At 68.7% G+C, this 57671-nt stretch carries 42 protein-coding genes and 7 pseudogenes (1 of these 49 running past the window's edge); 25 read left to right on the top strand and 24 right to left on the bottom strand.

The annotated features are described in order from the left end of the window. The 4 genes and pseudogenes from ACFU8W_RS35990 to ACFU8W_RS36005 all read left to right on the top strand — a co-directional run. Positions 1-296, top strand: a pseudogene (locus tag ACFU8W_RS35990) (hypothetical protein); the annotation flags it as partial. A 391-nt stretch (positions 297-687) separates the two neighbouring features. Further along, complete coding sequence (locus tag ACFU8W_RS35995; RefSeq protein WP_384046629.1) at positions 688-2631, top strand: S41 family peptidase; 1944 nt, start codon at positions 688-690, stop codon at positions 2629-2631. Between the two features lie 648 nt (positions 2632-3279). Further along, on the top strand, positions 3280-4032 hold the full coding sequence (locus ACFU8W_RS36000) for a hypothetical protein (RefSeq protein WP_384046632.1): 753 nt from the start codon (positions 3280-3282) through the stop codon (positions 4030-4032). Between the two features lie 138 nt (positions 4033-4170). After that, a pseudogene (locus ACFU8W_RS36005) lies at positions 4171-4743 on the top strand (ATP-binding cassette domain-containing protein); the annotation flags it as partial. 241 nt (positions 4744-4984) lie between these two features. Here the strand turns inward: ACFU8W_RS36005 and ACFU8W_RS36010 are convergent. Then, entirely contained in the window at positions 4985-5191 is a 207-nt protein-coding gene (locus tag ACFU8W_RS36010; RefSeq protein ID WP_384046635.1) for a zinc-binding dehydrogenase, read from the bottom strand. A 544-nt stretch (positions 5192-5735) separates the two neighbouring features. Here ACFU8W_RS36010 and ACFU8W_RS36015 point away from each other — a divergent pair. Next, positions 5736-6734, top strand: a complete 999-nt coding sequence (locus tag ACFU8W_RS36015) for an endonuclease/exonuclease/phosphatase family protein (protein WP_384046637.1) — start codon at positions 5736-5738, stop codon at positions 6732-6734. A 308-nt stretch (positions 6735-7042) separates the two neighbouring features. Here ACFU8W_RS36015 and ACFU8W_RS36020 read toward each other — a convergent pair whose 3' ends face one another. Further along, entirely contained in the window at positions 7043-7204 is a 162-nt protein-coding gene (locus ACFU8W_RS36020) for a hypothetical protein (protein WP_384046639.1), read from the bottom strand. On the opposite strand from ACFU8W_RS36020, the gene ACFU8W_RS36025 reads away from it, so the two are divergent. Beyond that, positions 7194-7766, top strand: coding sequence for a hypothetical protein (locus ACFU8W_RS36025; protein ID WP_384046642.1), 573 nt, complete (start codon positions 7194-7196; stop codon positions 7764-7766). The two genes, ACFU8W_RS36020 and ACFU8W_RS36025, sit on opposite strands and share 11 nt — an antisense overlap. Before the next feature lie 200 nt (positions 7767-7966). On the opposite strand, the gene ACFU8W_RS36030 is transcribed toward ACFU8W_RS36025, so the two are convergent. The 4 genes and pseudogenes from ACFU8W_RS36030 to ACFU8W_RS36045 form a co-directional block, all read right to left on the bottom strand. Continuing rightward, positions 7967-12670 (bottom strand): PQQ-binding-like beta-propeller repeat protein, encoded by a 4704-nt coding sequence (locus ACFU8W_RS36030; protein ID WP_384046645.1) that lies wholly within the window; start codon positions 12668-12670, stop codon positions 7967-7969. A 45-nt stretch (positions 12671-12715) separates the two neighbouring features. Continuing rightward, complete coding sequence (locus ACFU8W_RS36035) at positions 12716-13861, bottom strand: HupE/UreJ family protein (RefSeq protein WP_384046648.1); 1146 nt, start codon at positions 13859-13861, stop codon at positions 12716-12718. A gap of 40 nt (positions 13862-13901) precedes the next feature. Then, a pseudogene (locus ACFU8W_RS36040) lies at positions 13902-14249 on the bottom strand (ATP-binding cassette domain-containing protein); the annotation flags it as partial. A 1603-nt stretch (positions 14250-15852) separates the two neighbouring features. Then, positions 15853-17430: an alkaline phosphatase D family protein gene (locus tag ACFU8W_RS36045; protein ID WP_384046651.1), complete on the bottom strand. Its 1578-nt coding sequence runs from the start codon at positions 17428-17430 to the stop codon at positions 15853-15855. A 368-nt stretch (positions 17431-17798) separates the two neighbouring features. Here ACFU8W_RS36045 and ACFU8W_RS36050 point away from each other — a divergent pair. Then, positions 17799-18482, top strand: a pseudogene (locus ACFU8W_RS36050) (helix-turn-helix domain-containing protein); the annotation flags it as partial. Between the two features lie 537 nt (positions 18483-19019). On the opposite strand, the gene ACFU8W_RS36055 reads toward ACFU8W_RS36050, so the two are convergent. The 4 genes from ACFU8W_RS36055 to ACFU8W_RS36070 all read right to left on the bottom strand — a co-directional run bounded on the left by ACFU8W_RS36055 (position 19020) and on the right by ACFU8W_RS36070 (position 23824). Next, positions 19020-20003: an XdhC family protein gene (locus ACFU8W_RS36055; RefSeq protein ID WP_384046654.1), complete on the bottom strand. Its 984-nt coding sequence runs from the start codon at positions 20001-20003 to the stop codon at positions 19020-19022. A 72-nt stretch (positions 20004-20075) separates the two neighbouring features. Next, a complete protein-coding gene (locus ACFU8W_RS36060; protein ID WP_384046657.1) occupies positions 20076-22250 on the bottom strand; it encodes a xanthine dehydrogenase family protein molybdopterin-binding subunit in 2175 nt (724 codons plus the stop codon). Between the two features lie 45 nt (positions 22251-22295). After that, entirely contained in the window at positions 22296-23285 is a 990-nt protein-coding gene (locus ACFU8W_RS36065; RefSeq protein WP_384046660.1) for an FAD binding domain-containing protein, read from the bottom strand. Continuing rightward, positions 23282-23824 (bottom strand): (2Fe-2S)-binding protein, encoded by a 543-nt coding sequence (locus ACFU8W_RS36070; RefSeq protein ID WP_384046663.1) that lies wholly within the window; start codon positions 23822-23824, stop codon positions 23282-23284. Before ACFU8W_RS36070 ends, ACFU8W_RS36065 begins: the two co-directional genes overlap by 4 nt. Positions 23825-24018: 194 nt before the next feature. Here ACFU8W_RS36070 and ACFU8W_RS36075 point away from each other — a divergent pair, with 194 nt between their 5' ends. Continuing rightward, complete coding sequence (locus tag ACFU8W_RS36075) at positions 24019-24909, top strand: AraC family transcriptional regulator N-terminal domain-containing protein (protein ID WP_384046666.1); 891 nt, start codon at positions 24019-24021, stop codon at positions 24907-24909. Here the strand turns inward: ACFU8W_RS36075 and ACFU8W_RS36080 are convergent. Together ACFU8W_RS36080 and ACFU8W_RS36085 are read right to left on the bottom strand one after the other, a co-directional pair. Beyond that, complete coding sequence (locus ACFU8W_RS36080) at positions 24861-25502, bottom strand: SAM-dependent methyltransferase (protein WP_345509809.1); 642 nt, start codon at positions 25500-25502, stop codon at positions 24861-24863. The genes ACFU8W_RS36075 and ACFU8W_RS36080 overlap by 49 nt on opposite strands. 161 nt (positions 25503-25663) lie before the next feature. After that, a pseudogene (locus ACFU8W_RS36085) lies at positions 25664-25963 on the bottom strand (helix-turn-helix transcriptional regulator); the annotation flags it as partial. Between ACFU8W_RS36085 and ACFU8W_RS36090 the strand changes: the two are divergent. The 8 genes and pseudogenes from ACFU8W_RS36090 to ACFU8W_RS36125 all read left to right on the top strand — a co-directional run. Beyond that, a pseudogene (locus ACFU8W_RS36090) lies at positions 25949-27316 on the top strand (sodium:solute symporter); the annotation flags it as partial. The pseudogenes ACFU8W_RS36085 and ACFU8W_RS36090 sit on opposite strands and share 15 nt — an antisense overlap. A 107-nt stretch (positions 27317-27423) precedes the next feature. Beyond that, positions 27424-28212, top strand: a complete 789-nt coding sequence (locus ACFU8W_RS36095) for a class II aldolase/adducin family protein (RefSeq protein ID WP_384046670.1) — start codon at positions 27424-27426, stop codon at positions 28210-28212. Between the two features lie 487 nt (positions 28213-28699). Next, positions 28700-30157: a PucR family transcriptional regulator gene (locus ACFU8W_RS36100; RefSeq protein WP_384046673.1), complete on the top strand. Its 1458-nt coding sequence runs from the start codon at positions 28700-28702 to the stop codon at positions 30155-30157. A gap of 103 nt (positions 30158-30260) precedes the next feature. After that, positions 30261-31595, top strand: a complete 1335-nt coding sequence (gabT, locus tag ACFU8W_RS36105) for a 4-aminobutyrate--2-oxoglutarate transaminase (RefSeq protein WP_384046676.1) — start codon at positions 30261-30263, stop codon at positions 31593-31595. Then, positions 31592-33082, top strand: coding sequence for an aldehyde dehydrogenase family protein (locus tag ACFU8W_RS36110; RefSeq protein ID WP_384046679.1), 1491 nt, complete (start codon positions 31592-31594; stop codon positions 33080-33082). Before gabT ends, ACFU8W_RS36110 begins: the two co-directional genes overlap by 4 nt. Continuing rightward, positions 33079-34239: a CaiB/BaiF CoA transferase family protein gene (locus tag ACFU8W_RS36115; RefSeq protein ID WP_384046682.1), complete on the top strand. Its 1161-nt coding sequence runs from the start codon at positions 33079-33081 to the stop codon at positions 34237-34239. Before ACFU8W_RS36110 ends, ACFU8W_RS36115 begins: the two co-directional genes overlap by 4 nt. Then, positions 34236-35426 carry an acyl-CoA dehydrogenase family protein gene (locus ACFU8W_RS36120; RefSeq protein WP_384046685.1) on the top strand — a complete coding sequence of 397 codons (1191 nt, stop codon included), beginning with the start codon at positions 34236-34238 and terminating at the stop codon, positions 35424-35426. The genes ACFU8W_RS36115 and ACFU8W_RS36120 overlap by 4 nt, the downstream gene beginning before the upstream one ends. 96 nt (positions 35427-35522) lie before the next feature. Continuing rightward, positions 35523-36380 (top strand): 3-hydroxybutyryl-CoA dehydrogenase, encoded by an 858-nt coding sequence (locus ACFU8W_RS36125; RefSeq protein WP_384046688.1) that lies wholly within the window; start codon positions 35523-35525, stop codon positions 36378-36380. Positions 36381-36497: 117 nt separating this feature from the next. Here the strand turns inward: ACFU8W_RS36125 and ACFU8W_RS36130 are convergent, their stop codons facing one another. Together ACFU8W_RS36130 and ACFU8W_RS36135 are read right to left on the bottom strand one after the other, a co-directional pair. Beyond that, entirely contained in the window at positions 36498-37904 is a 1407-nt protein-coding gene (locus tag ACFU8W_RS36130; RefSeq protein WP_384046691.1) for an IS4 family transposase, read from the bottom strand. A 46-nt stretch (positions 37905-37950) separates the two neighbouring features. Next, positions 37951-38235, bottom strand: a complete 285-nt coding sequence (locus tag ACFU8W_RS36135; protein ID WP_384046694.1) for a hypothetical protein — start codon at positions 38233-38235, stop codon at positions 37951-37953. A 423-nt stretch (positions 38236-38658) separates the two neighbouring features. On the opposite strand from ACFU8W_RS36135, the gene ACFU8W_RS36140 reads away from it, so the two are divergent. From ACFU8W_RS36140 to ACFU8W_RS36150, 3 genes are read left to right on the top strand one after another with little or no spacing between them, the layout of a single operon-like run. Next, positions 38659-38934 (top strand): hypothetical protein, encoded by a 276-nt coding sequence (locus tag ACFU8W_RS36140; protein WP_384046697.1) that lies wholly within the window; start codon positions 38659-38661, stop codon positions 38932-38934. Then, positions 38931-39203 (top strand): hypothetical protein, encoded by a 273-nt coding sequence (locus tag ACFU8W_RS36145; RefSeq protein WP_384046700.1) that lies wholly within the window; start codon positions 38931-38933, stop codon positions 39201-39203. Before ACFU8W_RS36140 ends, ACFU8W_RS36145 begins: the two co-directional genes overlap by 4 nt. Before the next feature lie 43 nt (positions 39204-39246). Continuing rightward, positions 39247-39399 (top strand): hypothetical protein, encoded by a 153-nt coding sequence (locus ACFU8W_RS36150; RefSeq protein WP_384046702.1) that lies wholly within the window; start codon positions 39247-39249, stop codon positions 39397-39399. 203 nt (positions 39400-39602) lie between these two features. On the opposite strand, the pseudogene ACFU8W_RS36155 reads toward ACFU8W_RS36150, so the two are convergent. The 4 genes and pseudogenes from ACFU8W_RS36155 to ACFU8W_RS36170 all read right to left on the bottom strand — a co-directional run. Continuing rightward, positions 39603-39956, bottom strand: a pseudogene (locus tag ACFU8W_RS36155) (helix-turn-helix domain-containing protein); the annotation flags it as partial. A 14-nt stretch (positions 39957-39970) separates the two neighbouring features. Beyond that, entirely contained in the window at positions 39971-40417 is a 447-nt protein-coding gene (locus tag ACFU8W_RS36160) for a DDE-type integrase/transposase/recombinase (protein ID WP_384046705.1), read from the bottom strand. Continuing rightward, positions 40390-40638, bottom strand: a complete 249-nt coding sequence (locus ACFU8W_RS36165) for a hypothetical protein (RefSeq protein ID WP_384046708.1) — start codon at positions 40636-40638, stop codon at positions 40390-40392. Before ACFU8W_RS36165 ends, ACFU8W_RS36160 begins: the two co-directional genes overlap by 28 nt. Beyond that, entirely contained in the window at positions 40619-40945 is a 327-nt protein-coding gene (locus tag ACFU8W_RS36170; protein ID WP_384046712.1) for a transposase, read from the bottom strand. The genes ACFU8W_RS36165 and ACFU8W_RS36170 overlap by 20 nt, the downstream gene beginning before the upstream one ends. Before the next feature lie 189 nt (positions 40946-41134). On the opposite strand from ACFU8W_RS36170, the gene ACFU8W_RS36175 reads away from it, so the two are divergent. Beyond that, the gene (locus tag ACFU8W_RS36175) at positions 41135-41434 is read left to right on the top strand and encodes a group II intron maturase-specific domain-containing protein (RefSeq protein WP_345509835.1); all 300 of its coding nucleotides are present in this window, start codon (positions 41135-41137) and stop codon (positions 41432-41434) included. A 201-nt stretch (positions 41435-41635) separates the two neighbouring features. Here ACFU8W_RS36175 and ACFU8W_RS36180 read toward each other — a convergent pair whose 3' ends face one another. From ACFU8W_RS36180 to ACFU8W_RS36205, 6 genes are all read right to left on the bottom strand, one after another. Continuing rightward, entirely contained in the window at positions 41636-44029 is a 2394-nt protein-coding gene (locus ACFU8W_RS36180; RefSeq protein ID WP_384046716.1) for a ricin-type beta-trefoil lectin domain protein, read from the bottom strand. 69 nt (positions 44030-44098) lie between these two features. Then, complete coding sequence (locus tag ACFU8W_RS36185; RefSeq protein ID WP_384046720.1) at positions 44099-45757, bottom strand: hypothetical protein; 1659 nt, start codon at positions 45755-45757, stop codon at positions 44099-44101. 15 nt (positions 45758-45772) lie between these two features. Next, complete coding sequence (locus tag ACFU8W_RS36190) at positions 45773-47425, bottom strand: glycoside hydrolase family 2 protein (RefSeq protein WP_384046723.1); 1653 nt, start codon at positions 47423-47425, stop codon at positions 45773-45775. A gap of 64 nt (positions 47426-47489) precedes the next feature. After that, positions 47490-48530, bottom strand: coding sequence for an ABC transporter permease (locus ACFU8W_RS36195; protein WP_384046726.1), 1041 nt, complete (start codon positions 48528-48530; stop codon positions 47490-47492). Then, positions 48527-50101: a sugar ABC transporter ATP-binding protein gene (locus ACFU8W_RS36200; RefSeq protein WP_384046729.1), complete on the bottom strand. Its 1575-nt coding sequence runs from the start codon at positions 50099-50101 to the stop codon at positions 48527-48529. Before ACFU8W_RS36200 ends, ACFU8W_RS36195 begins: the two co-directional genes overlap by 4 nt. Positions 50102-50141: 40 nt before the next feature. Then, positions 50142-51194, bottom strand: a complete 1053-nt coding sequence (locus ACFU8W_RS36205) for a substrate-binding domain-containing protein (RefSeq protein ID WP_384046732.1) — start codon at positions 51192-51194, stop codon at positions 50142-50144. Positions 51195-51568: 374 nt separating this feature from the next. Between ACFU8W_RS36205 and ACFU8W_RS36210 the strand changes: the two genes are divergently transcribed. From ACFU8W_RS36210 to ACFU8W_RS36230, 5 genes are all read left to right on the top strand, one after another. Continuing rightward, on the top strand, positions 51569-52735 hold the full coding sequence (locus tag ACFU8W_RS36210; RefSeq protein ID WP_384046810.1) for an ROK family protein: 1167 nt from the start codon (positions 51569-51571) through the stop codon (positions 52733-52735). Between the two features lie 139 nt (positions 52736-52874). Next, a complete protein-coding gene (locus ACFU8W_RS36215) occupies positions 52875-54173 on the top strand; it encodes an ABC transporter substrate-binding protein (RefSeq protein ID WP_384046735.1) in 1299 nt (432 codons plus the stop codon). 103 nt (positions 54174-54276) lie between these two features. Next, entirely contained in the window at positions 54277-55233 is a 957-nt protein-coding gene (locus tag ACFU8W_RS36220; protein WP_345509843.1) for a sugar ABC transporter permease, read from the top strand. Next, positions 55230-56075, top strand: coding sequence for a carbohydrate ABC transporter permease (locus ACFU8W_RS36225; RefSeq protein WP_345509844.1), 846 nt, complete (start codon positions 55230-55232; stop codon positions 56073-56075). Before ACFU8W_RS36220 ends, ACFU8W_RS36225 begins: the two co-directional genes overlap by 4 nt. A gap of 250 nt (positions 56076-56325) precedes the next feature. Then, on the top strand, positions 56326-57671 hold the 5' portion of the coding sequence (locus ACFU8W_RS36230) for a beta-galactosidase family protein (protein ID WP_384046739.1). Its footprint extends 457 nt past the window's final position; the window shows 1346 of its 1803 coding nt (coding positions 1-1346); its start codon is at positions 56326-56328; its stop codon lies off the right edge, out of view.

Below are 57671 nucleotides of genomic sequence, written 5' to 3' on the forward strand. Positions count from 1 at the left end.
GAGTCCGTGACAACCCCCAGCGGCGTCACGCACATGACCTTCACCCGGCCGTAGCGACCGCCCGCGCAGGCGGCAATCGGCCTCGGTCTCGCACCTCGCACGCTCCGAAGGCCGACAGGACGAACATCACTTCCAGGGATGGCACCACGTTCGCCGTCGACACGACCGGCCAGGGGGCGCCGCTGATCCTGATCGGCAGCGCCTTCAACGACCGCGCGACCGTGGCCGTGCTCGCCAACATGATGGCGTCGCAGGCACAGGATCTCCGGTGGTCACAGAGCGTCGCAACTCCATGATCACGGCACCTGTGCTTGCCCCGTCTGTCAATGGGCCCCTCCCGTGCCTATCGGCGTGGCCTCTTACTCGCGCACGAGGAGTTCACATCACTTCGCGCAGGGCGTCTCGCCGCGAAAACGTCAGTACGCCCGGCGGTCGGGTGACGGATCCCGGGCCGCGATGGGCAAGTTCCCCGACCGGCTGCCGACGTGCTGCCGTATACGACCGGCGGCGATGGCGGTAGGCCGACCCCCCAATAAAGGGTGTGCCGCAGCAGACCGAGGACATGACCGCCAAACGGGGGGGGCATCTGTTCGAGCGAAGAATCCGTGCGCGACTCATCCCGGAGGGCGGGCCATCCGATAGCTGACGGTGAGAGTTCGTAGATCCATCCCACCCTTAGGAGCCGCGATGACCGGCGCAGCCGCCAGGCCCATCCCCGATTTCGTCCCGAACGCAGCCGAGCCGGTGCGCGAGCACCTGGCGGCCTCCACCGACCTGGCCACCTTCCTGCGGGGGGCGGGCACTCTGACGCTGGACGAGCGCCAGCTCATTGCCGCCCAGGCACTGATCCTGCTGGAGCAGAACTACGTCCATCTGCCGCTCAAGGCCTCGATGTACGCGGTGAACCCGGTTCAGCGCCTGCGGCTGCTCATCCACCGCCTGGAACGGCAGACGCCCCAGAACATGCCGCCGGAGTGGATGTTCCACAGCGAGTTGTCGGAGATCTTCCACTCGGTCAGGGATCTACACACTAACTACCTGCTCCCCGAGCCCTTTGTCGGCAAGATCGCCTTTCTGCCGTTTCTCGTCGAGCGGTACACCGACCCGCAGGGCGTCCACTTCATGGTCACCCAGGTGGCCGAGGGCTTCTCCGCCCCGGGCTTCAAGCCGGGCGTCGAGATCACCCACTGGAGCGGTATCCCCATCGCCGAAGCCGTCGACCTCGCGGCCGCCCGGTTCGCCGGGAGTAACCCCGAGGCCCGCCGCAGCCGGGGTGTGCAGTCGCTGACCGTACGGCCGCTGCGCATCCACCTGCCCCCGTTCGAGGAATGGGTGACCGTCAGCTACCTCGATGAGGACGGAACCAAGCGGGAATTCCGCGAGAACTGGCGAGTCGTCGACAACCTGCCCGCCTTCGTCGACGCGGACGCGGTGAGCGGTATGGCGGCAGCCCAGGGACTGGACCTCGAAGCCGACGAGACCAGCCGCGCCAAGGTGCTGTTGTTCGCTCCGCGGGTCGTCGCCCAGGCGAAGGCCGCCGCAGCCGGAGAGCCCGCTCCTGACCTGCGCGCGGACGAGATCGCCACCACGCTGCCGGAGGTCTTCCGGGCGAGGGAGGTGCACACCTCCGCCGGGACCTTCGGCCACCTGCGGATCTTCACGTTCAGTGTGCAGAGCCTCGAAGCGTACATCGAGGAACTCCTGCGTCTGATCCGCCTGCTGCCGGACCGCGGTCTGATCCTGGACGTGCGGGACAATGGCGGCGGCCTCGTCTTCGCCGCCGAGTTCGCCCTGCAGCTCTTCACACCCGGCCGGATTACCCCCGAGCCGGTGCAGTTCATCAACACACCTCTCAACCTGAGGATTTGCCGGAAGCACCAGGACGACCCACAGATTAACCTCGGTGCGTGGGTTCCCTCGATGAACCAGGCCATCGAGATCGGAGCCGTGTTCTCCGGCGCCTTCCCGCTCAGCCCCGAGGACGCCGCCAACGCCATCGGTCAGCAGTACTTCGGCCCGGTCGTGCTCGTCACCAACGCCCGCTGCTACTCCGCCACGGACATCTTCTCCGCAGGCTTCCAGGACCACCGGATCGGTCCGGTCCTGGGCACCGACCAGTGCACGGGCGCGGGCGGCGCCAATGTGTGGACACACGGCCTCCTCGCCGACCTCATGGCGGGAGACCCGGACTCGCCGTACGTGTGGCTGCCGAAGAAGGCCGGTATGCGCGTTGCGATCCGCCGGACCCTGCGGGTGCACGAGAACTCGGGCACCCCGGTCGAGGATCTCGGCATCACGCCGGACAAGTTCCACCAGATGACGCGTGCCGACCTGCTTGAGGACAACGCCGATCTGCTGGAGCAGGCCGGCCGGATCCTCCAGGACCTGACCCCGCACTCCGTGCTCGTCACAGGCGCTACCGCCGCCGACGGCGCCCTGCGGCTCAAGGTGAAGACCACCAACATCGACCGGCTGGATGTCTACGTCGACCAGCGGCCCCGCGCATCGATCGACCTTGCCGACGGTCAGGCCGATGTCACCGTGCCGGACGCCGCCTCCGCGCAGTCGGCCCGGCTGGAAGGGTTCGCGAGCGGCCGGCTCGTTGCCAGCCGGACCGAACAGTTCCGGTAACCACGTGACGAGGCTGGCTCCCGCGGAGGTTTCCGCGGGGGCTGGCTGTCCGTGAGCCGCGTCCGGCCCGCTGGTGCGGGCCGCGCCCGAAGGCCGGTGGGCTCCGTGCTGCGACCTGGGGTGGCAGCGATATTCTGGAATAAGGGACGTTCGCGGGTGCCGGGGCGCGCGGTACCGGGTCGATTCGGCGGGTGTCGTGCGGATACCCGGCGGGGTCCACGGACACCGGTTCGGAATCCGTGATGGGCGGCGTACCTCGGGAGCGCCAGCGACGGCCAGCTGCATGACATGCACAGTGCGGGGACTGTCATGGGCAAGGTCTGCTGCCGGAGCCTGTGTGAGGTCGGTGCGCCCCGGCGGGCGGACGTGAAGGTCGGCCGGATTGTCGAACGGGTCGTCAAGCAGGACTGCCGAAGACACCGCGGGAGCCTGACACCGGCGACGCGACCGGGACAGCCCCGGAGACGACCCGTCGGAACGATGCCTTCGCCTCCGCCTCGACGGGTTTGCCTTCCGGGAGGATCCGGATGAAGCCGATCCCGAGCCGGAGGAGAAGCCGGACGAGCAGGCGGCATTCAGCGCTTTCGTCCGGCAGTACCTGCAGGACGTTCGCGGCGATGCCCAGGACACGCGTGGGAGCACGTTGCGGTGGACCTGTTGCCGGTTGAGATCAAGGCAAATAACGACGGAGACGTCGCGGCGGCGCTGTCTGCGCTCGGTGGGTTGCACGGCGCGGTGACGACGCGTCGCATCTGGTTCGCCGAGGACTGGGACGGCGTCGCCGAGGGCCGGGTGCCGTTGCTGAACGGTGGCGTGATCGTGCGGTTCAGGGTCGGCGCGCACCCGGACGACCTGACCGTCAAGTTGCGTCCCTGCACCAGGGAGCAGTTGGTCGGCAGGTTCTCTGGCCCGTTCGACGCGGAGCCGTTCGAGTACAAGATCGAGGAGGACCGGTCGGGCAGCCGACGTGTAGTGGCCGCCTCCCTGGTTCATGATCACCCGCCGGGAGTGCTGTCGGGTGCGGTCGAGCCCGGGGCCGATCCGGCCGCCTCGATCGGCGCGGTGCAGGATCAGTTTCAGCATGCTTGCGCGCCCGCTGTACGGCTGGACGGGCTGGTCGCACTGGGGCCGATCCTCTCGACGAAGGTCGGCGACGTTCCGCTCGGCGATCTGGAGGTGGGCCTGGAGGTGTGGTCGGTCGCCGGTTTGGAGTTACTGGAAGCCTCGATCCGGGTGAAACCCAAGAACGGCGACGACGCTGGGAAGCTCACGGAGCGAGCCGAGCGCAAGCAGCGGAAGCTGGAGGACGCGGTGCGGGAGCGTGGAGTGACGCTCTCCGAACACCCCGAGAACAAGACCCGACGCGTTCTTACCGCGTTGGCGGAGGCCGGCCGGAGCTGAGGACGGCGGAGCGGCTACCGGGTCCGGTGCTGTGACCGCATAGGTTCGCCGGGTCGGGGGCGGCGGCGTTCCGTCTGACCGCTGGAGGGGGCCGGGCCCGACGCCGGTCGCCACGACTCGTGGCGTTCCGCGGTCCCCTCGATGGAGGAACTCCTCGAAGCCGCGGGGAGGCGGCTTGCTACCACTGGCCGCGACCCGAAGCAGGGTTTCGGCAAGCACCGCCGGTCCAGCGAGGCGAAGCTCGGCGGGCAGGTGCGCTCCGTCCGGGAGCGCCTGGCCCAGCTGCGGCGCAACCCAGTAGCAGAGCCGCCAGCACCGCTCCGTTTCACCACGGCGCCGTCGGCGGTCGACGGCGACCCGGCCCAAGGCCCCCTTGACGAACTCGACAACGTGCGGGTCGGTGAACGCCTGCGCCTGGACGGGCTCCTGGCGATCGCGCCCGGACAGCGGCTGCTGATCACGGGCGAGAACGGCGCGGGCAAGACGACGCTGCTGCGTGTCCTGACGGGCGACCGGGAGCCGGGCGCAGGCACGGTCCGCCGCCCCGCCCGGATCGGCTACCTCGCGCAGGAACTGCCCGCCCACTCCACACGGCTCCCGCTGCTCGCCGCGTTCGCCGCCGGGCGGCCCGGACTGCCGGACGAATACGCCGAACAGCTCATGGCGCTCGGCCTGTTCCGCGAGGAGGACCTGCACGTTCCGGTTGGCAGCTTTCCGAGGATCACCGGCCTCCGCCCCACACAGCCGCCAGCCTTGGCCACCGCGGCGAGCTCGTCGTCGCCGGCCTGCGCAGCGGCCGACGGCACCGGCTCGTGCACCACCAGCGACCACGGCGCCGACAACCGCACTACCGCGCGCAGGTGCCGGGCATTCCGGCAGGGTACCTTTCGGGTTCCGGCCGGGGGCAAGGCGGTTCTTCCCGGCCGGGCAGCCCCGGTGCGGGCCAGCGGTGTCATCGGGCTGGGGTCTGGAGTACGAGTTTGCCGGTGGTGGTGCCGGGCTCGATGCGGCGGTGGGCCTGGGCGGCCTGTTCCAGCGGGAGGGTTTCGACCTGTACCAGCAGTTCCCCCTTTGCCGCGGCCGCCCCCGGCTCCCAGCCATCCGGGACGGCCCTCACCTCCCGCACCCGCAGCCCCGACCCGATCACCCCGATCCCCACCGGCCCGTCCTCACCGGTTCCACTGGCCCCCGCCGGAACCGCCAGCCCGAAGACGCCGCGACCACCGCACACACCGCCGCGTACACCATCGGTTTCACACCCAGATCAACGCCGCCCGGCTGCTCCCGACACTGCCGGGCGGCGCTGCGCCATCAGACTGGCCGACCCGGACGAGTGCCCTGCTCCCGTGGTCCCGCCTCGCTAGGACCGTCGTGTTGTGCTGCTGACGGGTCGTCGCTGCTCCGGCCTGGCCGGGACGCGATCACGGTTTGGGCGATCAGCGGGACCGTGGGGGTGGGCAAGTCGCTACAAGCCTGGGCTACCTGACCCACCTCTGCTCCAGCGCCGCCCTTGTAGTGGCCACGGCGACGCCGTGCTGGTGCCACGGACCGGCCCGGCGGGATCCACTCCTTGAGATGCCAGCATCCCGGAGGCCGGCAGCGGTGTCCGGCAACCGGTGGACGCTGCGCGCGTCACGCCTTCACTATCAGCAACCATTTATTACGCTACGTGTTCTTGGCTATGGCGAGCCCTGGGGGCACCTGTGACAGAGATTCGGATTGCCACGTTCAACCTGGAGAACTTCGACGAGACCCCTGTGGATACGCGGCCGCTCCTGGCTGAGCGCATCGCACTGATGAAGCCGCAGATCACGCGGCTGCGGGCGGATATCGCCTGCTTCCAGGAAGTCCACGGCCAAGAGCGCCCCGGGCAGCCACGTGACCTGATCGCGCTGAAGGAACTGCTGGCCGGAACCAACCTCGACGGCGCGCCCTTGGTCAGCACCAAGCCCGACGATGATGCGGTCTTCGACGTACGCAACCTGGTCATCGCCACCCACCTGCCGGTGATCAAGCACCAGCAATTGAAGAACGACCTGGTCGCCGAGCCCCGCTACCAGCGGCTCACTGCCAATCCTCCCGACCCGGAACCGGTCCCGGTCGGTATCGAGCGGCCCGTTCTGCACGCGCAGATCGACATCGACCACGCAGCCCCCGGCCGTCTGCTGCACGTCATCACCGTGCATCTGAAATCCAAGCTCCCCACCGAGATCCCCGGCCAGGTGATCAACCCCAAGCGGGGCGTCTGGGGCACCGCAGACGGCTGGGCCGAAGGCAGCTTCCTGTCGTCCATGAAACGCATGAGCCAAGCCCTGGAAGTCAGGCGCCTCGTCGACCAGATCCTCCACGACGATCCGGACGCCCGCATCATCGTCGCTGGCGACTTCAACGCCGAGCCCCAGGAGATCCCGGTCCTGGCCATCTGCGGCAACGTCGAGGACACCAACAACAGCGATCTCGCCACCAAGGTCCTGGTTCCTCTCGAGCACACCATCCCCAACGACGCCCGCTACACCCTCTTCCACCACGGCCGCGGTCAGATGATCGACCACATGCTCGTCACCCGCAACCTCCTCGCCCACTACCGCGGCTCAGAGATCCACAACGAGATCCTGCACGACGAATCGCTCGCCTTCGCCGACGACAGCAAATTTCCCGAATCCGACCATGCCCCCGTGGTCGCCACCTTCGACTTCGACTGACAGCCAGTCGGCGACAGCTCCGGCGCCTCTCACCGCTGATCTTTGAGGGCATGCGCCAGCCAAGCGCTCTCAAGGGCGCCTGGGCGGGTGCGCGCCGTGCTCCGGGGCTGACGACATGACTGCCGGTCGGGGGTCAGCCGCCGTAGCTCTTTCTCCAGCGTCTGCGGTGGGCGCCGTTGCCTGGCCGGGGCTGTTGACGCTGAGCAGTGACATCAGGGATGCGCCGTTGTTTCACTCAGGGGCTGCCGTCCGCTCTGGGCCGGTCACTCGGACGGCGCCGCACCCGGGGTGTGCGGCGCCGGGCGGTGTCACCAGCCCGAGCCGAAGTAGACCAGCGGCGGGGGCTCGTCCCAGGCGTCGGCACAAGTGGCGAGGGCCTCGGCGGGGGCGAGGCCGCGGCGCATCCCGGCGTGGAAGGCTGTCCGGGCCAGGCAGGCCGCGTCGTCGATGACCCGGACCGTGCGGATCACCGTGTTGGCCTGCCCACGCCGGCGCCGCCACGCCCGCTGGACGCGGCGCCTCGACGACCTGAACACGCGCCAGCGTCTGGGCACGCTGAACGTCGGGGAGTTCATGGAACTGCGTGACCTGGAGCGGGCTTCCCAGCCGGACGTCAGCCAGCTGCGCGACCTGCGCGCACGGCGCAACGTCGGCCTGGACGCCCGGATGACCGCCGAGTTGGGGCGCGCGCGCAGGTTCCTGCGAGAGGCCCCGCGGCAGGACGGCCTGGGTATGCCGACCCGGCTGGGTGACATCCTGCGCGCGACCGAACGACGCCCGGCCGACAAGTACGGCCTGGACACGGTGGTGCTGGTACGCCCTGTGGCTCGTGCTGCCCGACGACGCCAGGACCGAACTCGTCCAGGCCCGGTCGGTGCTGGACCGGGCCACGCGTACCTGGCTGTGGGGCGCGCTGTTCGTCGTCTGGACGCCCTGGACGTGCCGAAGAGTGCTTTGAGCACTACGGGGACTCTGCTGCGCAATTCCAGGGTGTCTCCGCCCTACGGACCATGGCTTGCGACGATGTTGTGACCGTCGCGGCCTGCCCAGCGGATTGCCGCTGCTCGACCGGATTGCGCAGCAGAGTCAACACTGCCTGTGACGCGAGAAGGTATCCGCCGATGGCAACAGCGTCACGTCTCCTGCCGGCAGCACCGCGCATGAAGCCCGTAGGGCCGGCCCGGACGGATCCGGACCGGCCCTGAACGCGGTCGTACTGTGTTGCTAACCCGTCACGGCGCCGGGACGGCGTCCAGGATGCCGATGGCGTCGGTGCCCGGGGCGACCACGAGGCGCCGGGTGAGTGTGTACGAGCCACCCGCCGGTACCTCGACCTGGAACCGGCTCATCACCCAGTTGCCCGCTGCGTACACATCGAAGGCGCTCGCGGGCGTCCCGTAGACCAGGCCGAAGACCTGCGGGTCGGTGCCGGTCATGCCGATGTACGGCTTGGTCGGTGTGTAGGCCGCGGTCGCACCGGGCGCCACCACGCCGGCGCCCGGGATGATGCTGGCCTGGCCCGCGGCGTCGTGGTCCATGGCGTCTCCGGTCCACACGTTGAGCGGGTCGGAGCCGGTGTTGCGCAGTTCCGTCGTCACCGTGGCGTAGGTGTCGCCCGGCTTCAGCGTGTAGGTGGTGGTCGCGGTCAAACCGGTGAAGCCCTTGACCGGACCCGACACGCGGACGACCGCCTGGTCGCCGATCGCCTGCACGATCTTGACGTCGGTGGCCGCGACCGACCGGATGTCCCACGCGCTGTCGCCGGTCGGCTGGGTGGCCGAGACGTAGGGCAGGTTGATCCAGTCGAACTGGTCGGCCATGCCGCGTACGGCGATGTCGACCGGCTTGCCGCGGGTGCCGCCGCTGAGCTGGCTGTCGTTGTAGGCGTCGGCGATCGCCATGGAGAGCTTGTCGTTCTCGAGCATGACGTCGCCGTAGCCGGCCTCGACCAGACCGGAGCCGATCCGCTTGCCGTAGCTCGCCTCGACCCTGACCGGAGCGAGCGTGACGTCGGCGGTGCCGTTGCCCGTCTCCGGGACGGTGACCGAGCCGGCGGCGGACAGGTAGCCCAGCGCGGTCACCTTGACGTCGTACGCACCGGCCGGAGCCTTGACGGCGTACTTGCCCGCGGCGTCGGTGGTGGTCGAGGCGACGACCTTGCCGGCCTGCTCGAGGGCGACCCGGGCGTCGGCGACCGGAGCACCGGCAGAAGTGATCGTGCCGGCGGCGCGCGAGGCGTCCGGGACGGCCGGGTCGTGCAGGTCGAGCTCGTCGACCCACTGCGCGAGGTTGCGCGTGGGGTCGCCACCCGCGGTCGCGTAGTCGGTCAGGTGGTAGAAGCTGAACTGCTTGGACGCGCCCGCGGCGAGGGAGGCGTCGTAGTAGAGACCCTCGACGTAGCCGAAGGCGCCGACGGCGTACGGCGTGTCCTGCGCCCAGGCGAGCGCCTGCGCCGGCTGGCCGTTGGTCGTCGCCGTGTCAGCACCGACGTAGACGAACGGCGCGGTCCAACCCGAGGTCTTGAAGCCGGGGTTGGTGCCGGCGACGCCGGGGATCCGGCCGTTGTCGACGGAGCTGTCCGGGTCGATCATGTAGTTGAAGTAGCCCTTGTAGTCGGTCGTGCCGGTGTTGGTCAGGTTGACCGTCATCTTCACGACCGGCGCGCCGGGCAGGGTCTCGTAGCGGACCTGGGCCTGGACGGCTTTGTTCGCGCGGTAGGCACCCTTGCCGACCACCGCAGCGCCGTCGACGGCGAGCTCCGGGAAGTCGATCTGGTCGTTCGGGCGGTCCCACGAGTCCTTCGTGCCGTTGAGGTCCGGACGCAGCAGCATCTCGCCCCAGTCGAGCGTCTCGGCGCCGTTGGCGTCGTTCAGCATGAGGTCCGCCAGGGCACCCTGGCCGAGACCGCCCACGCCGTTGTTGCCGGCGGTGTACGGCGTCACAGACGCCCGGATCTTGTCGTTGGCCAGGTAGTAGTACTTGTTGCCGGTGACGACGTCGGTGCGGGTGCTGCCGTTGCCGTAGTCGGGCGCGAAGGTCGAGACACCGGCCACCGGACGGGTGACCTTGATCAGCTGGAGGTCAGCAGTGGAGTTGCCGGCCTCCCCGACCTCGACGGTGCGGGCGGAGCGCTCGTCGGCGATCAGCCCGCGCTTGGCGGCGGTGACCGTCCAGGTCGCGGACGGCAGGCCGAGCTTGTAGCGGCCCTGGGCGTCGGTGCTGGTAACGGTGGTCTCCTGACCGGACGCCGTGGCGGTGACCTTGGCGCCCGCGATCGGCGTACCTGTCTCCGGGTCGGTGACGGTGCCGGTCACGGTGGCCCAGCGCTGCGCCGCCTCGCCACCGGGGACGTAGGCGTACAGGTTGCCGTCCCACGAGCCCGCGACCACGGTGTTGCCGCTGACCGCGGGACCGGCGCCGACCCAGGTGCCGATCTCGTGGTTCCACAGCTGCTGCCCGGTGTCGGCGGCGAGCGCGTAGAAGCGGCCGTTGTTGGAGCCGACGAAGACGGTGTCACCGGCCACGACCGGGCTCGACATGACGCCACCGTGGTAGATGTCGCCGGGCAGGACCCGGTCCCAGATCACGTTGCCGGTCTCGGCGTCGAGGGCGACGACCGCACCGGTCGGGAAGCCCATGTAGACGACGCCGTCCTTGACCGCCGCGGCGCTCGGGGTCGAGCCGCTCGAGACGAGCGAGGTGTGCGGGCTCTTGTAGGTCCACAGCGTCTTGCCGGTCCGGGCGTCGCGGGCGGCGATGCCGTTGTTGGCGCCGATGAAGACCTTGCCCTCGGCCGCCGTCGGTACGCCGTCCTGCCAGCTGCCCAGGGACTCGGTGCCGGTCCACTTCCGCTCGCCGGTCTCGAGGTCGTAGGCGAGCACCCGGTCAGCGGTCTGGTTGCCGACGTACACGGTGCCGTCCATGACCGCCGGGGTGCCGTCGCTCATCTGGCTGCCCGACATCGGCGAGGCCCAGATCTCCTTGCCGGTCTTCGTGTCGAGCGCCTTGAGGACGCCCTGGCTGCCGATGCCGTAGCGGGTCTGGTACGGCCAGAGGACCGTGTGCCCGGAGACGGCGGGCGAGTAGTAGCCGTAGGTGCGCTGGTTGTTCGGGGCCGGCGCCTTTTCCGGCACGGCCTTCCACCGCAGCTCGCCGGTGGTGGCGTCGACGGCGTACAGCTCCGAGCCGAGCGTCGGCGCGTAGACCAGGCCGTCGCCGTAGGCGAGGCTGCCGTGGATCGACTGCGGCACCTCGAAGTCCCACAGCTTCTTGCCGCTCTTGAGGGAGACGGCGTGGATGCGGCTGTTGCCGTCACCGTTCTCGTCGCGGGTGCCCGCGTAGACGACGCCGTCGTGGATCACCGGCGAGCCTGTGAGGAAGGTGCCCGGGGTGCGGTAGCTCCAGGCGAGACGGCGGCCCGGCTCCTGCGCGGGCGCGATGCCGGAGTGGGCGGCGTCGCCGTGGTGCTGGGTCCAGTCACCGTCGGCGACGGGGGCGAGCGCGGGCTCCTTGGTCAGCGTGAACTCGGCGGACTTCGTCCAGACCTTGCCGGCCTTGTCGGTGATGGTCACCTCGATGCTGTGCTTGCCGGCGGTCTGCAGGTTCTCCGGCAGGTTGTTCTGCCAGGTGAACTCCCCGGTGGCGCGCAGCGGGCGCCATATGCCCTTGCCGTCGATGCGGTAGCGGGCCGACTTGACCTCGTCACCGGTGTCGTAGGCGTTGACCTGGATTCCCGGGAAGCCCGCGGCCGGGACCTTCGAGCCGGGGGCCGGGCTCACGATGGTCAGGTGCTCGTTCTCGCCGTACATCCGGAACGGGTTCTCGAAGCCGGAGCCCGCCATGTGGATGTAGCGGAAGCCGCGGGGCGCGTTGTCGATCGTGTAGGAGCTCGACACGGTCTGGATGTGCTTGGCGGTCGAGGCGAACGCCGAGTCGTTCTCGACGTGGTTGGAGTGCTCGTGACCGACGAGGATGAGCTGGGCCTTGTACTTCTCGAGAACGTCACCGAAGGCGTCGTAGGTCGACGGCGAGCCGAACGGCACGTTCATCGGCTGGTGGGTCAGTACGACGACCTCGATGTCGTTGGTCGGGTCGTCGTCGAGCGGGACGCCCGCTGCGAGGTCGTCCTTCAGCCACTGGAGCTGCTCGTCGAACGGTGCGGAGCCGTTGTTCTCCAGCACGACGAAGTGGCGGTTGCCGTAGTTGAACGAGTACCACTCGGGGCCGACGTTCGTGCGGTAGTTCTCAATCCTGGCCGCGTACGCCGAGCCGCTGCCGTACTCGTGGTTGCCGACCGCCGGCCACACGCCGACGTTCGACTGCGCGGTGCCGTTGCGGTAGGTGTTGAACTGAGCCTGGCTGGCGTTGTTCGTGAGGTCACCGCTCACCGCGATGAAGCGCAGGTCGGTGCCTGTCGAGTTGATCTCGCGGATCTGGTCGGGCAGCTGCGCGTTGACGTGCGGGTCGGCGATGTTCGCCCACGAGAAGTTGTCCCCGTCGGAGATCCGGTCGCGCTCGAGGGCGAAGTCCGCCGCGGGCGTCGCGCCGTCGCCGAGTTGGCCGAGGTTGGCCCAGAACCTGGGCTCCTTGAACTGGTCGAGGCCGAACCGGTAGCCGCGGGGCTGACTGGCCCACACGATGTCGGTCGTGCGGCGGTCGGTCGAGATCGTCAGGGAGTAGGTGCCGTCGGCTGCGGTCGTGGTGGCGACCACGCCGTCGGAGACGCGGACGCCGGCCAGACCGGCCTCGCCGTCGTTCCGAGCGCCGTCGCCGTTGGCGTCGACGTACACGACGCCACTGACGGTGGCCTCCGGCGGGTCGATGGCGGTCGCCACGTACGACGTGAGCGGGCCCGCCACGACGCTGGTGGCAAGCCCCAGCGTGGTGACGTACAGGACCACGCGCATGCGTGCGTGCGTCCATCTGGACGGGGACATGAGAATCCTTCGGGGAGTGTGGTTGGGGGGTGACGGTTGGGGGCGTCAGGTCAGGAGGGGCGAGCGTTCGACGAACCAGACCAGACCGGAACCGGCGACGGCGAGGGTTGCCGCGACGGTCCCGAGCGTGAGGGTGCGGGCTGCGGCGGGTGCGGTCGCCGCCCGACGCAGGAACAGCAGAGCCGGGAAGGCCACCGCGATGATGGTGAGCTGGGCCAGCTCGATGCCGAGGTTGAAGGAGACGAGGTCAACCAGCGTCGAGACCGACACCTGGCCGTCGACGCTCAGCGCGCCCGCGAACCCGAGCCCGTGCAGGAGCCCGAACCCGAATACGACGGGTAGCCGGTGGGCGGCGCGGGGCGAGAGCAGGTTGTCGATCGCGACGAACGCGATGGACAGCGCGATCAGCGGCTCGACGATCCACGTCGGCGCGCTGATCCAGCCGATCGCCGCGAGCACGAGGGTCACCGAGTGGGCCAGCGTGAACGCCGAGGCGACCTGGACCACGTCGCGCAGCCGGTTCGCACCGAGCAGGAGGGCGAGCAGGAACAGCACGTGATCGAGGCCGAACAGCAGGTGCTCGGACCCCAGGCGAACGAGCCGCGGGATCTCGCTGAGCAGGTCGGTGTGGCCGACCGTGACGCTGGTGTGCGCGTGGTCGAGCAGAGCGGCACCGCGGTGCCCGTCGACGTCGTAGGCCAGCTTCGTGGTGGTGTCGTCGACGACTCCGTCGGAGGCGCGGAAGATATCGCTGCGGACGGTGAATGCACCCGAGGCAGGGCAGTCGTAGGTAAGCGACACCCGCACCGTGCCCGCGTCGGTGAGCTCGACGCGGTGGTCGTCCTGCGGGGTGCACCCGATCGCGCCACGGCTCAGTCGCACTCGGCCGCCTACGTGCGCCGCCACCTCGGGCGCATGCGCGTCGAGTGCCTTCCGCCGTGTATCGGTGGGCACGTCGGCGGCCGTCCCGTCCGGACTGGGCAACCCAGTGTTGCTGCTCAGGCCGTCGAGGCTCAGCAGCTTGCCGAGGACGTCGTACTCGGCGTCGACGACGGCGGCGACGCCGTCACCGTGGCTGCGGAGGTCGATGGCGACGGAGGTCGTTCGGACGTGCGCCTGCGCCGGGGCGCCGCACAGGAGCACGGTCACGACGGCGGCAACGAGGGTGGTAAGGAACGCTTTCAGGCGCACAGCTGCAACTCCGAGATGGGGGAGGGCGGGCGTTTCATCCTTCGATTCCCGCCGTGCGCGCGTCGTGGCCGCGGAGTGCGGTCAGCGCGGCGAGGTTCTGATGTGGGGTGAGCGAGGGGTGGAGAGCGGGACCGTCCACGAAGCCGGCGACACCGTCGGGAGCGTCGAGTGTCCGCCCGACCGGTGTGCCCAGGACCTCGAGGCGGCCACTGTCGGTAACCGCGAGCCCCAGCGGGAGGCCGAGCAAGGTCGTCTTCCCGGCGCCGTTCGGTCCGACCAGGCCATGGATCTGCCACTGCGCCACATCGAGGTCTGTGCCGTCGAGGGCGACGACGTCACGGAAACTTTTCGTGATGCCGCGAGCCCGGATGGCGCGGAGTTGATCCATGGGTCCCTTCCTTCAAGAGCCTCAAGGACCATAGGGACTGCTCAGGCTGGTCACAGGGATCGCGAGTTGAATGTTGATGGAACATGAAACGACCAGCACCCTTTGCAATTGCTTGATCAAAAGCAGAGGAGTGGATGGAGGAGTTACGATCGCGAACGCTGCGTGGTGTGGGGAGTCGATCGAGGAGTCACTCGGCGGCCTGAACGGAGTGGCCGAGGGCGTATTGACGAGAAGTCAGCCACTGGGGCGTGATGGTCACTCGGTGTCACCGCTCGGGCAGGACCGAACCGTCCACGCGGGCCCGCAGCCGGACGGCCAGGGCAACAGCACCGGAGCCAAGGCGGCGAGGATCGTCCCGCTCGATGGGCATGGTGAGGATGACGTCGGCGCGCAGCAGCCTGTCGGCGCAGCCGTCTCGCCATGGGCGCCGACCGGCGTAGATGAGGGTCAGCCGAGATACGCCCGAAAGGGATAGCGGGACCCCGGCGGTGTGATCGCCGGGGTCCTCGTGTCCTGCGGCCCGTCAGGTCATGCGGCCTGAGCAGCGGGCGGAAGTTCGGCGTCGAACCAGGTGATGAAGGCAAGCGCGGATCCGCCCAAGTGTTCGCGGACCCGGGCCTGGATGGCACGGAGTTCGTGGACGGGGACGAAGTCGTGGGCGGTGGTCTCACCGCAGCCGCGGGTGCGGAAGGGGGTTCACAACTGTGGGGCCGGCACATCGTTTTGGCGAACATGGGCACGATGGGGTGAACGGGGCGATGAGCTGCGGGTATGCCGGTGGGGTGTGGGTAACGTTCTCGGTGCGATCTGGGACGCCGGGTGTGGTGTCAGCGGTCGGGGCCCCCGTATCACCGGAGAGATGGTTCGGGGCCTCCCCGTCGCCTCCGGCCACACCCACATGGCCAGGTCGTAGGGATTCCGCCCGCCTGGAACGGACCGCATACGGGATATGCGTCGCCGACCGGGACGCGAAAGCGGAGGACCAGTGCGCCCAAGACCGTTCGGGGCGTGCCGGTGAGCCAGGACTCACTCCTGCTCACTGCCCAGGAACGGTTCTTCGGGCAGGTCGCCGTACCTGATGCTGTTGCGGGAGTCGTTGGCAAGCGGGTCGGGCTGGTTGATGTACAGGGTCGAGTAGGAAGCAGAGAGTGCAGATTGGTGTCACATGATGTGACACTCCGCGTGCTGCCGCGGCGGTCATCGTCTGGACGCCTGTCGAAAGGACGGATGGGAGGCGGAATCGGTCGTTTCCGCCCCCGCACGCCAATCCAATGAACCGAGATGGCGAAACCGGGGTGTATCGGCATCCCGGTTTGATCGGGTTCCCTCCGCAGTTTCGCCTCCCCATTGCGCCCCTCTCTCGGTGGCGATCCGTTCACGCCGGGCAAGCGAGGGGGAGAAGGCCAGTTCAGCCCTGGGTGTCAACCGATGTGACACCAAACTGAACTCCCTGTGCGGTTCCTACTCGACTGCCAACGTCTGCATGTGCCACGTGCTGAGGCGACGGAGTCAAGGCGCCCTCCGCGGCACATGGGGTGGTTCCGCACCGGGCTCGCGCTACCCGGTGCGGAACCGTGGGTCACTCAGGCTCGGGGGAGGGCTGTCAGATCTGGACGCCCGGCACCTTGTCCTCCACGACCACCGTCGCCCGCGTCGACACGGGCGCGCCCGCCTGCTGGACGTACGGCAGGACGCGGAAGTCCGTCGTCCAGCGCTGGTGGTCGACGTGGACGCGGCAGTAACCGCGCTGGGAGTTGAAGAACTTCATGTGCGGGTTGGCCGCGAGGAACTTCTCGCCCTCCGGCCCGACGTCGACGCCGTCGCCGCCACTGGTGATCGACGTGCCGACGAACTCGGAGCCGACCGTGGGGGACTCGGGGTCCTGGTAGTCGCGCTTGAGGTCCCAGGCGTAGTTCTGGTGGCGGTCGCCGGTGATGACGACCAGGTTGCGCACACCCCTGTCGTCTGCCGCGGCAAGGAGGCGGTTGCGGTCGGCGACATAGCCGTCCCAGGGGTCAAGCCAGACCAGTTCGGCGGGGCCGGGGTCCTTGTCCGTCTGGCCCATCGGACACTGGTTGCCGAGGATCTGCCACTGGGCGGGAGAGCGCGAGAAGTTGCGGATCACCCAGTCACGCTGCTCGGCACCGAGGATGGTGCGCTGCGGGTTGAAGCGCTCGGTGCTGGTGGCGGACTCGCCGTCGCCGTCGGGCTGGTCGTCGCGGTACTGGCGGGTGTCCAGCATCGCCAGATCGGCGAGACGGCCGTACGAGAGGCGACGGTACGCCTGGATGCTGGGGCCGTTCGGCCGCTGGGCGAGGCGCAGCGGCTGGTGCTCGTACAACGCCTGGAACGCGTCGGCGCGGCGCTGCCGGAAGACGGTCGGGTCCTGGTCGGGCTCTGTGTCGGCCTGGGAGATGTCGCCGGCCCAGTTGTTCTCGACCTCGTGGTCGTCGAAGGTGACGATCCATGGGAAGCGGGCGTGCGCCTTCTTCAGCGGCTCCTCGGACTTGTACAGGCCGTACTGGAGCCGGTAGCGGGCGAGCGCGAAGGTCTCGGTGTGGAACTTGGGGTCGGTGGTGACACCGCGCTTGTTGGTGCGCACGCCCGACTCGTAGATGTAGTCGCCGAGGTGGACGACGAAGTCGAGGTTCTCCTCGGCCATGTGGTCGTACGCTGTGTAGTAGCCGTCCTGCCACGCCTGGCAGGAGGCGAACGCGAACTTCAGGTCGTTCGGCTTCGACAGTGCCGGCGGGGTGGTCCTGGTGCGGCCCACGGGAGATATGTAACTCCCCGCGCGGAAACGGTAGTAGTACACGTGGTCGGGCTGGAGCCCGCTGATCTCCGGGTGCACCGAGTGGGCGAGCTCGGGAGTGGCGACCACGCTGCCGCGCTTCACGACACGCCGGAAGGCCTCGTCGGCGGCCACTTCGTACTCGACCCGGACAGGCACCTGCGGCATGCCGCCCAGCCCGTCCACCGCGAACGGATCCGGCGCCAGCCGCGTCCACAGCACGACACCGTCGGGCAACGGCTCCCCGGACGCCACGCCGAGGGAGAACGGGTCACCGCTGAGCGTGGGCGCCGCGTACGCCGCACCGGAGGTCCACAGCCCAGTGCCGAGCATCAGCGCGGCGGTACCGGCACTGCCGTAACCCAGCACCTGTCGACGCGAAAAGGACATGTCGACCACAGAGTCTCCTTAGAGGGTGGATGAAGTTGGTGGTTCCTTGGGAAGCCTTTGGGTAGGTGATGGCCTGGCGCTGCCGGTGAGATGGATGCCGAGTGAATTCACTGACGGGGTCGCAGAAGATGTGCACATGAAGGGGTTGGGGCGGGATTGACGGCGGTACGTCTTTTGCTCCGTCCGCTGCTCCGGCCGCGAGCACGCGGGTCGGCGTGGTGACGCGGCGGGCGGAAGGGTGCCGGGCAGGCCCGGCCGGACTGCCCGGTCGGACAGCGCAGGCAGATCGTGCGAAGGCCGCGCGGGCGGTTGGGGCCGCTCACGCCCGGCGGGCTCAGAGCCGACGGACTGCGGACGGCGATCTGCGGATGTCGCTGTCGGTCGTCGCGACGCTCGTCCGGAATCTGATCACCGTGCCCGCTGCCGTACTGCGCAGCCGTATGGCCAAAGATGCGGAAGTTCTCGCGCTCTGGCATGAGAACGCGGTGCTGCGCCGGCAGATCGCCCGGGTCTGCTACGAGCCCGCCGACCGGATCTGGCTCGCCGCACTCTCCCGGCTGATCCCGCGCGAACGCCGGCGCCAGGTCTTCGCGGTCACCCCCACCGCACTGCCGGCCTGGCACCGTCAACTCCTTGCCCGCAAGTGGGCGTTCGCCCAACGCCGCCGCCCCGGCCGACCCTCCACCGCGCCCGCCGTCAAGCAGCTCATTCTGCGCCTGGCCCGCGAGAACAGCACCTGGGGTCACTGCCGGATTCAGGGCGAACTCGCCAGCCTGGGCTACGCGATCGCCCCGTCCACAGTCTGGGACATCCTGCATGCCGCCGGCATCGGCCCCGCCCCGCAGCGCTCCGGGCCGACCTGGCGCCAGTTCCTCACCGCCCTGGCCCACGGCATCATCGCCGCCGACTTCCTGCACCTCGACACCGTGTCACTCAAGCGCCTCTACGCCCTGGTCGTCATCGAGCACGGCACCCGGCGCCTCCACCTCACCGGCGTCACCGCCCATCCCACCGCGCAATGGACCGTCCAGCAGGCCAGGAACCTCGCCGTGCTTCGGCAGCGGTCCGCGCGCCGGCGTCGCCGGAGCACGGTGATTTCTTGACGCACGAATGACGCATGTTCTGAAAGTCCGTGAGTTGCGTTGGGGTCTGTGCGCGAGTGTGGGTGAGCCCCGCTGCGTGGGATCTGTCGATCATGCTGTGCTGGGCAGCGGAGGCCCGGGTATGCGCCCTCCGGGCAATGAGAGGGGTGAGACTCTGCGTGATGGCGGCCTCCGTCGAGGCAGAGTGGCGCCCCCACCTGGTCGGGGGCGGGCAGACGACATCCGTGGCCCAATTTTTTGGCGTCGGCAACGATCCAGACGACACCGCACCATGAGGCCACCCACATTGACGCGCACCCCCGGCGACGTGCCGGCCTCGTACAGGGCCCGCCGACGCGCCTATCGGCGACGGCGGGACCTGTACGGGAGGGCGGCGCTCGACTGGTCGGCGGTGCGGGTCGCCGGCACAGCGGAGCCCCGCTGGGCCACGTTTGCGATCGGATGGCAGACTGCCCAGGCACCGTCGTCCTTGTGCGACCTGATCGGCTACGTGTGCGCTGCGGCCGTGGTGGTCCGGATGGGCAGATCGCCGTCGCGCAGACGCTGCCCGCAGCGGCCGTTGTCCACCGCCACGAGCTCGGCGAGGATCGACAGGGCGCTTTCGGCGAGCGACGCTCCGCCGAGGTCGAGGCCCGCGGGGCCGGTCAGCCGGTCCAGTCCGGGCGCGTCGGCCAGGCGCCGTAGGCGTTGCGCGTGGGTGGCCCGGCTGCCGAGCGCGGCGACGTACCCGGCGGGGCCTGCCAGAGCGGCGCGAAGAGCGCGGTCGTCGATGCGCGGGTCATGGCTGAGTGTGATGACCGCGTCGCGTACGCCGAGCGGATGGCGGGCGATCCACTCGTCCGGCCAGGCACGGACGACGTCGGCGTTGCCGGGGAAGGCTCCGGAGGCGACATGGCCGGGCCGCGGGTCGAGGACGACGACCGGGCGGTGCAAGGTCCCGGCCAGGGTGGCCAGGGCTGCGGCGAGATCTGTTGCGCCGACCAGCAGCAGCCGCGGCCGGACCGTCAGTTCCTCGGTGAACGCGGGTCCCACGTCGGTCAGTTGGCCGACAGTGGGTGCTGTCGACCAGCGGTGAGGCGGCCTCAGCCCGACCCGTACGGTGAGCGGACGGTCGTCGGCCAGGGCCGTGGTGATGGCGGAGTGCACAGGCTCGGGTGGCGCGGGCGTGATGAGGACGCGCAGTTCGCCGGCGCAGGCGGGAGCGTCCTCCCAGGGCAGCAGGTCGTCCCTGGGCGACACCGCGGTCACATGGGGCGCGGCTCCTGCCAGGACGGCGCGGGCTGCGTCCAGGACGATGCCCTCGATGCAGCCGCCCGACAGTGAGCCGCGCCATGTACCGTCCGCGGCGACGGCCATGGTGGCGCCGAGCGGTCGTGATCCGGGACCGTCACGGCCCACCAGCCGGGCCAGCGTGACGGGCCGGCCCGCCCGACGGTGGGCGTCGACGAAGGGCCACACTTCGCGCAGCACGCGTACCTCCTGTTCCAGTCCCGGGCCGGGGCTGCGACGGCAGCGGTCCCAGCACCCCTTCTCGCGGACGGTTCACGACGTTGGCTGTTCCTCGATCACGCGGTCCGGACGGATGGGCAGGGTCCGCTGGCGGCGGCCGGTGGCGTGCCAGACGGCGTTCGCGATCGCGGCCGCCGTGCCAACGGTGCCGATTTCGCCGACACCCTTGAGACCTGACGGGTCGCCGGGTTCGTAGTCGGGTACGAAGTCGGCTTCGATGTCAGGTATGTCGGCGTGCGCGGCGATGTGGTAGCCGGCGAGGTCAGTGGTGATGTGCCGTCCCGTCGCCGGATCGCGGGCGCCTTCTTCGTGCAGGGCTATCGACAGCCCCATGACCATGCCCCCGACCAGTTGACTGCGCGCGAGGAGCGGGTTGATGACGTGGCCCACGGCGAACATGCCTAGAAGCCGCCGCACGCGTACCTCGCCGGTGGCCGGATCGACGGTCACTTGGCAGAACACGGCGCTGTAGGAGTGCCGTTCCATGGGTGGAAGCGCACCGAGCGACTCGGTGGTGTCGCACGAGACGGTCAGTGGCAGCGTGGCGTCGCCCAGCTGGGAGCGCAGCTTCGCCGCGGCCTCGGTGATCGCCCAGGACCAGGACGTCGTCCCGCGGGATCCGCTGGCGTTCCAGGTGGGGCCGAGATCGCTGTCCGCGATCAGGAGCCGTATCCGTTCGGGATCCACGCGGAGCGCCTGCGCCGCCACCGCGGTCAGTGCGGTGCGTGCGCCAGTGCCGATGTCGCTGGCACCGATGGCCACGGTGAAGGCGCCGTCGGTCTCGGCGGTGATCGATGCCGAGGCGGGCAGGGCCCCCGCGCTGAAGGACGTGGCCGCCATCCCGGTGCCGATCAGCAGGCATCCCTCCGTCCGCGTCCGCGGCCGGTGGTCGCGTGTGGCCCAGCCGAACCGGCGGGCGCCCTCGTGCAGACATGCGACGAGGTTGCGGCGGCTGAAGGGCAGGCCGGACACCGGGCCGACGGTGGGCTCGTTGCGCAGCCGAAGCTCGAGCGGATCCATGCCAAGCCGCTCCGCCAGCTCGTCTACGGCGGATTCGAGCGCGAACGATCCGGGTGCCGTGCCTGGCCCGCGTACCGAGTACGGCGGCAGGATGTCGATGGGGACCGCGGTGCGCCGGGTACGGATCGCCGTTGCCGCATAGAGCGTGTTGGTGAGCTCCGTGCAGTTCTCGAGGTAGTCCGCGAGCTTCGAGACCTCGAAGGCCGACTCGTGGTCGATCGCCCGCAGATTGCCGTCGGTGTCGGCCCCCATCCGGACCCGCTGGTCGGTCGCCGGCCGCATCGATACCGTCAGGAACACCTGATTCCGGCTCAGGGTGACGCGCACGGGACGGCCGAACACCGTGGTGGCCATCACCGCCAGAACCAGTTGGGGGCCGCACCCGCCCGACTTGGACCCGAAGCCGCCACCGACGTGCTGAGAGCGGACTCGTACCTGTTTGGGGTCGAGGGAGAACAACGTGGCCACCGTCATGGCGACCAGGAAGGGTCCCTGATTGGAGTCGATGATCTGCAGCCGCCCGTCCTCCCACCAGGCGGTCGCGGAGTGCGGCTCCATGGCGGCGCCATGCTGCTCGGGCGTGACATAGCGCTCGTCGACGACCACAGCGCTCGCGGCCAGCTCCGCCTCCACGTCACCGACGGTGGCGTCCTCTCCGAAGAACGACGTCGCCGGCCGCGCGGACGGGTGCTCAAGTGAGAATTCGGCGTCGTACGGTTCCTCGTCGTAGGTGACCCGCAGCGCCGCGGCCGCTGACCGGGCCTGCTCCATCGTCTCCGCCACCACCAGTGCGACCGGCCGGCCGGCGTGGGGGACCTCGTCGTTCTGCAGCAGGTGTATGCCGCCGTCGGGGCCGAAGAAGGATCCTGCCTCCAGGTTGAGCCGGGGAGCGTTGTGGTGATCGATCACACCGAGTACGCCGGGCATGGCGTGCACGGCGGAGGCGTCGACGGCGCGGATGCGTCCGCGGGACACTGTGGAGGTGACGACCCAGCCGTAGGCCAGGTCGGTCATCGGTTCGTCCGCCGCGTAGCGCACGCTGCCGGTGACCTTGCCCGGTCCCTCGATACGGGGACGGGCCACCCTCATCGCGCCCGGGTGCGCCACGCCGTCCCACGGGGCGGTGCTCGGCCCGGCGGCCGGGTGCACGGCGGTTGTCGGGGCTGCGCTGGTCGAGGACGTGTTCATGTGCTGATCTCCTTCACGGCGACGGCGGGCGACGGGATCGGTGCGTCACTCGGCCCTGCGGGCGAGGTCGGTCAGGACGGCCTCGATGAGGTTGCGGGCCAGGCCGACCTTGTACGCGTTGTCGCGCAACGGCCGCGCGGCGGACAACTCCGCGTCGGCGGCGACCCGGAAGCTGCCGGCCGCGGCAGGGGCGTCCCGCAGGGCGGACTCGGCGGCGTGGGCGCGCCAGGGCCGGGAGGCGAGGCCGCCGAGCGCGATCCGGGCCCCCTTGACGATGCCCTGGTCGACGTCCAGCGCGGCGGCGACGGAGACGTTCGCGAAGGCGTAGGACGCGCGCTCGCGGACCTTGCGATAGCGCGAACGAGGGGACGCCGCGGCGGCCGGCAGGGTGACCGCGGTGATCAGGGCGCCCGGGGGAAGCGCCGTCTCCCGGTGCGGACTCTCGCCGACCGGCAGGTAGAACTCGGACAGCGGGATCTCGTGGGAACCGTCCCGGGTTTCGTAGCGCACGACCGCGTCGAACGCGGCCAAGGCCACGGTCATGTCCGAGGGATGGGTGGCCACGCAGTGGTCGGTCCAGTCGAGGATCGCGTGGTTGTGGTGCTCTCCGGCGATCGCGGAACACCCGCTGCCGGGGCTGCGCTTGTTGCACGGCTGCGAGGCGTCGGCGAAGTAGCCGCACCGGGTTCGCTGCAGCAGGTTGCCGCCCACCGTGGCCATGTTGCGCAGTTGCCCGGACGCGCCCGCCAGCACGGCCTGGCTGAGCGCCGGATACCGCCGGCGCACCTCGGGATGGGCCGCCAGGTCGCTGTTGGTAGTTGTCGCGCCGATGACGAGTGAGCCGTCGGGCGCGTCGTCGATGCCGTCCAGCGGCAGCCGACGGACGTCCACCAGCCGGGTCGGCGTCTCGATTCCGTCCTTCATCAGGTCGACGAGGTTCGTTCCGCCGCCGAGGAACCGGGCGCCGTCCTCGTCGGCGACCAGAGCGAGGGCGTCTCGGACCCGGCTCGGCCGCTGGTAGCTGAACTCCTTCATCTCGCCACCTCCTCGCGGGCCGCCGTCTCGAGCACGGCCCGCACGATCGACGGGTACGCGCCGCAGCGGCACAGGTTGCCGCTCAGGCGTTCGCGCACCTCCTCGGCGTCCAACTCGCCCGCCGGCGCATCGGGTGAGACATCGGCGGTGATCGCGCTGGGCCAGCCCGCCGCGTGTTCGGCCAGCATGCCGACCGCGGAACAGAGCTGCCCGGGCGTGCAGTAGCCGCACTGAAGGCCGTCGAGTTGCACGAACGACTGCTGCAACGGTCGCAGTTCACCCTCGTACGCCAGACCCTCGACCGTTGTGACGTCCGAGCCGTCGACGGCGACGGCCAGTGTCAGGCACGACACCACACGCCGGCCGTCCAGCAACACCGTGCAGGCGCCGCACTGCCCACGGTCGCAGCCCTTTTTCGGCCCTGTGTGGCCGGTGTCCTCACGCAGCGCGTCGAGCAATGTCCGGCGATTGTCGACGTCCAGGCGGTGCGTCTTGCCGTTGACGTGAAGTCGTATCTCGCTGCGGGTACTTTCCGCCATTCCGCTTGCCCTTCCTCAATACAGCCAACCGTCGATCGGTAAGCCTCAGATCCTTCAGTTATTCAAGCAGCCCCTCCGCGAATTGATTTGCCTGATAGTGGCGAGCCCTTGCCTGATCCTCTCGATGATTTCGCGTCAGCCGGAGCCGGAACGGATGGCTGGACCGTTTCGCGGCGGCGGTGTTCAATCGGTCCATGCCGCTTGACGAACTCCGCACTCTGCTGGCGCGTCACGCCAGACCCGACGGAACGACCGCCATCGAGAACGTGAGGATCGGCCGGGAGGAGTCGGACGAACACCATGCCTCCATGAGTGGAACGGTCATGGCACTGATCAGCCAAGGCGCCAAGCGTCTCGCGCTGGGCGACCGCGTGTACGAGTACGGCCCCGGGCAGTACCTGGTCGCATCCGTCGACGTGCCCGTCACCGGCCGCTTCCTCGCTGTCACCCCGGAGCAGCCGGCGCTGGGACTGGGCCTGCTCCTGCATCCGTCGGACGTCGCCGAGATGATGCTGCAGACGGCGCCCGGCACCTTTCCGCCGCACGGCACGGCACCCCCCGCCATCGCCGTCAGCGACGCCTCCGACGAGTTCCTGGACGCCGTCGTGCGACTGGTGCGCCTGCTCGACCGGCCACGGGACAGGGACATGCTCGCCCCCCTCGTCAAACGCGAGATCCTGTGGCGCCTGATCACCGGCGAGCAGGGCGCGACGGTCCGTCAGATAGGTCTTGCCGACAGCAAGCTCTCCCATATCGCCAGAGCCGTGCACTGGATTCGCGAGAATTACCGGAAACCGTTTCGGGTGGAAGACATGGCAGAGCTTGTCGGAATGAGCGCGTCCTCCTTCTACCGGAACTTCCAGGCCGTCACCCGGATGAGCCCCATCCAGTTCCAGAAGAACATCAGACTCCATCAGGCCCGGCTCCTGCTGACGGAACACCCGAAAGACATCGCGTACATCGGATATCGCGTGGGGTACGACAGCCCGTCCCAGTTCAGCCGGGAATATCGACGCCTTTTCGGTGCGCCACCCAGTCAGGACGCTGTTCGATTCGCGATGGGCGCGGCCGGCGGCGCGGGCTGACAGACCGGAACGCGCGGCCTGCGCGCGGAGTAAACCAGGGCGGGAGGCAGGTTGCGGTACACCGTCCCGCTCGCGACCACTTCTTCGAACGCCCGGCGCAACTGGGCGAGCCTGTGGCGGCTCGGCGGGGCCCAGTGGGCGAACGTGTAGGTGAACTGCGTGTACACCCCGGTCTCGGACAGCACCGACGCGATGGCCGGTACGAGGGACTGGCCTTGCGGACCGGTGAACGCCGACCAGGGGAGGCTGCTCACCACGACGTCCGCCGCGCCAAGGCCCCGGTCGGCGAGGATCCGGGGCAGTTCCCAGGCGGACTCGGCGACCGTCTCGGCGCCGGGAAACCGCTCAACCAGATGCGCGGCGAGCCGTTCGTTCAGTTCGACCGCGATGTGGCGTCCGCGGCCTGCCAGTTTGTGTTGGATCGCCGCGGTGGCGGGTCCGGTGCCCGGACCGAGTTCCACCACCACGGGCTCGCCGCGCTCCGGCACGGCGGCGACAAGCCGCTCGACCAGCCGGGACGAACTCGGTATCAGGGAGGCCGTGCGGAGCGGACTGCGCAGGAACTCGCGGGCGAGAAGCACTGTTTCACTCATGCTGTGATCCTTGGGGTGTGGTGGGATCCGCGGCCGGCCGGCCGGACGGTTATCCGTTCCGCGGGAGAATCGGCAATTCGATTCAACCGCTGCGACCTGCGGAAACCATAGAATGATCCTCGCCACCCCTTGCACGATGCTCTATGGGGGTCCAGTCCGGATCAGGGAAGGACACCCGCGGGAGTACGCACGGCCTGACGCAGCCGGGCGGCGTCCCGGCTGGGGGGCGCGCCGAACTGGCGGCGGTATTCGCGGCTGAATTGCGACGGGTTGTCATAGCCGACGCGGTGGCCGACTCCGGTGACGTCGCCCGGGTGGGTGGCGAGCAGTAGCCGGGCCTCCTGCAGCCGGATCTGCTTCTGGAACTGAATGGGGCTCATCGCGGTCACCGCCTGGAAGTTGCGGTAGAAGGCGGAGACGCTCATTCCGGACATCCGTGCCACGTCCTCGACGCCGGAAGGCGCCTGGGACCTCTCATGTACACCGGCACGATGGCAGCCATCGTCATTGGCGGCGCCTCCACCATCGGCGGCACCGGCCTGGGCTACACCTACGGTATTTCCGGCGCTGCCATGGTCTTCGCGATCGGACTCGGCCTGCTGGCCCTGAGTATCTTCTTCTCCGCCCGGATCGCCCGGCTGCGCGTGTACACCGTGGCCGAGATGCTTTCGCTGCGTTACGGCGACGCTGCCAGCATCTCTTCCAGCATCGTGATGTGGCTTTACACGCTCATGGTGGTCGTGACCTCCACCATCGCCTACGCCAGTGTCTTCGGCGTCCTGTTCGACGTCCCGCACTGGGCTGCAGTCGTCATCGGCGGCACGATCGTCGTCGGCTACTCGGCGCTCGGCGGTATGTGGTCCATCACGCTCACCGACATGGTTCAGTTCGTGGTCAAGAGCCTGGGCGTGCTCGTCCTGCTGCTGCCCATCGCCATAGCCAGGGCCGGTGGTTTGTCCGCCATGGCCGACCGCCTCCCGCACGACTACTTCTCCGCGACCTCCATAGGCGGCCAGACCATCCTCACCTTCGTCCTGATCTACACCTTCGGGATGCTTATCGGGCAGGATATCTGGCAGCGGGTCTTCACCGCCCGCAGCGAGAAGGTCGCCGCCTGGGGCGGCACCGCCGCCAGCGTCTACTGTTTTGTCTACGCCCTGGCCGGAGCCTTCATCGGCATGGCGACCAAGACGCTCTACCCCCACCTGGCCAACGCCGACCAAGCATTCGCCACCATCGTCGAGCGCGCTCTGCCCACCGGCATCAAGGGCCTGGTCCTAGCCGCCGCACTGTCCGCGATGATGTCGACCGCCAGCGGCGCCCTGATCGCGTCCGCCACCGTCGCCAACAACGACATCCGGGCCCGGCTCCGCCGACTCGGTCGCCCCGAGGCCCCCGCTAGCCCGGATGACCACGACGAGATCAGCTCTAACCGGCTGGCCATCGTCATCCTCGGTGTGACCTCCATGGTCATCGCCTGCCTCCTCACAGATGTCCTCGAGGCACTCACCGTCGCCTACAACCTGCTCGTCGGCGGCCTGCTCGTGCCGATCCTCGGCGGTCTGTTCTGGCGGCGTGGAAACCTGCCCGGTGCCATGGCCTCGATGATCGCGGGTGGTGTCACTGTGATCACCTTCATGGTGACCGAAGGGCTCCTCGCCAACGAACCGATCTACTACGGCCTGCTCGCGAGCCTCGTCGCCTATGTGGCCGTCAGCCTCGCGACCAAGCCGACCGAGGAAGCCGTTGTCGAGGCATGGCGGCGCCGTATGGAAGGCGAGCCGTCCACCGCGCCGGAATTCAGCGCGGCCTGACACCGCGGCTGAGACAGCCGGCAGTGCACGCTCCGACGCCCAGCCCCATGCCCACCCGCCTGGGGCTCCGGCGGCCAGTAGCCCAACGACAGGACAGAAGGATCACCATGACCGAAGTGGCACCCTTTACCGAGCACCTCGTCAAGGCCACCGCCGAGGAACAGCGCCTGCGCCGCGAACTCGCCGCCGTCTACCGCCTCGTGGTGCACTTCCGGATGACCGACCTGATCTTCACCCACATCTCCGTCCGGCTCCCTGGACCGGAGCACCACTTCCTCATCAACCCCTACGGCCTGCTGTTCGAGGAAATCACCGCCTCGAACCTCGTCAAGATCGACCTCAGCGGCCACCCCGTCGAGGAAAACCCCCACCCCGTCAACCCGGCCGGATTCGTCATTCACAGCGCCATCCACGCCGCCCGCCCTGACGCACAGTGCGTCCTGCATACCCACACCAAGGCCGGCTGCGCCATCGCTGCCCAGGAGCACGGCCTGCTCCCGATCAATCAGATTTCCATGGAGTTCTACGGGAGGCTCGGCTACCACGACTACGAAGGCGTCGCACTCAACCTCGCCGAACAGCAGCGACTCGTCGCCGATCTCGGCGATCACCCGGCGATCATCCTGCGCAACCATGGCCTGCTCACCGTCGGCGAGACCCCCGCTCAAGCCTTCCTGCGCATGTACTACCTGGACAAGGCGTGCGAGATACAGACCACGGCCACGGCCGCCGGCACCGAGCTCATCACCCCGGACCCCGACATCTGCGAACTCACTGCACGCCAACTGACCGGCGACGACGACAGCTCCGACCACCAGGACGACCAGGGATACGACCTGGCCTGGGCGGCTCTGCTCCGGCTGGTCGAGCGAATCGCACCCGACTACAAACACTGAGGCGTTTCGAAACTCGGGCGGGGTGACGGCGGCGTTCCGCCCTCCCCGCGCACATGGCCGCATCCAGGTGAGGCGGCCCCAACACCGAGCGGATCGAGGGATCCTGGCGCTTGCCATGTCTTGTTCGAGTGGTGAGAGGCACTGGTGCATAGGTCGCCACTTTCCTGGGAGACGTTTGGACATGGCATGACATCGTGCTCGGGCGGCCGATCGCGGTGACGGTGCTGCGCGCCTTCAACCTCGACAAGGAACTGCTGGGACGGTTCAATCATGATCGGCCTCGGCGCTGCGCGTCGCCGACCGGCTGGAGGTCGGGATGGTGTTCATCAACGACGTCGAAGCGACGGGCCGGAGACACCGTTCGGGGACGTGGCTCGGCCCGGATTCGGACGGGGCGCTTCGACGTCGAGGATTTCGTCAACAGGGCACACACCACGTGCGCACGCAGTTCCCGGGCGCGTGGAGGACATGAACGAGGAGGAGCAGCGTGGCCGTCCCGACCGTGGCATCGCTCTGCTCGGAGTTGGGGCACCACCTGGTGCCCGTCGCGGGCGTCGAGGTCTCACGGACGGAGGTCACTGCGGTCCACATCAGCGAGCTGCTCGAGCCCGAGGCTTACCTCACGGGTGGTGAGCTGTTGCTGACCACCGGACTGGCGCTACCTGCTGAACCAGCTGAGGTGATGGCCTACGTATCGCGCGTACGGGAGGCACGGGCCAGCGCCCTCGTGCTCGGTCTCGGCCCGATTCACGCGACGCCGCCGGAGCCACTCGTCGACGCGTGCCGACAAGTGGGGGTGCCGCTTCTCGTCGTTCCTGCCGCGACCCCTTTCCTCACGGTCTCGCGGGCATACTGGACGGCCCGGACGCGGTCAGCCGAGGAGAAGCTGAACGACATCGTCGCTGCGCACAGGACGCTCGTGGAGGCAGCCGTCTCTCCTGACCCGGCAGCGGCAGTCCTGAAGAAGCTGGCACGGTGGCTCGATGGTTGGGCAGTGCTGCTCGATGCCACCGGTTCAGTCGACCTCGTACACCCCCTCGCACTCGGGGAAGAGCTGGGCGTGCTGGAGGCCGAGGTCGCACGGTTGGATGTCGCTGGAGTTCACTCATCAGCGTCCTTTCCAGTGGGCAACCACGTCGCTGCCGTCTTTCCGCTCGCCGCAGGAGACCGTGTGGTCGGCTACCTCGCGGCCGGATCCCGCCGCCAGCTCGACGCTGCACAGCGGCGAGTGGTGCTGACCGCTGCGGCTTTGCTCAGCCTTGATGCCGTCCGTCGCCAGCAGGTGGAGTCTGCTCGTGGGGCAACGCGCCGGTGCGTCGCGATCCTGGTGGACCTAGGCCTGGTGGACGCCGCCCGTCGGCTCGCCGCCGAGAGCGATTGCCCGGTGCCCACCCGTGAGGTCGCTGTGCTTGTCGGGCGGGCGCGAGACAGCGAGGTGCTCGTGGAGGCGGCTGAGCAATGGTGCCCGGCCGCACTTGCGGTAGCGGTTGATCGAACCACTGCGTGGTTCTTGCTGCCGGACCACCATGGGCCGCTTGACGACCTGCGCCGGCGACTCGACACGGTCGATCCCACCGCTGCGCTCATGTTGTCGGACCTGATGGCAGCCGCGAGTGTCGGCGCAGCGCGCGCGAGGTTGCAGCGTGAGGTGGTCTGCCTCGAGCAGGGACGATCGGCGTTTCCGCAGCAGGGCATCGCACGATTCGTTGCGCGAGCTGTCGACGAGTTCCTCGCCGCGGCGAGCCCGGAACACTGCGCGGCACTGGTCGCGTACCTACGGCACCGTGGTCAATGGGAGCCGGCGTCGATCGCGCTTGGCCTGCACCGCAACACCCTGCGGTACCGGGTCGCCCGCGCCACCGAGTTGCTGCGGCTCGACCTGGACGATCCGGACCTCGCGGCACAGACGTGGCTGGCCCTGCGGGCCCGCGGCGCCGCGGATTGAGCATTCCGACGAATCGCGCCCGGGATCCGGTAATTCATCCAGAGACGCGTACCTCCTGCCTCCCTAGGTTCCTTCTGAAAGACATGCCAGGAAAGGGACCACTATGACGATGCCAGAGCAGCGCCGGATCTTGGCCACGGCCATCCCCGGCCCGCTGTCGCTCGAGCGTCACGCAACGCGCAAGGCCGAGTTGGCGAACGGGCTCGGAACGACGATGCCGGTCTTCATCGACCGGGCGGGCGGTGGTGTGCTGGTAGACATCGATGGCAACCACCTCATCGACATGGCTTCAGGTATCGCGGTTACTTCGGTTGGCGCGTCACACCCCGAGGTCGTGCGACGAGTCTCCGAGCAGGTGGAGCGGTTTACGCACACCTGTTTCCTCGTGACCGAGTACGACGGCTTCGTGGACGTCGCGGCCGCACTCAATCGGCTAACACCGGGTGACCACGCGAAGAAGACCGCGTTGTTCAGCACCGGCGCCGAGGCGGTTGAGAACGCCATCAAGATCGCGCGCGCCGCGACCGGTCGTCCGGCGGTCGTAGTGCTGGGCCACGCGTACCACGGTCGCACGCTCCTGACGATGTCGATGACGTCCAAGAACGTCCCCTACAAGGAGGGGTTCGGCCCGTTCGCGACGGAGGTCTACCGGGTCCCGTCGCCGTATCCGTACCGGTGGCCGTCAGGCCCGGAGCGGGCTGCGGAGGAGGCGTTCGAGGCGCTGAAGGAGATCGTCACGAGCCAGATAGGGACCACGAACGTCGCGGCGATCGTGGCCGAGCCGATCCAGGGTGAGGGTGGGTTCATCGTCCCGCCGCCGGGCTATCTCAAGGCGGTGCAGGAGTTCGCCAACGAGCACGGCATCGTATTCGTCGCCGACGAGATCCAGACCGGCCTCGCGCGGACGGGAGCGATGTTCGCGTGCGAGCACGAGGACGTCGTACCCGACCTGATCACGACGGCGAAGGCCCTCGCCGGCGGCATGCCGCTCGCGGCGGTCACTGGCCGTGCCGAGATCATGGACGCGGTCGCGGCCGGCGGACTTGGCGGGACGTACGCCGGTAACCCGGTCGCCTGCGCCGCTGCTCTCGGCGCCCTGAAGGCCATCGAGTCCGAGGGGCTGGTCGCCCGGGCGCGCGAAATTGAGGAGCGGGTCCGACTTCGACTCGAGGAGCTCGTCGCCCCGTTCTCGGTCGTCGGTGAAGTCCGGGGCAGGGGTGCGATGATCGCCCTGGAGTTCGTGAGGCCCGGCACCACCGAGCCGGCGCCCGAGATTGCGAAGGCGGTCGTCGAGCGCTGCCACCAGGAAGGAGTCCTCACGCTCCTGTGCGGCACCTTCGGCAACGTGATCCGGCTGCTGCCGCCGCTGGTGATCCCGATGGACCTCCTCGACGAGGCGGTCGACGTGCTCGTGGACGCCGTCAGGAGCGTCGCATGAGCGTCACCTCCTTCGACCCGCGGACGGGGGCGGTCATCGCCACCGTTGCCGACACGAGCGCCGACGAGCTGCAAGCCGTGCTGGCGGCGGCCTCCGCCGCCGCTCCGCAGCTGGTGGCGACCAGTCCGGCCGAGCGCCGCACCTGGTTGCACGCCGTCGCTGACGCCCTGGAGCTGCACCGCGACGACCTCGCCCGGCTCGCCGACCAGGAGACCGCGCTGGGCCTTGAGCGGCTGACCGGTGAGGTCACCCGGGCGGCCGGGCAGCTTCGGTTCTACGGCGACGTCGCCGCCGAGGGCTCCTACCTCGAGGTCACGGTCGACGAGCCAACCGCCACCACGCCCAGGCTGATCCGGACCAACCGGCCGCTCGGCCCGGTCGCGGTCTTCGGTGCCAGCAACTTCCCGTTCGCGTTCAGTGTGCTTGGCAACGACACCGCCATGGCACTCGCCACAGGCTGCCCGGTCGTCGCCAAGGCGCACCCGGCCCACGCCGGGCTGTCGATGCGGCAGGCCGAGATCGCCCGAGAGGCACTCGCCGGCGCCGGCGCCCCCCGCGGGACCTTCGCCGCCGTCAGCGGTCACCAGGTCGGCGTCGACCTGGTCAAGGCACAGGAGATTGCCGCGGTCGGTTTCACCGGGTCCCAGGCAGGTGGCCTAGCGCTGTGGCGGATCGCCAACGAGCGCGAGGTCGTCATCCCGGTGTACGCCGAGATGGGCACGGTGAACCCGGTCGTCGTCACCCGTGCGGGTGCTGCCGACATCGACGCCGTGGCGAAGGGCCTCGTCGGATCGTTCACGCTCGGCAGCGGCCAGTTCTGCACCAAGCCCGGGCTCCTGCTCGCGCCGAAGGACTCTGGTGCGGCGCAAGCCGTCGCTGCCGCACTCCGTGGGGCCGAGCCCGCGCCCGTCATGCTCACCGAGGCGATCGCGCAGGGTATCCCGACCGGCATCAGGGAAATGATTGCCGCTGGCGCCGAGCTGATCGCAGAAGTGGCACCTGCCGAAGGCGCGACAGGTTGGGCAGCGCCTGCCGCTGTCCTCGCGGCCCCCGCCGATGACCTGACGCCGGGCAGTCGGCTGCTGGAGGAGACCTTCGGAGCGGTCGTCCTCGTGACCGAGTACGACGACGACCGCGCCCTTGCCGACGCCGTACGACGACTGCAGTGCTCGCTCGCGGCGAGCGTCTTCACCGGCGGAGCCGACGACGTCCAGGCACCGGGTGTCGTCGCGCTGTTGAGCGGCAAGGTCGGCCGCGTTGCTGTCGACGAGTGGCCGACCGGGGTGGCGTTCACCTGGGCGCAGCAGCACGGCGGGCCGTGGCCGGCGACGTCCGCGCCTGCGGCCACCTCGGTGGGTGCCTATGGCCTCGCGCGTTTCGTCCGACCGGTCGCCTACCAGTCCGCCCACGACGCCTGGCTCCCCCCGGAGGCACAGGCCGCCAACCCGTGGGGCCTCCCGCGCCGGGTGAACGGCGTGCGCGGATGAGCCGCCCGCTCGATGGTGTCCTCGTCGCCGACTTCAGCCGGGTCCTCGCGGGTCCGCTCGCCGCGGCAACCCTCGCCGACCTCGGCGCCGAGGTGATCAAGGTCGAGCGCCCCGGCGTCGGAGACGACACCCGGCACTGGGGGCCGCCTTGGACCGATCCGGACGGCACGTCCAGCTCCTACTTCGAGTCCGCCAACCGGTCCAAGAAGTCGGTCGAGCTCGACCTCAGTGATCCCACCGACCGCGCGGTGGCCCACGAGCTCGCCGCGCGCTGCGACGTCCTGATCGAGAACTTCAAGGCTGGCTCGCTCGACCGCCACGGCCTCGGGTACAACGCGGTAGCGGCCCGCAACCCCGGCGTCGTCTACGCCTCGATCACCGGGTTCGGCAGCAAGGAAGGCGCGGAGCTCGCCGGCTACGACTTCCTCGTGCAGGCCGTCGGCGGGCTGATGAGCATCACCGGGCAGCCCGGAAAGCCGATGAAGGCCGGTGTGGCGCTCGTCGACGTCCTCACGTCCAAGGATGCGGTCGTCGGGATCCTCGCCGCCCTCCGCGCCCGCGAGTCCATCGGCCACGGCCAGCACGTCGAGGTCAACCTGCTCTCGAGCCTGCTCGGTTCGCTGGCCAACCAGGCGTCGTCGTACCTCGCTACGGGGAACGCGCCGGGCCCGATGGGCAACCGGCACCCGTCGATCGCGCCCTACGAGACCCTGGGCGCCATGGACGGCCATATCGCGATCTGCTGCGGCAATGACGGGCAGTTCGCCCGGCTCGCGGCTGCCGTCGGCATGCCCGGGCTGGCCGACGACCCGCGGTTCGCCACGAACGGCGACCGGGTCGCGCACCGCGACGCCCTCGTCGCTCTCCTCGAGGATGCGCTCGCCGCTGACACCGTGGACGCGTGGGTCGAGCGGCTCTCGGCAGCCGGCCTCCCTGCCGGCAAGGTCGGCACCGTCGCCGACGGCTTCGAGCTCGCGGCCCGGCTCGGCCTCAAGCCCACGGTTGACGTGGGGGAGGGGCGCTCCCGCCAGGTCCGCAGCCCGTTCACCCTCTCGGCCACCCCCGTGACCACCTACACCGCTCCGCCTCGCCTTGGCGAGCACAACGACGACGTACGAACCATGCTGAGCCGGAAGACCCAGGAGAACCCGCGATGAGCACCCCGACCAACCTCCCGCCCTTCGCCCCGCTGGACCCGGCGGGCATCGACGACCTGCTGACCGAGGACGAGAGGGCCGTGCGCGCCACGGTACGTCAGCTGTGCGCCGACCGGATCGACCCGTACGTCGCCGACTGGTTCGAGCAGGGCTACCTGCCCGACGTGCGTGGGTTGGCCAAGGAGCTCGGCTCGATCGGCCTTCTCGGGATGCACCTGGAGGGCTACGGCTGCGCGGGCATGTCCGCGACCCACTACGGCCTGGCTTGCCTCGAGCTCGAGGCGACCGACTCGGGCATTCGCTCGCTGGTCTCGGTCCAGGGCTCCCTCGCGATGTTCGCGATCTGGCGCTGGGGCTCGGAGGAGCACAAGACCGAGTGGTTGCCGCGGATGGCCGCCGGTGACGCGATCGGTTGCTTCGGCCTGACCGAGCCCGATGTGGGCTCTGACCCCGGCAACATGCGCACCCGCGCCCGCCGCGACGGCTCCGACTGGGTCCTTGACGGCCGCAAGATGTGGATCACCAACGGCACCGTCGCGGACGTCGCCGTCGTGTGGGCCCAGACCGACGAGGGAGTCCGTGGTTTCGTCGTGCCGACCACGACGCCAGGGTTCTCCGCACCCGAGATCAAGCACAAGCAGTCGCTGCGGGCGTCGGTCACGAGCGAGCTGGTCCTCGACGGCGTCCGGCTCCCGGAGTCGGCGGCCTTCCCGGAGGTGCGCGGCCTCAAGGGGCCGCTGTCCTGCCTGAACGAGGCGCGCTACGGCATCGTGTGGGGCGCCATGGGTGCCGCGCGGTCGTCACTGGAGGCGGCCCTGGACTACGCCAACCAGCGGATCCAGTTCGGCAAGCCGATCTCGGCGTTCCAGCTGACCCAGCAGAAGCTCGTCGACATGAACCTGGAGTACACCAAGGGCCTGCTCCTCGCGCTGCATCTCGGCCGCCGCAAGGACGCCGGCACGCTGCGCCCCGAGCAGGTCAGCCTTGGCAAACTCAACAACGTTCGCGAGGCACTGGAGATCTGCCGGACCGCGCGCACGGTGCTTGGCGCCAACGGCATCTCACTCGAGTATCCCGTCATTCGGCACGCCAACAATCTCGAGTCGGTCCTCACCTACGAGGGCACCGTCGAGATGCACACCCTCGTCGTCGGCCAGGCGATGACCGGCCACCCAGCGTTCCGCTGACCCCCAAGCCCGCCGACCGCGGCAACGCTCGAAGTCGTTACCACCGCCGCGGTCGGCGGACCTCAACCACCCCTAACGTCCCACGGGAGTACGTCCGTGACCGGAATTCACAAGGTCGGCATTGTCGGTGCCGGCCAGATGGGCGCAGGCATCGCCGAGGTATGCGCCCGTGCAAGCCTCGATGTCCTCGTGTGCGAGACCGACCCCGAGCGGGTCGACGCAGCCAGGAGCCGGGTCAGTGGCTCGCTCGGTCGAGCCTTGCGCAAGGGTAAGCTCACCCACGAAATCCACGACCGGGCGATCGCCCACCTGGACTACACCGACGACCTTGCAGGCATGGCCGACCGGGACCTCGTCATCGAGGCCGTCGTCGAGGACCACCATGAGAAGGCTGAGCTCTTCGCGGCCCTCGACAAGGTCGTCCGCTCCGATGCGCTCCTGGCGTCGAACACGTCTTCCATCGCGATCATCAACCTGGGCATGGCCACCGGTCGTGCTGACCGGGTCGTCGGAGTGCACTTCTTCAACCCGGTCCCCGTCATGCCGCTCGTCGAGATCGTGACGTCGCTCAAGACATCGCCGGAGACCATCGAGACGATCACCGACTTCGTCGCCTCCGCGCTCGGCAAGCAGGTCATCACGTCGACCGATCGGGCGGGCTTCGTGGTCAACGCGCTCCTCGTTCCTTACCTGCTCTCCGCGATCCGCATGCTCGAGTCCGGATTCGCATCTGCCCGCGACATCGACGCCGGCATGCGGCTGGGCTGCGCCCACCCGATGGGACCGCTCGAGCTGGCCGACCTGATCGGTCTCGATACCACTGCCGCCATCGCCGAGTCGATGTACGAGGAGTTCAAGGAACCGCACCTGGCGCCGCCCGCTCTTCTCCTCCGGATGGTCAAGGCACAACAGCTGGGCTGCAAGTCCGGCCGTGGCTTCTTCGAATACGCTTGACGGAACTCGTCCCCATCTGTGAGGTTCGGCAGGGCTGTCACTGGGATGTTGGGCTTCACCTGTCACTGACATGAAGACACGTGTGTACTGGTCAATGGTTATTGCAACACCGTTGCGTTAGCGCCGTGAGCGGCTATTGAGGCTGTGTTCGAAGAACGCGACGGTGGTGCGGACGGTGTAGTTCTGGGCCTTCTGGGGGCGTTGTCCGGCGTTCGGTCCGTACTTGCTGGTGGGGTTCTTGCGGGTGCGGGCCTTCACTCGTTGCCGTCGGTGGGCGGGCAGGAGGGCGTCCAGGGCCGCGTGGCCGATCGTGCCGACCAGGTCGACGAGGGTGTTGGGGAAGATTCCATGGCCGGCGGTGACGGTGTCGGTTGCGGCGGCCGGCAGGACGGTGAAACTGATCCGCTCCATGGGTAGTTCCGGTCGTCTGGTCAGGGCGTCGTCGCCGGCGCGGATCAGAGCCTGGTAGGCGGTGAGCAGGGCGTAGACCTCCTGGTCGAGGCCATCGATGCTGCGGGAGCGCAGGACGCGGCCGTCGAGCATCGTGGCCTTGATCGAAAAATACGTGGTCTCCGCCTGCCACCTGCGGTGATAGAGATCAACGAGCTCGGCGGCCGGAAAACGGACGGGGTCCAGCAGATTTGTGATCAGCCGCCACTGCTCGGTGCGGACGGTGCCATCGGCCAAGGTGACGGTGAGGGTCGCCTCGATCACGCGCACCGGCAGCAGTACGCGCAGGACGCCGTAGCCGATGCGGGCGATGTAGGAGCCGTCGCCCAGGTGCTCGGCGGGGGTGGGGACGCGGCGGGCCCCGGAACGCACCAGGAACCGCGCCCCGCTCCGATGAACGGCGTCAAGGAACTCGTTGCCGTCGAAGGCCGCGTCGGCCAGCAGGAGCATCGTCTTGTCCAGGGCGGTCAGAAGCCGCTTGGCATAGGGGAGTTCACCCTCGGACTCCGGTCCGAAGGCGGCGGCTATGAGCGCACGGGTGCCGCACTCGACCAGTGCCAGCAGCCGCAGGAGCGGATAGCCGAACTCCAGGCTCTCCCCGGCCCGCTTGGGGTAGCGCCAGGTGAGCATCTCGTCGTCGGGGGTGTGCAGCAGGGTCCCGTCGACGGCCACCGTGCGCAGGCCCCGGTAGAAGGACCCGTCCTGCCCGGGGCGGGCGACGGGCCCGGCCAGCGTCTCGAACAGACGCCGCAGAGGTGCAGCCCCCACCCTGCGCCTGGCCCGCGTCAGCGAGGAGACCGCGGGACACACCAGGGCCAGCGGGGTCAGGGCGGCGGTCAGCTTGGACCACACCGTGCGGTACGAGTGGTGTTCGAACAGTGCGAGAGCGAGCACGAAGTACACCACCACCCGCGAAGGCAGCAGCCGCAGGCGCTTCTCGCGCCGGCCGGTCTCCTCCAGCACCGCGTCCACCAGCGCGAAGTCCACGATCTGGGTCAACTCCCCCAGATGACCCGGCGCGAACACACCCCGGGCTGTCTCGATCGTGGACGTGATGACAGACTTCTCCTGCAACGGGATCCCTGACCTTGATCGACTTTCTTCGCCGATCGTTGATCTATCAGGTGGTCCCGTTGCGCTGTTCAGCAGGCCTTGACGTACAGCTCAGGGGCCAAACGCAACGGTGTTGATGTCCTGCCCGTCCGGAGACCTTGTGGGCGATGATCAGCAGCACCCGTCGGGAGGAGGTGTCGTACCGCAGCACGATGCAGTAGTCGCCCCGCGGTGTGCAGCGGCGGGTGTCCACCATCCGGGCCCGGGCGGCGGGCTGCGTCGCGAGCACCGGCGGGGGAGTGGATACGAGCAGAGCGGCCGCGCCGGCGGCCAGACAGATGGTCCGTCGCATGAGGGGCCCAACGCACCGGCAGTACGGAAGTTACGACGCCCGTGCGCGAGATCGCCGCCGGTCTCGCCCTGGTCGGCTTCGCCGGTGGAGGGCGGCTCGGCAGGTATTCGGATCTGCTTGGTGCCGCGGCTGGGGACGCGGCGGTCCGAATGCTCCTACGGGCAGCGCATCACGGCTACGCGACCGTAGCCGCCAGCGGGCTGCATGGAACATCAGGCGGTCGGTTTGCGAGGGCAGGGCAGGGCAGAGCCGGGACGCTCGACGAGAAGCCGGATACCGGGCCCGCAGCAGCACAATCTGTGTTGGCCGGCCTCGCACCGAAGAGCGGGCGCCGCCCCGCCCGGGGGCCGATGGCGGCACTCCGCACTTCCCATCGGGAGGCTCGCGTTGGACACTGTGAGGAGCAGAGCGAAGGAGAGACCTGTGACGGCCCAGCCAGAGCACCCCGCGGACCCCCGGATCACCGGTATCCCGCGCACCATCAATGCGATCGGTGACGCGCTGACCGGTTCCGAGCGTGCCCGTTTCTACACTGAGGTCCTGGCCGCAGAAGAGAGCGCCGTACCGGCCGCGATGCACCGGTGGTGGAAGACGGCGATGCTGCACCGTGCCCCCGCCGCCATGCAGAGCCGGGCCAACACCGCAGCAGGCCGCTCTCTCGTCTCCGTCGACGATCTGTTTACGGCCGGAGTCCAGTGAGCTGGACCGTCTGGACCGAGGAGATCCCGGCGCAGACCGTCCTCGACATGCCCGCCGACCTCCGAACGAAGACGGCGAACTTCCTGCGCGCCCTGGCGATCGAGGTGGGCGGCGCGATCGACCTGGGCAAGCGGCCTCCCGGCGACGCGATGGACGACCTCGAGGTCCGGTACTCCCTGGAGGTGCCGGGCGAGCCGGTCATCATCGAGTACATGATCATGAGGGACGCCAAGGAGATCCGCGTCCCGGTGATGGTCTGGTTCCACTGAGAATCGTGCTCGGCAGGTCCCGGCTCCCCCGCTGCAGCGCCGGGTGACCGCGGCGGCGAACAAGGCCGAGTCGGTCGACTGGTTCTCCCAGTGGCCCGGCTTCGGCAACCGCGGCGTCATCGCCGACAACGACCCCGTTGAGCAGGAGAAGGCGATGAAACCCAAACGCACTGCTCACGAACGCAGTGTTCTCTGAACTACCGAGACGAGGCTTTCGCAGTCCGCTTCAAGGACGACGTAGGTGCAAGGTGTTGCCCTGGACCGGGGGACTCGGGCTGTCCACAGCGGCACGTATGGCCGCATCGAGTTCGACGCGGAGGGGTGCGATGGTCTCTGTCCACAGCTCCACCCGCTGCTCCACCGAGCCCGGCCATGAGATCGGAATCGTGTCGCACTGGCGGCGATCGACGCCCGGTAGGCGAGTTGTCCGCTGCGGGTGGCTGCATTGCGCCGCAGTTCCCGCGAAACAGTGGACGGGTGCCTGCCCAGCCGACGGGCGATCTCTCGGACCCCGGGGTTCTGAGCCTTCAGCACAGCGATCTCCTCGCGCTCTGCAAAGGAGAGATACCTGCCCGACACCGGGCCCAGCTCGATCGACGGCATACCGCCACGTTCCCGGAACCATCGTGAGCCGACCGGCCCCGACACGCCGCACGCGATCGCCGCGTCCTCGCTGGTCAGCCCCTCAGCGATCTTCTTCCAGAAGGCACCCTCCACATCCCGGCGGACCGGCGGCCTGCCCGGAGACCGCATCGCCGGGCGCCCCGTCACCGCCGCCGTTCACCCTGCCGGTTGCCCCATCGGACACCTCCATGATCGAGGTGTTGCGACGATCGGTTGAATCCACCTTGCGCCTGGCGGTCGCTGTGATGGACGAAGCCGGAGTCTTTCTTGATCCTCCGTCTCCGCAGGGCCATCTCCAGTGCTTCCAGGGGAAGTTCGGTCCGCATGTGGTTTGCGACCTGCCAGCCGACGATCATCCGGGAGTACACGTCCAGGACGAAGGCCACGTATGCCCAGCCGGACCAGGTGCGGACATACGTCATGTCCGCCACCCAGAGCTGATCCGGCCGGGAGGTGGTGAAGTCGCGGTCGACCAGGTCGGGCGGGCGGGGTGCCGACGGCTCCGGGATCGTGGTGCGGCGCCGCTGGCCACGGATGACGCCCTCCGGGCCCAGCTCCGCCATCAGCCGCTCGACGGTGCAGCGGGCCACGTCGACGCCCTTGCGGCACGGGGCCCGGGTGATCCGGCGGCGCCATAGGTGCCGCCCGACTCCGCGTGGACTTGCTCGATCAGCGGCATGAGCTGCTCGTCGCGGAGCCGGCGGGCCGACTTTGGCCGCTTCTTGCGCGCGAAGTACGTCGACGGCGACAGCTCCAGCACCCGGCAGACGGGATCGACCCCGAGACCTTTGTCACGCAGGTGGTCGGTCACCTGCTCGGCCTCGTCCGGGGACGGTCGATCTCCTGGGCAAAAACACCGAGGCGGCTTTGAGGATCTCGTTGGCCCGCCTCAACTCCGCTACTTCTTTGCGGAGTTGCTTCAGCTCGTCCTGCTCAGCGGTGGTCAGCCGGTCGTCGCGCCCGCCACGGTCGGCCTCCGCCTGGCGGACCCATCCGCGCAGGGCCTCCTTATGGATGCCCAGATCCTTCGCAACGTGCGCGATGGGCCGGCCCGTGGCGCGGACCTCACGGATCGCGCGCTCACGGACCTCATCAGGGTATTTACGGGGTGCTGCCATGGTGCTTCTCCTTCGCCAGGACCGTAACCCTGGCATCAGGAACTCCACGAATCTCAGTACAGCTCACTCGTTCGAGCACACGGCGTTCACCTTCCTTGGATACACGTTCCGAGCCAGGCAGAACCAGGATCGTTACGCAAGTCGTTCCAGTCGTTCGACCCTGCTGTCAGCAAGGACGCCCTGAAGGAGATGGGACGGGAAGTGCGGTCCTGGCGTTTGCACACCCGGTCCGATCTGTCCTTCCGAGAGCTTGCCCGCAGGATCAACCCTGTGGTGGCCGGCTGGATCAACTGCTACGGACGGTTCAGACCGTGGGAGCTGAATCCCTTCTTGATGCGCATCAACACCTACCTGGTGCGCTGGATCCGCCAGAAGTACAAACGGCTTGCGGCTGAACGGAAAGCCATCGCGAAAATGCTGGAGATCGCCCAGCGGTATCCCCGCATGTTCGCGCACTGGCGCTGCACCGTCGCAGCAGTGATGATCTGACGATCAGAACGGCAAGAGCCGTGTAACGGGAGACTGTTGCGCACGCTCTGTGAGAGCCGGGAGGTGAGATCCCTCCCGGCTACTTGGCGGGGGGCGTCGAAGAGCAGGCGAAGGCCAGGCGAAGGTGTCTCGCCTGGCCTCCACCGATCACTCACCCTCGACCACCAAGGTCATCGTTGAGTCGGCACGACCGTGACCCGGCTAGGGGAGCGTCCACCGCTGGTTGGCGCCGCCGTCGCAGTCCCAGATCACCAGCTGGGTGCCATTGGTGGTCGTGGCTGCCGGGACATCGAGGCAGCGACCCGACTGGACGGCCTTCAGCGCGCCGTCGGGCTGTGCCGTCCACTGCTGGTTGGCGCCGCCGTTGCAGTCCCACAGGATCACCTGCGTCCCGTTGGCGGTTCCCTGGCCGGTGACGTCCATGCACTTGCCGTTGTGGGTCAGCGTGCCGTTGGACCAGGTCCACACCTGTGCGCTGCTCCCGTTGCAATCCCACAGCTGCACCTGGGTGCCGTTCGCGCCGGAGTCGTCCTTGGCGTCGGCGCACTTGCCGGTCAGGCCAGAGGTGACCGGACCGACATGGGAAGCGGGGGTGCCGGGGGCGAGGGCGAAGTTGTCGAACTGGTCGGTCTCGTACCCGGTGACGCCGAGGCCGGCCTGTCCGGAGGTGTAGCTCGAGTCGGTGGCGCTGCCGACGGTGACGCCGTCCACCATCGCGGAGAGGGTCGAGCCCTCAAGGGTGAACGCGATGTGGTGCCAGCTGCCGGTGCCGAGCGCGGTGGTGGTGCCGCTGGCCAGCGTAGTGAAGGTCCACCGGGAGTCGCTCTTGTCTATGGACCAGGCACCGGTGTCGCTCACGCGCAGGTGATAGGCGTTCAGGCCATTGTTGTTCTTGGCCTGCTGGTTGACGCGGCCGAGCAGTTCGACGCTGCCCTTCTTCTCGAGCATGGTGTCGACGCTGACGGTGTAGTTGCTCCACCTGCCGTCACCCATGATCGTGTACGGGGCGTTGTAGGGCTCGTCGGTCCAGCGGATCGGCGTCGTCGGGGCCATCTGGCGCAGGCAGGTGCCCGAGCGGCCGCCACCGCAGGCCACAGTCTGGAACGCGCCGTTCATGTCGGAGAAGTACTTCGGTGACGTGGTGGTGGTGGGGGTGTCGAACGTGTCCGTGTACGGGAGGTCGAGTGCGCCGGGTGCAGGCGGGGTCGCGGTGCCCTTGCCCTGGCCGGTCGTGGTGGTCACGGTGTAGACGTGGCCGGGCTCGAGGGTGAGCTTGAACTTGCCGCCGCTCGGGGTGATGTCCGGCCGGCGGACGAACCAGTTCGACGAGTCCCCGGACCTGACGTCCGTGGCCCAGACATGGACCTGACCGGTGGACAGTCCGCCGGTGACGGTGAACCTGGCGTTCTGGGCGACGCTTGCGTCCATGGTCTCGATGACCGTGCTGTAGTCGGAGTTGTTCGTCGACTTCATCGTCACGTAGCTGCCGTTGGTGCGCTTGCCGCCGAGGTATCCGCCCGCGGAGTCGATGTACTTCCAGCCCGGCCGGGTGAACTGCGTGGTGTGCGCGGTCACCCAGGTGGTTTTGCCGATCTTGTAGTTGCCGGACCACGGCTGGTTGGCGATGGACATCCCGTCGGTGGAGAAGTTGAGGTTCGGGTAGAGCGCGGCAATGACCGGCCAGTTGAAGTAGGCGGTCATCTTCCCGTCGAGGTAACCGCGGTTGATGGACCTGGCCACCGCGTGCGCGCCGGTGTCGGTGTCCTGGGAGCCGTTTTCGCTGGCCCACAGCGGTTTGCCGAGACCCTGTGCCGTGGCGGTGCTGGAGCAGGTGGTGTAGTCGCCGAGGTAGCCGCACGGATAGTGGACGCCGACGACGTCCACGGCGTCGTTGAACGCTGGGTCCTCGGCCATGGCGTCGGCCACACTCCAGTCGCTGTCCGCGGCGACGACCTTGGTCGCGTACCCGTGCGAGGTGAGTGTGTCCTTGAGGTTCCTGTACCAGGCCTTGTCGTAGCCGCGCTCGTTCCAACCGCCGAGGTAGTCGATCGTCAGGTCGTGCTGAGCCGCGCAGTCCATCCAGGACATCAGATAGTCGATGGTGTCCTGGGACCAGAAGTTGCCGCCGTTGATCCAGCCGGGAGCACCCCAGGACAGAGCGGCGAGCTTGATGTCAGGGTTGCGGGCCTTGGCCTGCTCGGCCATCCACCACTCGTAGCCCTGGTTGCAGTCGACGGTGCCGGCCGTGTGCATGTGACTGGGCTCGGCGCCATCGGTGGAGTTGGTGTCGCCGCCGATCTCCAGCTTGAGCAGCTGGAGAGAGGCGCCGTAGCCGGGCTTGTAGAGGTAGTCGAGGAGCTCGCTTCGCTGCGGCTCCGGGTAGTCGGCCAGGAGTCGGGAGTTCCCGCCGCCGCCTGAGATGGCGCCGACACCATCGAAGGTCAGGCCCGGCTTGGTGCCGTTGATGGTGATCGAGGTCGACGGCGTGGGCGCGGCCTGGGCGACGGAGGGAGCGGTGAGGCCGGTGAGCGTGCTCAGTAGAAGGCTTGTCACCGCGGTGAGCGTGCGCCAACGACGCACTGGTGCCCGAGTCATGCTGACTCCTTCGGGGTTGGGATGCCTGAGGGCTTGTGGCGCTGAGAAATGGGAGAGAACCTGAACGCTTCAGTGAGTCTCGAAGCTGCCGAGCCGAAGGGACACCGTGCCGGTCGTGCCGTCGGTGATGCGTACTGTGGGCCGGTAGTAGTCGCCGCCCCCGTAGCCGAAGTCGGGGTAGTTCCAGTGCGTGTCGATGTACAGGGATCTCGACGCGGCGGCATCCGGCAGGACGTGGAAGGCGTCCACGAGCGGGAGGATGTTGGACGACGACGGGTTCTTCTCGCCGGTCACGACGAGGCGGATGGTGTGCCGGCCCTCGGCGAGTCCGGTCTTGCGGTACACGACCTGCTGGTACTGCTTGACGGGCCCGTACTGGTCGACGGTGGTGTCGAGCTGCCCGTCGATGAATACGTCGATCTTGCCGAGGTTGGAGCCGAAGCCTCCGATCCACTCGATACCGGTGCCGGTGAAGGCGAACTCGCACCAATCGCCCGCAGTGAAGGTAAACGACTCGGTGTCCGCATAGTCGTCATGTGTCCATCCCTCGCCGTGCGCGTGCGTCCACGCGCCGTGGTAGGTGATGGCGGGATCGGTGTCGTCGAACCACCGCAGCGGGGTGCGGTCGACTCGCGCGGCCACGCTGCCGTCGGACTCCACGCGCACGCCGGTGCCGTCGGTACGGGTGAGTGCGTAGGTGTGGACGGCGGAGCGCAGGGCGCGGAAGTCATTGCATTCCCGGCCCTCGTCGTCCTTGCCGTACAGGAAGTACGTGTGGGTGTCCTGCGACCAGCTCCCCTGGGGCCGCTCACGATAGGCGGGCGCCGCCTGCTGCGGTACCGCGACCGCGGTGCCCGAGGGGCGGCCGATGTGGTCGTCCGGGTACACCGACCACAGGGAGCCGGTGCGCCACCCGATGCGGTCGGCCTCCTCGGGGGCGCAGAAGCGTACGCCGAGTTCCTTGTAACCGCCGCTGGGCTGCCCGGAGAACGCCTTGGCGATGGTGTACGTGGTGGTGATCAGCCCGGTGCCGTCGACCGCGACGTCGAAGCTGACAGGGCTCTCACCGTAGGTGCCCTTGATGGTGACGGTGGAGGTGTGCTTGTCGGTGCGCTTCGCGGTGATCGAACCGAACGTCCAGGAGGGCAGGTATCCGCCGCGCTGGTGCAGGTAGGGGCCGTCGGTGAGCACGGTCGTCGTTCCATGCCTGGCCTCGGTGATCAGACCGGTCGACTTGCTGAAGGCGATGGAGAAGCCGGCGCCGGTCAGCGTGATGCGTGTGTCGCTCTCCTCGACGGCGGGCGCGGAGCCGTCCGGGCGGGGCCGTACGGGTGTGCGCACCGGGCCGATGTGCAGCGCGTAGGAGTCCACGATCCGGTCCTGCCCGTCGATGAACTCCAGCTTCAGTGCCTCGCCCTCACGCCAGGACCGGTACGGAACGGTGAGCTTGCCGCTCGCGCCCGGCTTCAGGTCGATGCCGGGCATCGTGCCCTTGGCAGCGCCCACCTGCCATCGGACGGTCAGCTCGGACAGGTTGGTGAAGTCGAACCAGTTGGAGACCGGAACGACGAGGGGGGTCCGGGGTTTCTGCCCGATGAGTGGAGCGTCGGGCACCCGTACGGGCGAGTACGCCTTCTTCGTCAGCCAGTACTCCGGCTTCTCGCGCCGCCAGATGTCGAGCAGCCCCCATTCGGCGGTGCCGGAGACCTTGTGGGGGAGCGGGAACACCTCGTCGACGCCGCATCAGATGGCGCCGCCGACGACGCTGTCGGTGTCATGGCACTTGGGCCAGAACCGGGAGATCGTCTCACCCCAGAAGTTGCGCACGCCGGGGTCGTTCTTGAGGTCGTCGATGTTGTAGGCGGCCAGGTGCGCGTACTCGTCGTAGAGCGTCGGCTTGGTGGTTTCGCCGCCCAACTGGCCCTTCACGTCCGGGTAGTGGGCGGTGAAGATGTCGTACTTGGCGCCGGTGGAATAGGTTTCGGCGTGGCTGTAGACGACGGGTCTCGAGGGGTCGCCGGCCTTGAGATAGTCCCACTGCGCCTGCGGGTTCGCGCCCCAGCCGATGTTCTCGTTGCCCGTGGACCAGATCAGGACGCAGGGATGGTTCCGGTCCCGCTCCACCATTTCGGCGAGCTGGCCGAGCCAGTCGGGCTTGAAGGCCGGGTCATCGAGCAGGTTGTCGTGGCCCTGCTGGTTCACCCAGCACACCGCGGTCTCCTCCTCGACGTACATCCCGTACCGGTCGGCGGCCTCCAGCAGGGCCTCGGTGGGCGGGTAATGGGAGGTACGGAGGAAGTTGATGTTGGCGGCCTTGAAGAGGCGTACGTCCTGCTCGTCCCAGCGGGCGGTGGCGCCGCGGCCCATCGTCGGGCTGACCTGGTGGTGGGCCACGCCGCGCAGCTTCACCTCGCGGCCGTTGACCAGCAGCCGCTTGCCGTCGATGTGGATCTGCCGGAACCCCACCTTGCGGGTCACGGTGGATCGGGTGTTCCCGGAGCCGGCCGTCAGCTCCAGGGTGTACAGGTTCGGGTGCTCGGCGTCCCACTTGAGAGGGGCCGCGACCTCGATGTCGTACTGTGCGGGCCCGTCGACGGTGAGGGATCGCCGCAGTACCTCGTGACCTGCGGGGTCGCGCAGGAGCAGCTCCATCGGCAGCGAGCCGCCGCCCGCCGGAGTCAGGCGCAGGCCCAGCACCGCGTCGCGGAAGCTCTGCTCGAAGGTGGTCGTGATGTGAACGCCTGCCAGATGGGCAGTGGGCACGGCGATCAGTCGGACGTCGCCCAGAATGCCGCCGATGGGGTGGCGGGCGTAGTAGGTGCCGTACGACAGGTCCTGCCAGCGGTCGGTGACTCCCACAGTCACCCACGCGGCCGTTCCGGGTGCGACGTGTTCGGTGATGTCCGCCTGCCAGCTGGTGAAGCCGCCCCGGTGGTCACGTACGTGGGTGCCGTTCACCCAGAGCCGGGCGTCGCTGTACACCCCGTCGAAGCGCAGGACGACGCGGTGGCCGGCGAAGTCGGCGGGCACCTGGACCTTGGTCCGGTACGCGAACTCCTTGTCCTGCGGCACCTCGACGCCCTGCATGGCGGGCTCGCCCGGCACCTCGACCTTCTGCCAGTCCGAGATGTCGGTGTCGTCGCGCCAGAACTCCGCGGGCGGTTCGGTGGCGAGCGACCACGTGCCGTTGAGGGCCATCACCGGCTGGGACACGCCCGCGACGGCGTCGGGCACGGGCGTCAGCGTGACAGCCGGCTGGGGCAGGTCGCCGGCTCCGGTCAGTGTCCGCGCGCCGGAACCGGTGACGGCCGTCGCGGTCCCGGCGCCCGCCGGACCGGTTAAGGCTCCCGCCACGACCGCGGATCCGGCGATGAGGAAGGTACGTCTGCGCGTCAAGTCGATACTCCTTTGAGGGGGCAGGAGCGCCGGACTGGGCCCCTGGGGGATGGGTCGGAACCGTCTACGTGGGGAGGCCTATGCGGCGTTCCTTGGTGCGGCGCTGCTGGATGACGACGGCGATGACCAGCAGGGCGCCTTGGGCGATGTTCTGCCAGAAGGTGTTGATGCCCTGGACGGTGAGGCCGTTCTCGAGGGCGCCGAGCAGGGCGACGGCGAGCAGGGTGCCGCCGATGCCTCCCTTGCCGCCCTTGAGGGCGCAGCCGCCGAGCGCGGCTGCGGTGATGGCTTTGAGTTCCAGGCCTTCGCTGCCCGAGACGGGCTGCCCCGATCCGGTACGCGCGGTGAGCAGGATGCCGGCGATGGCCGCGACGGTGCCGCAGAGGGCGGAGGCGGCGATCAGGTACTTGTTGATCGAGATGCCGGCGAGCCGGGCCGCGGTGTCGTTGCCGCCGATGGCGTAGAGGTTGCGGCCGATGTCGGTGTACGTGAGCAGGACGTGCACGCTGAGCGCGACGACGGCCAGGACCCAGATCATCACCGGCAGGCCGGCGATCTTGCCGCGGCCGAGGAAGACGAACACGCTGTCGTTGAGGACGTAACCCTGGGCACGGCCGTCCGAGACGAGTTGGGCGACGCCCTTGTACGCGGCGAGTCCGGCCAGCGTGGCGATGGTCGGGTTGACACGGCCGTAGACGATGATCACGCCGTTGAGCACACCGGCGAGGACGCCGATTCCGAGCGCTGCTGCAATGCCTGTCCATGCGCTGGAGTCCGTGGAGGTGAAGACCATGGCGCTGACGACGGACGCGAGACCGGCCTGCGAGCCGACCGAGATGTCCAGCGCGCCGCAGATGATGACGACGGTCTGGACGATGGCGAGGAGCCCGACGAGGGTCGCCGCCTCGCCGATGACCTGCATGTTCGACCAGCTGAGGTAGTTCTCGTTGAGCGAGCCGAACAGCGCGAGCACGATGACGAGGGCGCCGATCAGGCTGATGTTCTGCCCGCCGAGCGCGGCGAGCCGGAAGCGCCTGCCGGTTGCGGCCGGCGCCGGACTGCTCTCCGTCCGGTCCGGTGGGCTGGTGACGGCGGTGTCGGTCATCGAAGGGCTCCAGGGGCGGTGGTGGTGGTGAGGTCGTCGGCCATGGCGAGAGCGAGGATGGTCTCCTCGGTGGCTTCGGCTCGGCCCAGTACGCCGGTGATCCGGCCGTTCTGCATGACGGCGATACGGTCCGCGAGACCGAGCACTTCCGGCAGTTCCGAGGAGATCACCAGGAGGGCCACACCGTCGCGGGCCAGGTCCGCGATGATCTGGTAGATCTCGGCCTTCGCTCCGATGTCGATGCCGCGGGTGGGCTCGTCGAGGATCAGCAGCCGGGGTTTTCCGGCCAGCCAGCGGGCGAGGACCACCTTCTGCTGGTTTCCGCCGGAGAGCTTGCCGATCTCGTGCTCGATGGAGGGGGTGCGCACCCGCAGCCGGTCGGTGTACTCCTGTGCCATGGCGCGTTCCTGACGGCGCCTTACGAACCGTAGGCGACGCAGGCCGGTGAGGCCGACGAGGGACGTGTTGTCCCGGATGGAACGCTGCAGGAACAGTGCCTGCGCCTTGCGTTCCTCGGGGGCGAGCCCGATGCCGGCCCTGATCGCGTCCCTCGGGCCGCGCAGCTGCACCTTCCGGCCGTTCATGCTGATGCCGCCGGAGCGGATCGGGAGGTCACCGGCGATCGCGCGGGCCAGTTCCGAGCGTCCGGCGCCGATGAGTCCCGCGAGCGCGACGACCTCTCCGGCTCGCACCTGGAGGCTGATGCCGCTCACGTCGTCGGTGGTGACGTCCTTCAGATCGAGCACGACTTCGTCCCGGGCGACGTCCTGGCGGACGAAGAGGGAGGACAGATCGCGTCCCACCATGAGCCGTACGACCTCCTCCTCGGTCGTCCGTGCGGCGTCCAGCACCCCGGCCACCGTGCCGTCGCGCAGGACGGCGACGCGGTCGGCGAGCTGGAAGATCTCCTTCATCCGGTGCGAGACGTAGATGACGGCGATGCCTTGCGCGCGGAGCCGGCCGATGAGCGCGAACAACGCCTCCACCTCGTGCTCGGACAGCGAAGAGGTGGGCTCGTCGAAGGCGATGACCTTGGCCTCGCCGGTCAGTGCGCGCAAGATCTCCACCAACTGCCGCTGTGCAGCGGTGAGTTCCGAGCCAAGAGTCTCGGGGGAGATGACTTTGTCGAAGCCCAGGCGGGTGAGGTCGGAGGTGATCCGGCGGCGGAGTTCCGCGCGGTCCAGGCGGCGTCCGGCCTTGCGGGGCAGGGAGCCCGCGTAGACGTTCTCCGCCACCGAGACATGCGGGATGATCTCGGGTTCCTGCGGGATGATCCGGATGCCGGCCCTGCGGGCGTCCTGCGGAGTGGCGAACGCGACCGGCTCGCCGTCGAGCACGATGCGACCGTCGGTGGGTTGGTGATCGCCGGTGAGGATCTTCAGCAGGGTCGACTTGCCCGCGCCGTTCTCGCCCATCAGCGCGGTGACCTGCCCCGCGGGGAAGTCGAGCGTGATGCCGCCGAGCGCCTGGACGGCGCCGAACCGTTTGACGATGTTCTCGACGGTGATCAACGCGCCCTGGTGGGCGGTGGATTGCGTGGGCTCCGATGGTTCGGTGCCGGATTTGATCATGGTGGCCTCGCAAGCGGGAAGCGCGGACAGGAGTCTCAGGTCAGCTGCACGTGACCCCGGAGGCCTTCCAGTTGGAGGAGTCGACCATCTTGGTGGGCGCGAAGGCCTCCTTCGGGAACTCCTTGCCGTTCTTGAGCTTGTCGTACATGGTCTGGACGGCCAGGGCGCCGACGTCGCTGCCGTTGATGAACAGGGCGGCCTTCATGCCGGACGGCTTGCCGGAGCTCCAGTTCTTGCAGGCCAGGTAGGCACCGAGGCCGACGCCCATGACGTCGTCCGCCTTGAAGCCGGCGTTCTCCAGCGCGGTGACGCCTCCCTGGACGTTCTCGTCGTTGCACCCCCACACGATCCAGTGCTTGACGTCGGGGTTGGCGGTGACGGTGGCCGCGATCTTGTCCTGGGCGCCGGTCGGGGTGTTGTCCGTGGGTACGTCGATGTTCTTCACGTCCGCACCCGCACCGTCCTTGAACGCCTTCTTGGCGGCGTCCACCCGGTCGGTGCAGACGGTGACGTCCTGCTTCCAGGCGGATATGGTCCGGGTCTCGGCGGGGTTCCAGCCGGCCTTCTTGAACCCTTCGGCGGCGCGCTTGCCGACCTCGCCGCCCATCTGGGCGCCGCTGAACCCGATCCGCGGCACCAGCGCGTCGCGATCGCACGCGGACGGGTCGGGGCCGGTGGTGCAGATCTGGTCGTCGGAGGTGAGCAGTGCGGTCTTGCCGTCCTTGGCGGTCTGGACGAGCTGCGGCCCGACCGCAGGATCCGGGACGACGACGATCAGGCCGTTGGTCTTCTGGGCGATCGCGGACTGCACCTCACTGATCGTCTTGTTGGCGTCGCTGCCCAGGTTGACCACCTTGAGTTCGATGCCCAGCTCCTCGGCCTTCGCCTTGGCCCCCGCGGCCTCACCGACGAAGTACTCCTGGTCGCCCTGCTTCTGCAGATACGTCAGAGAGATCTTGCCGTCGACCTTTCCAACGCCGTCGCCGTCCGGCTTCGTGGCCTCCTGACCGCTGGAACACGCACTGAGCGTGAGGGTCGCGACCACGCCGAGGGCGGCGACTGCGACACCTCGGCGGCTGCGTTGTGTGGACATGACATGTCTCCTTGCGAAGGTGGTTGGGGGCGCGGCGGTGTACGCACGACACCAGGTCGTCGAATCAACCAGAACCAAACAGGTCTCGCGTGATCGTGCACGGGCTACAGAACCTGGGGGATTGGGGAGATTCCCCTCTCGACAGGGACTTCTTGCCGCTCGTCGAGATTGAACTGCGGACATGATTGAACATGTCAGATCAAGAGTCAACAGCCGTGGCGTAGTCGAGATCTGGGAGCGTCTGCTGTCGGGCTGTCGGAGGAATCCGGTGTCCCGTACCCCTTGCCAGTTCTTTTCTTGATGCGTAAAAGTATCTCCAGCCAAACTCTTGGTGACAGTGAGTCAATCTGTTGGGGAGACATGACGTGAGCGCGATGACGGCCCTGGTCCCGGACCAGACAGGAGCCGAGATCTTCGCCCAGGTGCTCACAGCGGGCCCGATCTCCAGAACGGTCATCGCACAGCGCCTCGGGCTGTCACCCTCCACGGTGACCCGGCTGCTCGCGCCGATGATCGAGGACGGCTACCTGAGCGAGACCGGACAGAAGAGCGCGACGGGTCTGGGCCGCCCCCAACGCCTGTTGCAGGTCAACACCGACCAGTGCCTGGTGGTCGGGATCCAAATCGCGCGCACTCATGTCGCGGCCGTGCTCACCGACCTCGGTGCCCGTCCGCTGTGCCGCCTGGAGCACATGCTCGATTCCCTGGAGCCCGCTCACGTGCTTTCGGTGGCGGCGGAGTTGACAGCCCGGCTCATCGCACAGGCACCGAGTGCCGACGCCAGGGTGCTGGGCGTCGGGGTCGGTGTGGGCGGCCATGTCGACGCGGCGAGCGGGGTGTGCCGTTCGGCGGTGCGACTGGGCTGGACGGACGTCGCTGTCGCCGCTCCGCTGAGCGCCGCCACCGGACTGCCGGTGGTGGTGAACAACGACGTCAACGCTCTGGGCATCGCCGAACGTTGGTTCGGCGAGGGCCGGGATGTCGATTCGTTCGCCGTGATCTCGGTCGGTCGCGGCATCGGCGCTGCGCTGATGTTCGCCGGAGTTCTCCACTCGGGTGCCGGTGGAATGGCTGCCGAGTTCGGACATCTGCCGATCGAGCCGAACGGTCCGGACTGCGCCTGTGGCAACCGCGGCTGCGTGGAGGCACTGGCCTGCTCCGACGCGGTGTTGCGGATGTTCCGCGAGGCCGGTGGCCGGCCCGAAGCCGACTACGACGCTGTCACGGAGCTCGCGCGGTCAGGGCCGGAAGCCGAACGACGAGCCGCGCTCGATGCGTTCGCCGTGGCCGGCGACGCGCTCGGACGGGGGCTGGCATGCCTGTGCAACCTGCTCAACCCGGGACTGATCGTGATCGCGGGGGAAGGCGTGGTGGCCTATGAGCACTTCGGGCCCGCCATGACCGCCGCGTTGGAGCGCCACGCCGTCTCGACCGCGGCACGCGACTGCGCGATCAAGATCGACGAGGACAGCGAGACGTTGTGGGCACGAGGTGCCGCCTGTCTGGTCATCAAGGAGAGCCTCCGGGCCCGGCTGTCCTGAAGCGCTCCGAGTGCTCGGCCGGTCTCAGTTTGTTGGTCGAACCATGCCCCACCCCTTCCTGAATCCGCAGGGCGAGGCCGCGGGTTGACGAAGCATGCAACCACCCGTCCCGTCATCACGACCGTCTCATGAGGAAGTCATGCGTACATTCACCTCCAGATCCGCCGCCGGTGCGGCAGCCCTCTCCTTTGCCCTGCTGCTGACCGGATGTTCCGGCTCCGGTGACTCCGGCGGTTCGTCGAAGGCCGGCCCGGTGTCGATGGAGTTCTGGGGTTGGGCCCCGGGCTACGACAAGATCACCGCCCAGTGGAACGCCGCCCACCCGGACATCAAGGTGACGTTCAAGCAGATCCCGTCCGGTGCCAAGGGCGGCTATGACCAGATGACCAACGCGATCACGGCGGGCAAGGCCCCGTGTCTGGCGCAGGTCACCTACAACGACATCCCGTCGATGCTGGTCAAGAAAGCGCTGATGGACATCACCCCGTACGCCTCCGGCGACACCGGCAAGTACCTGGACTGGACCGTCGAGGCGTCCTCGGCCGGCGGCAAGATGTACGGCGTCCCCGTCGACACCGGGCCGATGGCCCTGTACTACCGGACCGACCTGTTCAAGAAGTTCGGCATTGCCAAGCCTCCCGCGACGTGGGACGAGTACGCCGCAGACGCCGCCGCGGTCCACGCGGCCGACCCGAAGGTCGCCTTCGGCACCGCGCCCCAGGACGCCTACGACATGGCCGCCCTGACCTGGCAGACGGGCAAGTCCTGGTTCGGCACGCAGAAGGGCTCGTGGCAGGTCTCCATCGACAACCCGGGCACGCAGCAGGTCGCCACGTACTGGCAGAACCTGAAGGACAAGAAGTTGGTGATGAACAACGGCAACGCCTGGGACCCGAACTTCGACAAGGCGTCGGAGGCCGGCAAGGTCATGACCTTCGTCAACGCCGCCTGGGCTGTCCCGGGTATCAAGGGGGACCTCAAGGACCTCGCCGGCAAGTGGGCCGTGGCCCCGATGCCGACCTGGACCGCAGGCGACCGGACCAGCGCGAACTCCGGCGGTTCCGCCACCTCTGTCCTGACCGGCTGCAAGACGCCCAAGCAGGCCGCGCAGTTCGCCGCGTTCCTGTCCAGCGACCCGGACGCGGTCAGCACCGGCATCAAGGTCGGCGGCCTGTACCCGGCGGCGAAGGCCGGTCTGGACAACCCGCTGCTGTCCCAGGGCGACCCCTACTTCGGCGGACAGAAGATCTACGACGTCTTCAAGCAGTCCGCGGCGAACATCCCCACCACCTGGGTCGTCGGGCCGACGTTCGGGCAGGTCGAGGCGGACTACTCGGACGCGATCGGCAAGGGGGACTACACCCAGGCCACTGCCACGGTTCAGCAGAAGACGGTCGAGAAGATCAAGAGCCTGGGGCTCTCCGTGACCGGCGGCTGATGTCGAGGGGACGTCAGGTCACCCGAGGATTCCCGCGGTGCCGCTCGAGGGTGCGGCGCCGCGGGGCCCCATCCATACCGCAAGCGCGCGAGGAACGAACACGATGAGCACCCAGACAGCATCACCGCCCGCACCGGCGCCTGCGCGCGTGGTGGCAGGGCCGAGCCGCCACCACCGCCGCCGAACCGCGCTGAACGCCGCCGGGTTCCTGGTTCCGTTCGGCGTCCTGTTCACCGCCATGATGCTCGCACCGATCGGCTACGCGGTCTATCAGAGCTTCTACCAGGTCCAACGCCAGGGCCTGTTCGGCGGTGCGCAGACCAAGCGGTTCGCGGGCTTCGACAACTTCTCCAGTGCCCTCCACGACAGCGACTTCATAGCCTCGCTCGGCCGGGTGGTGCTGCTCGGTGCCTTCCAGGTGCCGGTGATGCTCGGGCTGGCCCTGGTCCTCGCGCTGCTGCTGGACTCGCGTTCGGCCCGATTCAGGAAGACCTTCCGGCTGACCTTCTTCCTGCCCTACGCGCTGCCCGGTGCGATCGCTGCGGTGATGTGGTCGTTCCTGCTGGTCAAGGACCTCTCGCCGTTCACCGGGCCGCTGGCGGCGATCGGCATCCACACCGACTTCCTGTCGGCCGGCTGGATCCCGGTGTCGATCGGCAACATGATCACCTGGGGTTGGACCGGTTACAACATGCTGATCATCTACTCGGCGCTGCAGGCCGTGCCCGGCGACGTGATCGAGGCCGCGACCCTCGACAACTGCACCGGCTGGCGCCTGGCCTGGTACGTCAAGATCCCGATGGTGCGGCCCGCCCTGGTCCTTACGACGGTGTTCTCCATCATCGGCACCGCCCAGCTCTACACCGAGCCGGCCGTGCTCGCCGCCGCGCGGATACCCGGCGCCTCCAACAAGTTCAGTCCGATCATGAACACCACGCTCACCGCCTCCCAGGCGGACCCGAACCTGGCCGCCGCCGAATCGGTTCTGCTGGCCCTCGTGACGCTGGTCCTCTCCTTCGGGTTCCTGAAGTTCACTCAGCGAAGGACAGCCGACGCATGACCACCACCCGCAGTCCACTCACCGAACGCCTGGCCGTCAACGCTCTGCTCGGCCTGATGGCTCTCTACACCCTCATCCCGCTGTGGTGGCTGTTCGTCTCGGCGACCAAGGGCGAGGGATACCTCCACCAGGGCAGCCCGCTGTGGTTCTCGCACTTCGACCTGGGCGGCAACCTCAGCCGCGTCTTCTCCTTCCAGGACGGGGTCTTCTCCTCCTGGCTGGCCAACAGCGCGCTGTACAGCCTGGTCGGCGCGGCGGTCAGCACCCTGCTGTCGGTCATGGCCGGGTTCGCCCTGGCCAAGTACCGGTTCCGCGGCCGCGAGGCGATCTTCAACGTGATCCTGGCCTCGGTGCTGATCCCGGCGCCGATGTTCGCCCTGCCACTGTTCCTGCTGCTGGCCGAGCTGCGGCTCACCGACACATACTGGGCCGTCCTGCTCCCCAGCTTCGTCAGCCCCTTCGGCGTCTACCTCTCGCGCATCTACGCGTCGGCGTCCGTCCCCGACGAGCTGCTGGAGGCGGCGCGCATCGACGGCGCCGGTGAGCGGCGGACCTTCTTCCGCATCGCGCTGCCGGTCATGGCCCCGGCCCTGGTGACGATCTTCCTGTTCCAGTTCGTCAGCGTCTGGAACAACTACCTGCTGCCCGCGCTCATGATCAACGACGCCTCCAAGCTGCCGGTCACCGTCGGCCTGGTCCAGTGGCGCTCGGAGTTCGCCAACGGCGTCCCACCGATGCTCCCCATCACGGGGGCGTTCGTCTCGCTGGTCCCGTTGCTCGTCGCCTTCCTCGCACTGCAGCGCTTCTGGCGCAGTGGTCTCACCGCGGGCGCCGTCAAGTAACCCCACACCTCAGAAGGAACGAGCCGGTCCGATCGTCGGAGCCGACTCCGACCGCTCGGCCGACGCCCAGGACAGTGCCATCACCAACGGCCCCGCGGGAGATCCGGAGCCGTACGGGCGGCGTCGGCCGGCAGCAGAGCCACCCGCGACGACCCGCTGACACCCCTGTGATCGAACGGCGCGGGGCACCACCACCCCAGGCGGTGCCCCGCGCCCGCATACCGACGAAGACAACCGAAAGCAGCGACGCATGAGCACACGACCCGCCCTGACCCTTGACAGCCACCGCTTCCTGCGCGGCGGCCACGAGCACCGCGTGGTCTCCGCCGCCGTGCACTACTTCCGCATCCACCCCGAACTGTGGCGCGACCGGCTGCAGCGGCTGCGCGCCATGGGCTGCAACACCGTCGAGCTCTACATCGCCTGGAACTTCCACCAACCCACCCCCGGGCCGGCCCGCTTCGACGGTTGGCACGACGTCGCGGCCTTCATCCGCGAGGCCGACTCGCTCGGCCTCGATGTGATCGCCCGCCCCGGCCCGTACATCTGCGCCGAATGGGACCTGGGCGGGCTCCCGGCCTGGCTGCTCGCCGACGAGTCCCTGCGCCTGCGCACCGCCGACCCCGCCTACCTGGCTGCCGTGGATCAGTGGTTCGACCAGCTGATCCCTGTCCTCGCCGAACTCCAGACCTCGCGCGGCGGCCCGATCGTCGCCGTCCAGGTCGAGAACGAGTACGGCAGCTACGGCAACGACAAGGCCTATCTGGAGCACCTGAAGGACGGCCTCGTCGCGCGGGGCATCGACTGTCTGCTTTTCACGTCCGACGGCCCCGAACCCCGCATGCTTGCCGGCGGCACCCTCCCGGGTGTGCTGGCCACCGCCAACTTCGGCTCGCGCCCTGGCGAGGCCTTCACCACCCTCGCCACGTTCCAGCCGGACGCCCCGCTGGTCTGCATGGAGTTCTGGAACGGCTGGTTCGACCACTACGGCGGCCCCCACCACGTCCGGGACACCACCGACGCCGCCGAGGCACTCGACGGGATCCTCGCCGCCGGTGGATCGGTCAACATCTACATGGGCCACGGCGGTACCAACTTCGGCTGGTGGGCCGGGGCCAACCACACCGGCAAGACCCTCGCCGACCCCGGCTACCTGTCCACGATCACCAGCTACGACTACGACGCGCCGATCGGCGAGGCCGGCGAACTCACCGAGAAGTTCCATGCCTTCCGCGAGGTCATCGGCCGCCATGTGCCGCTGCCGGACACCGAACTGCCCGCCCAGCCGCGGCGGGTCGACCCGCGGACCGTCCCCGCCACCCGCGTCGCGTCCCTGCGGGGCAGCCTGGACCTGCTCTCCGCCGCGCTGCGGCGCCCGGCCCCCGAACCGATCGAGAAGCTCGGCCATCACTGCGGGCTCGTCCACTACCGGAACCACATTACGGGACCCGGCGGTCCCGCCACGCTGACCGTCGACGGCATCCGGGACCTGGCGCAGATCTTCCTCGACGGGCACCTGGTCGGCGTGCTCGAACGCGACGACCCGTCCCCGACCATCGAGCTGTCCGTCCCCGAAGGCGGCGCGGAGCTGGAGAT

This window comes from Streptomyces sp. NPDC057565 (assembly GCF_042801455.1).
GTDB classification, from domain to species: domain Bacteria; phylum Actinomycetota; class Actinomycetes; order Streptomycetales; family Streptomycetaceae; genus Streptomyces; species Streptomyces yanii.

Bases quoted from the DNA above. Each gene is read 5' to 3' on its own strand.
- ACFU8W_RS35995 (WP_384046629.1), top strand. From the start codon at position 688: ATGACCGGCGCAGCCGCCAGGCCCATCCCCGATTTCGTCCCGAACGCA.
- ACFU8W_RS36030 (WP_384046645.1), bottom strand. From the start codon at position 12,670: ATGTCCCCGTCCAGATGGACGCACGCACGCATGCGCGTGGTCCTGTAC.
- ACFU8W_RS36045 (WP_384046651.1), bottom strand. From the start codon at position 17,430: ATGTCCTTTTCGCGTCGACAGGTGCTGGGTTACGGCAGTGCCGGTACC.
- ACFU8W_RS36060 (WP_384046657.1), bottom strand. From the start codon at position 22,250: ATGAACACGTCCTCGACCAGCGCAGCCCCGACAACCGCCGTGCACCCG.
- ACFU8W_RS36065 (WP_384046660.1), bottom strand. From the start codon at position 23,285: ATGAAGGAGTTCAGCTACCAGCGGCCGAGCCGGGTCCGAGACGCCCTC.
- ACFU8W_RS36070 (WP_384046663.1), bottom strand. From the start codon at position 23,824: ATGGCGGAAAGTACCCGCAGCGAGATACGACTTCACGTCAACGGCAAG.
- ACFU8W_RS36075 (WP_384046666.1), top strand. From the start codon at position 24,019: ATGCCGCTTGACGAACTCCGCACTCTGCTGGCGCGTCACGCCAGACCC.
- ACFU8W_RS36080 (WP_345509809.1), bottom strand. From the start codon at position 25,502: ATGAGTGAAACAGTGCTTCTCGCCCGCGAGTTCCTGCGCAGTCCGCTC.
- ACFU8W_RS36095 (WP_384046670.1), top strand. From the start codon at position 27,424: ATGACCGAAGTGGCACCCTTTACCGAGCACCTCGTCAAGGCCACCGCC.
- gabT (WP_384046676.1), top strand. From the start codon at position 30,261: ATGACGATGCCAGAGCAGCGCCGGATCTTGGCCACGGCCATCCCCGGC.
- ACFU8W_RS36110 (WP_384046679.1), top strand. From the start codon at position 31,592: ATGAGCGTCACCTCCTTCGACCCGCGGACGGGGGCGGTCATCGCCACC.
- ACFU8W_RS36115 (WP_384046682.1), top strand. From the start codon at position 33,079: ATGAGCCGCCCGCTCGATGGTGTCCTCGTCGCCGACTTCAGCCGGGTC.
- ACFU8W_RS36120 (WP_384046685.1), top strand. From the start codon at position 34,236: ATGAGCACCCCGACCAACCTCCCGCCCTTCGCCCCGCTGGACCCGGCG.
- ACFU8W_RS36135 (WP_384046694.1), bottom strand. From the start codon at position 38,235: ATGCGACGGACCATCTGTCTGGCCGCCGGCGCGGCCGCTCTGCTCGTA.
- ACFU8W_RS36170 (WP_384046712.1), bottom strand. From the start codon at position 40,945: ATGGCAGCACCCCGTAAATACCCTGATGAGGTCCGTGAGCGCGCGATC.
- ACFU8W_RS36175 (WP_345509835.1), top strand. From the start codon at position 41,135: ATGGGACGGGAAGTGCGGTCCTGGCGTTTGCACACCCGGTCCGATCTG.
- ACFU8W_RS36180 (WP_384046716.1), bottom strand. From the start codon at position 44,029: ATGACTCGGGCACCAGTGCGTCGTTGGCGCACGCTCACCGCGGTGACA.
- ACFU8W_RS36195 (WP_384046726.1), bottom strand. From the start codon at position 48,530: ATGACCGACACCGCCGTCACCAGCCCACCGGACCGGACGGAGAGCAGT.
- ACFU8W_RS36200 (WP_384046729.1), bottom strand. From the start codon at position 50,101: ATGATCAAATCCGGCACCGAACCATCGGAGCCCACGCAATCCACCGCC.
- ACFU8W_RS36205 (WP_384046732.1), bottom strand. From the start codon at position 51,194: ATGTCCACACAACGCAGCCGCCGAGGTGTCGCAGTCGCCGCCCTCGGC.
- ACFU8W_RS36210 (WP_384046810.1), top strand. From the start codon at position 51,569: ATGACGGCCCTGGTCCCGGACCAGACAGGAGCCGAGATCTTCGCCCAG.
- ACFU8W_RS36215 (WP_384046735.1), top strand. From the start codon at position 52,875: ATGCGTACATTCACCTCCAGATCCGCCGCCGGTGCGGCAGCCCTCTCC.
- ACFU8W_RS36220 (WP_345509843.1), top strand. From the start codon at position 54,277: ATGAGCACCCAGACAGCATCACCGCCCGCACCGGCGCCTGCGCGCGTG.
- ACFU8W_RS36225 (WP_345509844.1), top strand. From the start codon at position 55,230: ATGACCACCACCCGCAGTCCACTCACCGAACGCCTGGCCGTCAACGCT.